General features: G+C 58.6%; 61 protein-coding genes and 1 tRNA gene (1 of these 62 only partly in view). 31 read left to right on the forward strand and 31 right to left on the reverse strand.

Translation table 11 applies throughout. The features are described from left to right. The 5 genes from ACYYKW_RS16205 to ACYYKW_RS16225 all read left to right on the forward strand — a co-directional run. On the forward strand, positions 1-655 hold a 655-nt coding region (locus ACYYKW_RS16205), incomplete at its 5' end, for an RHS repeat-associated core domain-containing protein (protein WP_464990544.1). Further along, the gene (locus ACYYKW_RS16210; RefSeq protein ID WP_464990545.1) at positions 652-1,038 is read left to right on the forward strand and encodes a hypothetical protein; all 387 of its coding nucleotides are present in this window, start codon (positions 652-654) and stop codon (positions 1,036-1,038) included. The genes ACYYKW_RS16205 and ACYYKW_RS16210, both read left to right, overlap by 4 nt. Before the next feature lie 280 nt (positions 1,039-1,318). Continuing rightward, complete coding sequence (locus ACYYKW_RS16215) at positions 1,319-1,732, forward strand: DUF6896 domain-containing protein (RefSeq protein WP_093103123.1); 414 nt, start codon at positions 1,319-1,321, stop codon at positions 1,730-1,732. A gap of 187 nt (positions 1,733-1,919) precedes the next feature. Further along, on the forward strand, positions 1,920-2,363 hold the full coding sequence (locus ACYYKW_RS16220; protein WP_464990546.1) for a DUF6896 domain-containing protein: 444 nt from the start codon (positions 1,920-1,922) through the stop codon (positions 2,361-2,363). A gap of 95 nt (positions 2,364-2,458) precedes the next feature. Next, positions 2,459-2,833 (forward strand): hypothetical protein, encoded by a 375-nt coding sequence (locus ACYYKW_RS16225; protein WP_093103128.1) that lies wholly within the window; start codon positions 2,459-2,461, stop codon positions 2,831-2,833. A gap of 68 nt (positions 2,834-2,901) precedes the next feature. On the opposite strand, the gene ACYYKW_RS16230 is transcribed toward ACYYKW_RS16225, so the two are convergent. The 4 genes from ACYYKW_RS16230 to ACYYKW_RS16245 all read right to left on the reverse strand — a co-directional run bounded on the left by ACYYKW_RS16230 (position 2,902) and on the right by ACYYKW_RS16245 (position 4,603). Then, the gene (locus ACYYKW_RS16230; RefSeq protein WP_172833288.1) at positions 2,902-3,069 is read right to left on the reverse strand and encodes a hypothetical protein; all 168 of its coding nucleotides are present in this window, start codon (positions 3,067-3,069) and stop codon (positions 2,902-2,904) included. Positions 3,070-3,186: 117 nt separating this feature from the next. After that, entirely contained in the window at positions 3,187-3,606 is a 420-nt protein-coding gene (locus ACYYKW_RS16235; protein WP_090282530.1) for a YMGG-like glycine zipper-containing protein, read from the reverse strand. A 135-nt stretch (positions 3,607-3,741) separates the two neighbouring features. Further along, a complete protein-coding gene (locus tag ACYYKW_RS16240; protein WP_016773803.1) occupies positions 3,742-4,113 on the reverse strand; it encodes a hypothetical protein in 372 nt (123 codons plus the stop codon). Positions 4,114-4,414: 301 nt separating this feature from the next. After that, the gene (locus ACYYKW_RS16245) at positions 4,415-4,603 is read right to left on the reverse strand and encodes a hypothetical protein (protein WP_336356811.1); all 189 of its coding nucleotides are present in this window, start codon (positions 4,601-4,603) and stop codon (positions 4,415-4,417) included. Between the two features lie 224 nt (positions 4,604-4,827). On the opposite strand from ACYYKW_RS16245, the gene ACYYKW_RS16250 reads away from it, so the two are divergent. Beyond that, positions 4,828-5,106, forward strand: coding sequence for a hypothetical protein (locus ACYYKW_RS16250; RefSeq protein WP_336356812.1), 279 nt, complete (start codon positions 4,828-4,830; stop codon positions 5,104-5,106). Positions 5,107-5,161: 55 nt separating this feature from the next. Here ACYYKW_RS16250 and ACYYKW_RS16255 read toward each other — a convergent pair whose 3' ends face one another. The 5 genes from ACYYKW_RS16255 to ACYYKW_RS16275 all read right to left on the reverse strand — a co-directional run bounded on the left by ACYYKW_RS16255 (position 5,162) and on the right by ACYYKW_RS16275 (position 8,048). Continuing rightward, on the reverse strand, positions 5,162-5,482 hold the full coding sequence (locus tag ACYYKW_RS16255) for a YbjQ family protein (RefSeq protein ID WP_016773801.1): 321 nt from the start codon (positions 5,480-5,482) through the stop codon (positions 5,162-5,164). A 94-nt stretch (positions 5,483-5,576) separates the two neighbouring features. Then, positions 5,577-6,857: a Y-family DNA polymerase gene (locus ACYYKW_RS16260; protein ID WP_464990547.1), complete on the reverse strand. Its 1,281-nt coding sequence runs from the start codon at positions 6,855-6,857 to the stop codon at positions 5,577-5,579. Next, positions 6,844-7,275, reverse strand: a complete 432-nt coding sequence (locus ACYYKW_RS16265) for a LexA family protein (RefSeq protein WP_090282525.1) — start codon at positions 7,273-7,275, stop codon at positions 6,844-6,846. Before ACYYKW_RS16265 ends, ACYYKW_RS16260 begins: the two co-directional genes overlap by 14 nt. A gap of 137 nt (positions 7,276-7,412) precedes the next feature. After that, positions 7,413-7,736, reverse strand: a complete 324-nt coding sequence (locus tag ACYYKW_RS16270) for a type II toxin-antitoxin system HicB family antitoxin (protein WP_418951651.1) — start codon at positions 7,734-7,736, stop codon at positions 7,413-7,415. A gap of 222 nt (positions 7,737-7,958) precedes the next feature. Continuing rightward, positions 7,959-8,048, reverse strand: a tRNA-Ser gene (locus tag ACYYKW_RS16275). 294 nt (positions 8,049-8,342) lie between these two features. Between ACYYKW_RS16275 and ACYYKW_RS16280 the strand changes: the two genes are divergently transcribed. From ACYYKW_RS16280 to ACYYKW_RS16290, 3 genes are all read left to right on the forward strand, one after another. Continuing rightward, positions 8,343-9,032 carry a crotonase/enoyl-CoA hydratase family protein gene (locus ACYYKW_RS16280; RefSeq protein ID WP_090282522.1) on the forward strand — a complete coding sequence of 230 codons (690 nt, stop codon included), beginning with the start codon at positions 8,343-8,345 and terminating at the stop codon, positions 9,030-9,032. 218 nt (positions 9,033-9,250) lie between these two features. Next, the gene (locus ACYYKW_RS16285; protein WP_464990548.1) at positions 9,251-9,973 is read left to right on the forward strand and encodes a lysophospholipid acyltransferase family protein; all 723 of its coding nucleotides are present in this window, start codon (positions 9,251-9,253) and stop codon (positions 9,971-9,973) included. A gap of 132 nt (positions 9,974-10,105) precedes the next feature. After that, entirely contained in the window at positions 10,106-11,077 is a 972-nt protein-coding gene (locus ACYYKW_RS16290) for a magnesium and cobalt transport protein CorA (RefSeq protein WP_464990549.1), read from the forward strand. Positions 11,078-11,196: 119 nt separating this feature from the next. Here ACYYKW_RS16290 and ACYYKW_RS16295 read toward each other — a convergent pair whose 3' ends face one another. The 4 genes from ACYYKW_RS16295 to ACYYKW_RS16310 form a co-directional block, all read right to left on the reverse strand. Then, positions 11,197-11,919, reverse strand: coding sequence for an amidotransferase (locus ACYYKW_RS16295; RefSeq protein WP_464990550.1), 723 nt, complete (start codon positions 11,917-11,919; stop codon positions 11,197-11,199). 91 nt (positions 11,920-12,010) lie between these two features. Continuing rightward, positions 12,011-14,155, reverse strand: a complete 2,145-nt coding sequence (locus ACYYKW_RS16300; protein WP_464990551.1) for a 3-hydroxyacyl-CoA dehydrogenase NAD-binding domain-containing protein — start codon at positions 14,153-14,155, stop codon at positions 12,011-12,013. Between the two features lie 25 nt (positions 14,156-14,180). Continuing rightward, on the reverse strand, positions 14,181-15,386 hold the full coding sequence (locus ACYYKW_RS16305; RefSeq protein WP_336356816.1) for an acetyl-CoA C-acetyltransferase: 1,206 nt from the start codon (positions 15,384-15,386) through the stop codon (positions 14,181-14,183). Positions 15,387-15,803: 417 nt separating this feature from the next. Next, a complete protein-coding gene (locus tag ACYYKW_RS16310; protein ID WP_464990571.1) occupies positions 15,804-15,986 on the reverse strand; it encodes a hypothetical protein in 183 nt (60 codons plus the stop codon). On the opposite strand from ACYYKW_RS16310, the gene ACYYKW_RS16315 reads away from it, so the two are divergent. Then, positions 15,987-16,793: a c-type cytochrome gene (locus ACYYKW_RS16315; protein WP_464990552.1), complete on the forward strand. Its 807-nt coding sequence runs from the start codon at positions 15,987-15,989 to the stop codon at positions 16,791-16,793. It begins immediately after the preceding gene. Positions 16,794-16,909: 116 nt separating this feature from the next. Here the strand turns inward: ACYYKW_RS16315 and ACYYKW_RS16320 are convergent, their stop codons facing one another. The 10 genes from ACYYKW_RS16320 to ACYYKW_RS16365 all read right to left on the reverse strand — a co-directional run bounded on the left by ACYYKW_RS16320 (position 16,910) and on the right by ACYYKW_RS16365 (position 26,018). Continuing rightward, positions 16,910-17,713 carry a transglutaminase family protein gene (locus ACYYKW_RS16320; RefSeq protein ID WP_093103152.1) on the reverse strand — a complete coding sequence of 268 codons (804 nt, stop codon included), beginning with the start codon at positions 17,711-17,713 and terminating at the stop codon, positions 16,910-16,912. Then, positions 17,710-18,660, reverse strand: a complete 951-nt coding sequence (locus ACYYKW_RS16325) for an alpha-E domain-containing protein (protein WP_464990553.1) — start codon at positions 18,658-18,660, stop codon at positions 17,710-17,712. The genes ACYYKW_RS16320 and ACYYKW_RS16325 overlap by 4 nt, the downstream gene beginning before the upstream one ends. Positions 18,661-18,672: 12 nt before the next feature. Continuing rightward, positions 18,673-20,082 carry a circularly permuted type 2 ATP-grasp protein gene (locus ACYYKW_RS16330; RefSeq protein ID WP_090282516.1) on the reverse strand — a complete coding sequence of 470 codons (1,410 nt, stop codon included), beginning with the start codon at positions 20,080-20,082 and terminating at the stop codon, positions 18,673-18,675. 485 nt (positions 20,083-20,567) lie between these two features. Continuing rightward, complete coding sequence (locus ACYYKW_RS16335) at positions 20,568-20,915, reverse strand: ribonuclease E inhibitor RraB (RefSeq protein ID WP_093103154.1); 348 nt, start codon at positions 20,913-20,915, stop codon at positions 20,568-20,570. Positions 20,916-21,127: 212 nt separating this feature from the next. Continuing rightward, on the reverse strand, positions 21,128-21,361 hold the full coding sequence (locus ACYYKW_RS16340; RefSeq protein ID WP_093103157.1) for a hypothetical protein: 234 nt from the start codon (positions 21,359-21,361) through the stop codon (positions 21,128-21,130). A gap of 205 nt (positions 21,362-21,566) precedes the next feature. Then, a complete protein-coding gene (gene speE, locus ACYYKW_RS16345) occupies positions 21,567-22,442 on the reverse strand; it encodes a polyamine aminopropyltransferase (protein WP_090282513.1) in 876 nt (291 codons plus the stop codon). 241 nt (positions 22,443-22,683) lie between these two features. After that, positions 22,684-22,875 carry a PLDc N-terminal domain-containing protein gene (locus ACYYKW_RS16350; protein WP_090282512.1) on the reverse strand — a complete coding sequence of 64 codons (192 nt, stop codon included), beginning with the start codon at positions 22,873-22,875 and terminating at the stop codon, positions 22,684-22,686. 72 nt (positions 22,876-22,947) lie between these two features. After that, positions 22,948-23,478: a hypothetical protein gene (locus ACYYKW_RS16355; protein ID WP_464990554.1), complete on the reverse strand. Its 531-nt coding sequence runs from the start codon at positions 23,476-23,478 to the stop codon at positions 22,948-22,950. A gap of 86 nt (positions 23,479-23,564) precedes the next feature. Then, positions 23,565-24,083, reverse strand: coding sequence for an ankyrin repeat domain-containing protein (locus tag ACYYKW_RS16360; protein WP_394507755.1), 519 nt, complete (start codon positions 24,081-24,083; stop codon positions 23,565-23,567). Between the two features lie 96 nt (positions 24,084-24,179). Continuing rightward, the gene (locus ACYYKW_RS16365; RefSeq protein ID WP_464990555.1) at positions 24,180-26,018 is read right to left on the reverse strand and encodes a long-chain-acyl-CoA synthetase; all 1,839 of its coding nucleotides are present in this window, start codon (positions 26,016-26,018) and stop codon (positions 24,180-24,182) included. A gap of 383 nt (positions 26,019-26,401) precedes the next feature. Here ACYYKW_RS16365 and ACYYKW_RS16370 point away from each other — a divergent pair, with 383 nt between their 5' ends. Next, positions 26,402-26,680, forward strand: coding sequence for a DUF3509 domain-containing protein (locus ACYYKW_RS16370; RefSeq protein ID WP_016773780.1), 279 nt, complete (start codon positions 26,402-26,404; stop codon positions 26,678-26,680). Positions 26,681-26,896: 216 nt separating this feature from the next. Here ACYYKW_RS16370 and mtnC read toward each other — a convergent pair whose 3' ends face one another. The 5 genes from mtnC to aroC all read right to left on the reverse strand — a co-directional run bounded on the left by mtnC (position 26,897) and on the right by aroC (position 31,114). Further along, the gene (gene mtnC, locus ACYYKW_RS16375) at positions 26,897-27,580 is read right to left on the reverse strand and encodes an acireductone synthase (RefSeq protein ID WP_093103169.1); all 684 of its coding nucleotides are present in this window, start codon (positions 27,578-27,580) and stop codon (positions 26,897-26,899) included. 4 nt (positions 27,581-27,584) lie between these two features. Beyond that, positions 27,585-28,130 (reverse strand): 1,2-dihydroxy-3-keto-5-methylthiopentene dioxygenase, encoded by a 546-nt coding sequence (locus ACYYKW_RS16380; RefSeq protein WP_206415052.1) that lies wholly within the window; start codon positions 28,128-28,130, stop codon positions 27,585-27,587. Positions 28,131-28,222: 92 nt separating this feature from the next. Continuing rightward, a complete protein-coding gene (locus ACYYKW_RS16385; RefSeq protein WP_464990556.1) occupies positions 28,223-28,849 on the reverse strand; it encodes a methylthioribulose 1-phosphate dehydratase in 627 nt (208 codons plus the stop codon). Then, positions 28,846-29,991 carry an MFS transporter gene (locus ACYYKW_RS16390; protein ID WP_464990557.1) on the reverse strand — a complete coding sequence of 382 codons (1,146 nt, stop codon included), beginning with the start codon at positions 29,989-29,991 and terminating at the stop codon, positions 28,846-28,848. The genes ACYYKW_RS16385 and ACYYKW_RS16390 overlap by 4 nt, the downstream gene beginning before the upstream one ends. 31 nt (positions 29,992-30,022) lie before the next feature. Then, positions 30,023-31,114, reverse strand: coding sequence for a chorismate synthase (aroC, locus tag ACYYKW_RS16395; RefSeq protein ID WP_464990558.1), 1,092 nt, complete (start codon positions 31,112-31,114; stop codon positions 30,023-30,025). A gap of 130 nt (positions 31,115-31,244) precedes the next feature. Here aroC and ACYYKW_RS16400 point away from each other — a divergent pair, with 130 nt between their 5' ends. Continuing rightward, complete coding sequence (locus ACYYKW_RS16400) at positions 31,245-32,198, forward strand: alpha/beta hydrolase (RefSeq protein WP_464990559.1); 954 nt, start codon at positions 31,245-31,247, stop codon at positions 32,196-32,198. Between the two features lie 99 nt (positions 32,199-32,297). Continuing rightward, on the forward strand, positions 32,298-33,089 hold the full coding sequence (locus ACYYKW_RS16405; protein ID WP_464990560.1) for a hypothetical protein: 792 nt from the start codon (positions 32,298-32,300) through the stop codon (positions 33,087-33,089). 124 nt (positions 33,090-33,213) lie between these two features. Here the strand turns inward: ACYYKW_RS16405 and prmB are convergent, their stop codons facing one another. Next, the gene (gene prmB / locus ACYYKW_RS16410; RefSeq protein ID WP_090282503.1) at positions 33,214-34,122 is read right to left on the reverse strand and encodes a 50S ribosomal protein L3 N(5)-glutamine methyltransferase; all 909 of its coding nucleotides are present in this window, start codon (positions 34,120-34,122) and stop codon (positions 33,214-33,216) included. 238 nt (positions 34,123-34,360) lie between these two features. On the opposite strand from prmB, the gene ACYYKW_RS16415 reads away from it, so the two are divergent. From ACYYKW_RS16415 to ACYYKW_RS16435, 5 genes are all read left to right on the forward strand, one after another. Beyond that, complete coding sequence (locus ACYYKW_RS16415; protein WP_090282502.1) at positions 34,361-34,951, forward strand: cysteine hydrolase family protein; 591 nt, start codon at positions 34,361-34,363, stop codon at positions 34,949-34,951. Positions 34,952-35,081: 130 nt separating this feature from the next. Continuing rightward, complete coding sequence (locus ACYYKW_RS16420; protein ID WP_007914024.1) at positions 35,082-35,402, forward strand: hypothetical protein; 321 nt, start codon at positions 35,082-35,084, stop codon at positions 35,400-35,402. 73 nt (positions 35,403-35,475) lie between these two features. Further along, complete coding sequence (locus ACYYKW_RS16425) at positions 35,476-36,033, forward strand: Smr/MutS family protein (RefSeq protein WP_090282501.1); 558 nt, start codon at positions 35,476-35,478, stop codon at positions 36,031-36,033. Positions 36,034-36,112: 79 nt separating this feature from the next. After that, positions 36,113-36,658, forward strand: coding sequence for a GTP cyclohydrolase I FolE (folE, locus tag ACYYKW_RS16430; RefSeq protein ID WP_003236739.1), 546 nt, complete (start codon positions 36,113-36,115; stop codon positions 36,656-36,658). Between the two features lie 105 nt (positions 36,659-36,763). After that, positions 36,764-37,135, forward strand: a complete 372-nt coding sequence (locus ACYYKW_RS16435) for a glutathione S-transferase N-terminal domain-containing protein (RefSeq protein ID WP_464990561.1) — start codon at positions 36,764-36,766, stop codon at positions 37,133-37,135. Between the two features lie 167 nt (positions 37,136-37,302). Here the strand turns inward: ACYYKW_RS16435 and ACYYKW_RS16440 are convergent, their stop codons facing one another. Continuing rightward, entirely contained in the window at positions 37,303-38,469 is a 1,167-nt protein-coding gene (locus ACYYKW_RS16440; protein WP_464990562.1) for an aminotransferase-like domain-containing protein, read from the reverse strand. 82 nt (positions 38,470-38,551) lie between these two features. On the opposite strand from ACYYKW_RS16440, the gene ACYYKW_RS16445 reads away from it, so the two are divergent. The 7 genes from ACYYKW_RS16445 (at position 38,552) to ACYYKW_RS16475 (ending at position 49,033) form a co-directional block, all read left to right on the forward strand. Further along, entirely contained in the window at positions 38,552-38,998 is a 447-nt protein-coding gene (locus ACYYKW_RS16445) for a MarR family winged helix-turn-helix transcriptional regulator (protein ID WP_093106870.1), read from the forward strand. Between the two features lie 311 nt (positions 38,999-39,309). After that, entirely contained in the window at positions 39,310-40,659 is a 1,350-nt protein-coding gene (locus tag ACYYKW_RS16450) for an NCS2 family permease (protein WP_464990563.1), read from the forward strand. Between the two features lie 89 nt (positions 40,660-40,748). Next, positions 40,749-41,378: a LysE family translocator gene (locus tag ACYYKW_RS16455; protein WP_336356872.1), complete on the forward strand. Its 630-nt coding sequence runs from the start codon at positions 40,749-40,751 to the stop codon at positions 41,376-41,378. 45 nt (positions 41,379-41,423) lie between these two features. Further along, positions 41,424-45,110, forward strand: coding sequence for a calcium-binding protein (locus ACYYKW_RS16460; protein WP_464990564.1), 3,687 nt, complete (start codon positions 41,424-41,426; stop codon positions 45,108-45,110). Between the two features lie 167 nt (positions 45,111-45,277). Further along, positions 45,278-47,116 carry a hypothetical protein gene (locus ACYYKW_RS16465; RefSeq protein ID WP_464990565.1) on the forward strand — a complete coding sequence of 613 codons (1,839 nt, stop codon included), beginning with the start codon at positions 45,278-45,280 and terminating at the stop codon, positions 47,114-47,116. Positions 47,117-47,336: 220 nt separating this feature from the next. Further along, on the forward strand, positions 47,337-47,534 hold the full coding sequence (locus ACYYKW_RS16470; RefSeq protein WP_464990566.1) for a hypothetical protein: 198 nt from the start codon (positions 47,337-47,339) through the stop codon (positions 47,532-47,534). Positions 47,535-47,539: 5 nt separating this feature from the next. Then, positions 47,540-49,033, forward strand: a complete 1,494-nt coding sequence (locus ACYYKW_RS16475) for a hypothetical protein (protein WP_464990567.1) — start codon at positions 47,540-47,542, stop codon at positions 49,031-49,033. 100 nt (positions 49,034-49,133) lie between these two features. Here the strand turns inward: ACYYKW_RS16475 and uraH are convergent, their stop codons facing one another. Beyond that, positions 49,134-49,487 (reverse strand): hydroxyisourate hydrolase, encoded by a 354-nt coding sequence (gene uraH, locus ACYYKW_RS16480; RefSeq protein WP_008080901.1) that lies wholly within the window; start codon positions 49,485-49,487, stop codon positions 49,134-49,136. Positions 49,488-49,917: 430 nt separating this feature from the next. On the opposite strand from uraH, the gene puuE reads away from it, so the two are divergent. The 6 genes from puuE to ACYYKW_RS16510 all read left to right on the forward strand — a co-directional run. Next, a complete protein-coding gene (puuE, locus tag ACYYKW_RS16485; RefSeq protein WP_090282493.1) occupies positions 49,918-50,844 on the forward strand; it encodes an allantoinase PuuE in 927 nt (308 codons plus the stop codon). Next, positions 50,841-51,356: a 2-oxo-4-hydroxy-4-carboxy-5-ureidoimidazoline decarboxylase gene (uraD, locus tag ACYYKW_RS16490; RefSeq protein WP_090282492.1), complete on the forward strand. Its 516-nt coding sequence runs from the start codon at positions 50,841-50,843 to the stop codon at positions 51,354-51,356. The genes puuE and uraD overlap by 4 nt, the downstream gene beginning before the upstream one ends. 87 nt (positions 51,357-51,443) lie before the next feature. Next, complete coding sequence (gene alc / locus ACYYKW_RS16495) at positions 51,444-52,445, forward strand: allantoicase (protein WP_090282491.1); 1,002 nt, start codon at positions 51,444-51,446, stop codon at positions 52,443-52,445. 120 nt (positions 52,446-52,565) lie between these two features. Then, complete coding sequence (locus tag ACYYKW_RS16500) at positions 52,566-53,069, forward strand: ureidoglycolate lyase (protein ID WP_258449931.1); 504 nt, start codon at positions 52,566-52,568, stop codon at positions 53,067-53,069. A gap of 51 nt (positions 53,070-53,120) precedes the next feature. Further along, positions 53,121-54,425, forward strand: a complete 1,305-nt coding sequence (locus ACYYKW_RS16505) for a urate hydroxylase PuuD (RefSeq protein ID WP_093103210.1) — start codon at positions 53,121-53,123, stop codon at positions 54,423-54,425. Between the two features lie 167 nt (positions 54,426-54,592). Further along, positions 54,593-55,377 carry the 5' portion of a nucleobase:cation symporter-2 family protein gene (locus tag ACYYKW_RS16510; protein ID WP_042608508.1) on the forward strand. It continues 568 nt past the right edge of the window, so the window shows 785 of its 1,353 coding nt (coding positions 1-785); it begins with the start codon at positions 54,593-54,595; its stop codon lies off the right edge, out of view.

Raw genomic sequence — 55,377 nt, forward strand, 5'->3', positions numbered from 1 at the left:
TGCGGAAAGCGGTTTGCATTACAACCGCCACCGGTATTACGACCCGAGGCTGGGGCGGTACCTGACACCGGATCCGATCAAGTTGGCCGGTGGGTTGAATCAGTACCAGTACGTGCCGAATCCGACGGGGTGGGTGGATCCGTTGGGGTTGAACTCCAACTGCCCGCCGCCGGGAACGCCGGGTTGTGAGGTGCCGGGTGGGATTGCTGGGGTTAAGGTTGATGAGGGGGAGCCTGATGCACCAACGCCTAAGAAAAAGCAGGAATACCTGTACCGAGGAGACTCAAGAGACCCGTCCGATGTTTTTGTGAACGGATTCAAAAGCAAGGGAGACAGCGAGGACTTATTCCTCCACTCCATTGATAGCGATTTTCCTCCAAGCGGCTATATCAGCACCTCCCCCTCTAGAGACGTGGGAAAAGAGTTTGCTACCAGCTTTTTTACAAAAACCGGGTTTCTTTATACCTTGAAGAGAGTCGAGGGTTATGATTTGAAGCAAGAATTAGGAAACCGGTACAAATTTTCCCGAGAACAGGAATTCGCCGTTCCAAAAGTTATCAAAAATGAAGATATTCTAGGCGCCACGATAATTATTGATGATGGGCGTGACTTTGGTTACTCCATCCCGAATCCATATAGGAAAATTGACAAATGATTTCGGAGTTCAAAATTATCGTAGAAAAAGAACATACAATCAAAGATGTAGTTTTGATTTGCGACAGCGAGAAAATGAGCATAACTCTAAGCCTGGACGGATTATCGCCAAAAACATACACCGGCAAAAATTTTTATCACTGCTTCGGCTTAATCCGCAAGGACAACCCTCTAGTAACTTTCTTTTGCAAAGGCTCAAAGTTGAATGTTCACCCCTCGAGCTTGTCATCACAAATGTCTCTTGGATTAAAAGCTTATGAATTGACAAATGGAGCAGAACCATCACTGAAAGACGTGGTATCGATATTTGACTACGAAAATGAAAACCTAACAAACTCACCTGAACTACAGAGAGAATTTTTCTTACAGTGGATAGGGTCTTAGGGGAGAAAGATATAATTTTCACGACAAAATTGACAAATGGCGCCCATATAAATTTTAAGAAAGACGCAAGCCGAGCCTTAACCAACACTACGTAAAGACGCTTTCTAGAAATAGATCGGCAGTGTAAAAGAAACACATGAGCAAGACCAAGAGCAATATCACCAAGGCTAAAAACTATTACCACCCCCACAGAGCACGAAGCATTTTTTAAACAAAAAAATGCAATCCAGCTAGCTAATCAAATCATTGGACTAGATATTTTTTAAACCCGGAGAAAAGGATGAGTGAACAAAATGAAACTTTGGATACTCTGATACATGACTTTATTTCTATGGTAGAGACAAGCACGCTGCTACTTGAAAAAAAATTTGGCACTCGAGACATTCGAAGGCTTTGGCATACCAAGGCGATAAAGCGTCGCGGAAGAGTCACTCGAGGCGTTAAATATGAATTGCACGGCATTGGCTGCCGTATCAATCTATCGACAGGAACCGTAGATTTTGACTATGGACCTAATGGTGAAATCAATGGGTTTGACATTTGGCGTTTATACATTTTTGCCTGTGAAAGACCATCTAAATATAGAAAATATTGCGACAAAGAAACAATCAAAAAAGAATTCGCCGAACATATAACTCAAAAAAAGATTAAGAAAATCTCTTTCGTTAGCAACTTATATATATTGGCCACCTGAAAGAAACCGAAAAAAATAAAACACATATAATCATGCCGACTTCCGCATCTGCCTACGAGACAAACACCAAACTTCGCAACATAAAAATCATTAGAAATATTGGCAAAACTATTTTTGAGACAAGAGCGAACGAAACATGTCAGCCGAAAAGACTCGATACCGATCGACTGGATAATCATAAAAGACCATGAGTAACAATAATGATAAGTCTTTAGAAGATTTGATAAAAGACTTCCTCAGCAAAGTTGAGAAAGGAACAACGCTTCTACAGAAAAAATTTGGTACAAAAAACATTCTTAGACTCTGGCGAAGTGGCCAAATAGAGCGCTGCGGGGGAATTAACGATAGCGTTGAGTATGAGTTGCACGGTGTAGGCTGTGCCATCCACTTTCCCACAGAGTTAGTAGATTTCGATTACGGCCCAAATAACAGGACCGACGGCTTTGACGTGTGGCGTATTTATATGTACGCCACCGACAGGCCTGAAGAGTACAAAAAATACACTGACAGAAACTTTCTTGAGAATGAGTTCAAGTCTTATATAGCTTCAGGCAGAATCGAAAAAATGTCGCCCTCCGATGACCTCTATGTACTAATCGCCCCGCCTGAAAACTCTGAAAACGAGACTTAAGCACCTGCTGTCTCTGGCGTTTATGCCAAAGTTCAATTGTTAAAAACCTCACTGATCATTTCAATCTCTGAAAGAAAGAACAGCATGGCTCGCAGATGACTAAGAAATATCCCGCGCATATTGTCGAAATCGACCCAATCATTGAGGAAATGCTACTGCTCAGCGTCAACGGTGTGACTGTGAGATGTTTCGCAGGCCACTGCCCGTCAGTCATCGAAGTAGGTGAGACCTACTCAGCCGAGTTCGAAATGGTGTTGCCGGACGAAATAGACATCTCAAAATGTGATGGCAGCGAAACACGTGTCGAGATGCTTGACGACGGTTTCTCATGCGAGATCCACGGGCGCTTAGAAGGCGACACGCTCAAGTCGTTCGTCGAATTTGCGGATCAAGATATCCACTTCGATTTTCCGCACCTCAATGGTCAGTATGTAAAAATCAGAGCACAAAGAATCGACGTCTCGTTCTGAAGAGCTGATTTTCTGAAGGGCCTGCTGAGTCAGGCCCTTAAACCATAACTCAAACTCTTAACATCCCCTCACTGCTCATCCCCATCCTCTTCATACTCCATATCCGCCTCATCCGAATCATTCAACGGCACCGTCGCATCATCCATCAACGACCCCGGATCCTCGTTCCCCGGATCATTGATAAACGGCTGTCCATTCGGGCCCTTCTCTTCTTTGCCTTCGGTTTCAGGAGTCATGGCGAACCTCTTGATCGCGTGGATGTATGACGTTCGAAACGCCCTGCCGCCAATCGTTCCTCTTTCCAACTGCCAGACACGAAAAACCCGGCGCCAGGCCAGGTTTCCGTTGATCAATCAGCGATGTTTATTTTTGTGTTTGTTCTTGTGCTTATGGCCGCCGGAATGAGAACCACCGTCGTCGTCGCCAAGGTTGTTACCGACCGCACCGCCCGCTGCGCCGCCTAAACCGGCGCCAATAGCAGAGCCGGTAGAACCGCCGAGGCTGTTGCCGACGACCGAGCCGCCTGCGGCGCCAAGACCGCCACCAATCGCGGCCTCGGTGCGATTGCGTTTGTCCGCGCCGACAGCGCTGCCGGCCGCGCCGCCAACACCCGCGCCGACCGCTGCGCCCGTGCTGCCGCCGAGTTGTCCGCCAACCACATTACCCAGCACACCGCCGAGACCACCGCCCACGGCAGCGCTGCCGTCTCCGGCCGCCATTGCGCCCTGCGCCACGAACAAACCGAAAAACAGTGCAGATAATGACAATCGCATTTGAACCTCGCAGTTCCCGAATCGGGACGTTCCGCCCAAGCGGGGCGTATGCAGATTGGAGATGATTTCTGGCGAAACGTTCAGCCATGAAAAAGCCCGACATCAAGTCGGGCTTCTTCTGACCAGCCAGCAGGCTCAGTGGCGCTTGTGACCTTTGCCCAGGTTGCTGCCCACTGCGCCGCCGGCGGCACCACCCAGACCTGCGCCAATAGTGGCACCGTTCCGGCCGCCCAGGCTATTGCCGATCACCGAACCACCGGCTGCACCGACACCGCCGCCGATCGCCGCTTTGGTGCGGCTGCCCTTGCGTGCGGCGACTGCGCTGCCCGCTGCGCCCGCGACGCCAGCGCCGATTGCCGCACCCGTGCTGCCGCCCATTTTCTGACCGACTACGTTACCCAGCGCGCCACCCAGGCCACCGCCCAGCGCAGCGGTGCCGTCGCCGGCAGCCATTGCCCCTTGAGCAACCAGAAGGCCAAGAACCAGAGCAGGCAGTGTTAAACGCATGACAAAAACCTCAAATAAACGGGATGAACAAGAAGGGCCGGGATTTAATGCGCTCGGCGCGGGAAAGTCCAGACGCACGCGATAGCGTCGTTTGGACCGCGATCAGAGAAAAGGTTTTATGCCAGGCAAAAAAAAGCCCGCTGGGGAGACGGGCTGGAGACTTGCTTTCTAACGGATGGCTTCACCCTACGTTGACCAACGTGAAAAGTTTGTGAAAAAAAACCCACATTTATGTCAACGCCATGGGCACATTTCTGCGCTCGTAAAAAACCCCGTTCGATGACGGGGTTACGGGGCAAAATCACTTTCGGGTCCTTGCCGTGATCTTGGGCAGAAACTTCGCCTTGGGCCCTTTGGGGACCACAGATTTGATTTTGCCAATGCTCACCGGATCTTCGCCAAAACCCGACTGATACTCCGACTGACCGCAGCGCACACAGTTGTTGAAGGAAAACTCAGCGCCATCGTCTTCGACATACGGACCTGTCATAGCCTCTCCCCTGCATAACCGGGCCGATACCGGCAAAACAGTTTTGCCTGAAAAAATCGACCCTCAGCGCTTTTGAGACTAGTCGGTCACTACTGGACTTGCCGTTCAACAATGCTGATCACCGACGAGTGGATCAAGCGTTATGACGACAGCGATCATCCCCTAAAGATTTTCTTTAAACGGCCGTTGCCCTGATTCCTACAAATGAATCTCAAGGAGAGATCATGCAGATCAACGGATTCCCGAACATGCCAGTCGTCAAACTCACGGACGAGCAGATCGCAGCCGGCAAAGCCGCTGCGGAAAAACTCAAGGAAAAGATCGCCTCGGGCGAGATCACCATCAAATACCCGGATAAACCGCTCTTGCAGCCGGGCGTCGTCTATCACCCCAGCGAGCCAGCCCCATCGGCTCAACCTGACGGCTCACCGCCTCTTGTCGCCATTGATACACCGCTGACCTATGACTCAAAAGGTACGGTGATTCTCAAGCCTCAAGGCTGATCGACGCGGCCAAGCCCATTCCTTATGTGAATGGGCTTGGCCCTGACGGCGATGATCAGCGCAGCTTCACCGCCGTTCCGGTGACAAACACCACCACCATGCCACCCTTGCCTGCCGGCATGCTGATCTCAAAATCCACGCCCACCACGGCGTCAGCCTGCAATGCCCGCGCACGATCCTTGAGTTCATCGGTTGCCTGAATGCGAGCTTCCTTTAACGCTCGTTCCAAGGTCTGCGACCGCCCGCCAAAGAAGTCGCGCATGCCCGCGAACATATCGCGGATAACGTTGACGCCTTGCACAGACTCGGCGCTGACAATGTCCAGATAGGCTGTGATTTGTCGCCCCTCGACGGAATGAGTGGTGGAAATGATCATGAGAAAAGTCCTTTTATTGCAAAAGTGAAAGCCGCGATTGTAAGGCCGATCTACTCGATTGAAGCAACGACACCAAACCAGGATCCTTGTGGCCTCAATTGCATTTAACCACCCACAACTGATCGATCCTCGTCGTAAAACTCGAACTCATCATTTCCCGCCGCATCCCCCAGGCCGGATCCGCCGGCACGCTTGCCGCGCGCAGCGTCCCGCTACCCCAGCGCTGATTGATCCGATCGAGAACGCCCATCACCTTCTCCGCCGCCTGCGGTTGTGCGTCAGCAAACAGGTCCTGGGTAAATTCTCCGGGCTGACGCAGGTCCATCAACAACACCTCTGCCTTGCTGTACTTGAAGCCCGGCCTGAACAACTGGTCAATCGCTTCGCTCGCCGCCGTGCACAGCAAGCGCACGTCGTTCGTGGGGTAAGGCAGCTCGATCAGCGCGGAATTGGCGTACTTGGCCTCCTCCGGATTGAACATGCCGGTACGAATGCTCACGCGAATCTTCTTGCATAACGAGTTCTGTGCACGCAGCTTTTCTGCCGCGCGATGCACATAGGTCGCCACCGCTTCCTTGATCGGTTCGATTGTGGTCAGGCGTTTGCCAAACATGCGGCTGCTGCAGATTTCCTGCTTCGGCGGCTCCGTTTCCGACAGTTCCAGACACGATGTCCCACAGAGTTCGCGCGCGGTCTTCTCGATCACCACGCTGAACTTGCGCCGCAATGTCCACGGATCGGCCTTCGCCAGGTCCATCGCGCTTCTGATCTGCATGCTTTCGAGATGAGCCTTCATCCGCCGACCGACGCCCCACACGTCACCCACGTCGGTGTTGCGCAGCACCCAGTCACGTTTGACCGGGTCGCAAATATCGACAACGCCGCCGGTGTGCGCCTGCAAGCGTTTTGCGGTGTGGTTGGCGAGCTTGGCCAGCGTCTTCGTCGGCGCGATGCCGACGCCGACCGGGATACCGGTGCGTTTGAACACGGCAGAACGAATGGACCTGCCAAACGCCGTCAGATCGCCAGGAATGCCACTGAGATCAGCGAAGGCTTCATCGATGCTGTACACCTCGACGGCGGGCACCATGGACTCGATGATCGTCATCACCCGTTCGCTCATGTCGCCATACAGCGCGTAGTTACTGCTGAACACCTGGATGCCGTGGCGGCGCAGATCATCGCGAATCTGAAAGTACGGCGCGCCCATTTTCACAAAAGGTTTGGCGTCGTAACTACGCGCAATAACGCAGCCGTCGTTATTGCTCAGCACCACGATCGGCGTCTTCGCCAGATCAGGTCGGAAGACCCGCTCGCAGCTTGCGTAGAAGCTATTGCAATCGATCAGCGCAAAGACCTGGTCACGATTTGCCATGATCGCGCACGCTGTAGGTCACCACGCCCCAGATAACCAGCTCGTCGCCCTCCATCACATAGCGCGGCGGGTACTTACTGTTGGCCGACAGCAAGATAATAGTGTTGTCGCGCAGGTGCAGGCGCTTGCAGACCGGCTCGGAGTTGAGCCCAGCGATAACGATATCGCCATGCTCAGCAGTGCGGCTGCGATCGACAATCACCAGATCGCCGCAAAATATCCCGGCATCGCGCATGCTCTCCCCTTCGATCTTCGCCAGATAAACGTGCGGCGCACGAATCTCGAAAACCTCATCGAGGGAAATGTGCTTTTCGATGTGATCGGCCGCCGGCGAAGGAAAACCCGCAGGAATCTGAAACGAATACAGCGGAAGCTTTTCGCCGGCGTCGGCAAGGGAACCAAGGAGGGTGACGCTCATGTGACGAACCTGATAGTGAGTTTACTGTATGCGTATACAGTAAACGCGGGGCGCTGAGGTTGGTCAATGAGGTGTGTAGGAGATTTCGACGGGTGACAGGGTTTTGTATAACTTTTGGGGAAGGACGGATTTTGCCATCAGGCGTGCGCTTCACGATCAAGAACGTCTGCCACCCATTGATTGATGCTCTTGTGCGCCAGCTGTGCTTTTACGGCAACGGACGCGTGCAGGGCTGGAGCCAGACGCAGGCTTAGATTTCCCGAATAGGGCTTTTGCGGCGCACGACCGAGCTTGGCGCAGGTTTCGACGTAATCAGTGACGGCCTCCTGAAACGCGTGTCGTAGTTCTGCGACCGACTCACCATGGAATCCAACGACGTCTTTGATACCGGCGATATGGCCGACAAAGAGGCCGTCTTCGTCACTGTATTCGATTCGGGCGGCGTAGCCGTTGTGGTTCATAACACTCAAAGAAGACTCCTGCTGGCTCGCGCCCTGTTTGGCACCGCAATGAGAATATCGGGTGCGTCGGATCGGAGTTGTAGGAAAAATCTGTGAGTTGAGTAAGGAGGTACGGCTTCTGCTCTTAACTGGTAGGTGCTAAGTGTCGCCTTTTTCCAGACACCAAAAACCACAAACCCCCGATTTTCTCCAGGAAAATCAGGGGTTTGTGTTTACTGAATGTGGCGGTGAAGGAGAGATTCGAACTCTCGATACAGTTTCCTGTATACACACTTTCCAGGCGTGCTCCTTAAGCCACTCGGACACTTCACCGTATCTCTTCAAACATGTTCTGTCTGTCGAGGCGCGCTAATGTAGTCGAAAGCTTTTGCGATGGCAAATTTTTTTTCAGAATTTTCATGCGGTTAAGCGAGAAAACATTTCCGGCTATCAGCAGGCCATGCCAAACCGGCCAATCTCCGGTGGGCTCCGTGCTTCCTTATAGAAGCAAACGCCTCGTTGCGCAGGTAGAGACGGGAATCGGTGACTGCCGGGTCAGTCACGGCGCTTTACCTGGCCTGCGGCGGTGGGTAACGTCTGCCCATCTTTCTAATAAGGAATAGCGTCATGAGTGAGCTGATTGCCTACCACCTCGAAGACGGTATCGCGACCCTGACCCTGAACAACGGCAAGGTCAACGCCATCTCGCCGGATGTGATTGCGGCGTTCAACGCGGCGCTGGATCAGGCGGTAGCTGATCGGGCCGTGGTGATCATCACCGGGCAGCCGGGTATTTTGTCGGGTGGTTATGATCTGAAAGTCATGACCGCCGGGCCGAAGGAAGCGGTGTCGCTGGTGACGGCCGGTTCGACATTGGCGCGTCGCCTGCTCGCTCACCCGTTCCCGGTCATCGTCGCTTGCCCAGGGCATGCGGTGGCGAAAGGCGCGTTCATTCTGTTGTCGGCCGATTACCGGATTGGCGTCGATGGCCCGTTCAGTATTGGTCTGAACGAAGTGCAGATCGGCATGACCATGCACCATGCGGGTATTGAGCTGGCGCGTGATCGCCTGCGTCGCTCGGCATTCCACCGTTCGGTGATCAACGGCGAGATGTTCGATCCGCAAAGCGCGGTCGACGCTGGTTTCCTCGACAAGGTGGTCTCGGCCGAGGAGTTGCAAGGGGCGGCCCTCGCCGCCGCGCGTCAGTTGAAGAAGATCAACATGACGGCGCACAAGAACACCAAGCTGAAAGTCCGCAAGGCGCTGCTGGAAACTCTCGATAACGCCATCGCGATGGATCAGCAGCATCTGGGCTGACCCTCGGCGAATGCAGAGCACAAGAAAAGCCCGACCGTCGTGTCGGGCTTTTTCTTACGCCCGTTGTTGAATATTTCCGAGTGGCTCTAGGACGCGCCTGACAGCCACCACTGAAACATGCGCTTAAACATCGCCTATCTCCGCACTCTATAGTGGCAATTGCCGAAAACAGTGCACATCCGTACACTGCGCCACCTTTTGTCCCGATGGGCCTGAAAATGCTGTTCTTGTTTCGTATGTTGTTGATGGGCCTGCACTTTATTCTGGCTGGTGTGCTCGGTGTGATTCTCGGACTTTGCCGTCCGTTCAATCCCGACAACAGTCGCCTCTGTGCCCGCCTCTACGCACTGCCGGCAATGTGCATTTTGCGCCTGCGGGTTAAGACCGAGGTCAACGGCCTGATGAACAAGCCCGACAGCTGCGTGATCATCGCCAACCATCAATCCAACTATGATCTGTTCGTGTTCGGCAATGTCGTGCCGCGGCGTACCGTGTGCATCGGCAAGAAGAGCCTGAAGTGGGTGCCGCTGTTCGGGCAGTTGTTCTGGCTGGCCGGCAATGTGCTGATCGACCGTGGCAACGCGCACAAGGCGCGCCAGTCGATGCTCACCACCACTCATACCTTGCAGAACGAGGACACCTCGATCTGGGTGTTTCCCGAAGGCACGCGCAATCTGGGTGAAGAACTGCTGCCATTCAAGAAGGGCGCGTTCCAGATGGCCATCGCCGCCGGCGTGCCGATCGTGCCGGTGTGTGTCAGCAGTTACGTTAAACAGATGCGCCTCGATCGCTGGCGCAGCGGCGACATTCTCATCCGCTCGTTGCCGGCGATTCCTACCGCCGGCCTGACCATGGACGACATGCCCAGGCTGATCGATCAGTGCCGCGAACAAATGCGCGAGTGCATCGAATCGATGGATCGGCAACTGCAAGCCGCGTGAAACCAAACCCGCCCTGTGCGGGTTTTCTTTTGCCGGCTGAACTGTGCAGATTTCACTGACTCTCAAGCAGCGACACGGCTAAGCTGATGCCGTGAATCCCTGCCACCTGCCAAGAAGAAGTGAATCACCACCATGGGTCGAGTTGTTGCTGCTGCGGTGTACAGCGAAGGCAAGAAAGTTAGCGATATTTCCATCGACGAAGGCGCGGCCTGGGCGGCAAAATCCGGCCACTTTGTCTGGATCGGTCTCGAAGAACCGGACGCTCAGGAACTGTTCAATCTGCAACGTCAGTTCAACCTGCACGAACTGGCTATCGAAGACGCCCTGGAAAAACACAGCCGGCCGAAACTGGAAACCTTTGGCGATGCTTTGTTTATCGTCACCTACTCACCGGTGCGTGAACATGGCGTTCTGCAGTTCATCGAGACGCATATCTTCGCCGGCAAGGGCTACATCATCACCGCGCGCAACGGCCATTCGGCCTCCTATGCGCATGTCCGTCAGCGCTGTGAGGCACGGCCCCTGCTGCTGGAACACGGCGAAGATTTCGTCCTGTATGCCTTGCTCGATTTTGTCATCGAGAATTACCAGCCGGTGGGCGAAGCGATTCACGCCGAGATCGATGAGCTGGAGCGCAACGTCTTGTGTAGCGCGTTGAACGAGCGTGACATTCAAAAGCTGCATGGCTTGCGCCGTGATGTCGTGCGCCTGCGCCGATATGCAGCGCCGATGGTGGAAATTGGCGAGGAGCTGCAAAAGCTGAGCTTCCCGTTTATCGACAAGAACATGCGCCCGTACTTTCGTGACGTGCAGATTCATGTCACGCGGCAGATGGAGGATCTCAGCACGCTGGCCGACATCGCCAGCCAGACCATCGAGATTGGCGTGTTGCTCGAGGCGTCACGGCAGAGTGTGGTGCAGCGCAAGTTCGCCGCGTGGGCTGCGATTCTGGCGTTCCCGACGGCAGTGGCGGGGATTTACGGGATGAACTTCGAGAACATGCCGGAGTTGACCTGGCACTACGGCTATTTTGCGGTGTTGGGGTTTATTACGGTGGGGTGTGTGGGGTTGTGGAGGAGTTTCAAGCGGTCTGGGTGGTTGTGAGACAGACCGGGTTGGCCGGGCGAATCGCTAGCAGGGCTAGCTAGCTGTGCTCCCACATGGGATTTGCGTAGCGACGCAGCCCCCTGTGGGAGCCAGCCTGCTGGCGATGTTGCTTGATGTCAGACGGTTTCCGGCTTGTGCGCGACGAAACGCATCATCCATTCCGCGACCGTCGCGCCGTGGTGCTCTTGCTCAAGGCTCGCCACGCCTTGACTGTAGATCTGCGAACCCAGCGCTTCCTGACGCAAATCGAGCAGTGCCCGCGAATAATCGTGAATGAATTCCGGGTGCCCCTGGAAGCACAGCACCTGATCGTTGATGTGATACGCGGCGAACGGGCAGAATTCGCTGGACGCGATCACCGTGGCGTTTTCCGGTAGCGCGGTGACCTGATCCTGGTGGCTGATCAGCAGCGTCAGTTCTTCGCGCACCGGGCTCATCCACGGTGCCTTGGCCGCCAGTTTGTATTGATGCGTGCCGACGCCCCAGCCTTGGGTGGCGCGCTCGCTTTTGCCGCCCAGCAACAATGCCAGCAGTTGATGGCCGAAGCACACGCCCAGCAGCTTGTCGCCACGCTGGTAGCGGTTGAGCAGGTATTGCTTGAGGGTCTGGATCCAGGGATCGGTGCCGAACGAATCGGCCTTGCTGCCGGTGACCAGATACGCATCGAAGCTCAGCTCATCGCTTGGGTAGTCGCCCTGCATCACGTTGTAGACGGTGAACTCGGCGGCAATCGGTTGCTGCGAGAACAGGCGCTGAAACATCTGCCCGTAACCCTGATATTGGTCGACCAGTTCCGGACGCAGGATGTCGGTTTCCAGAATGCAGATGCGTAGCGACATAAAAAATACCTGACACGTGATGGGAATATTGCACACCCAGAGCCTGCCCTGAAACACCCGGCCAAGGCAAGCCCCGCAGTGCTCCCGTGTCCTAGAACAGTTCACCTTTCGCCGCTTTGTCCAGCAACAGTGCCGGCGGCGCAAAGCGCTCGCCGTACTGCTCGGCCAGGTATTGCGCACGGGCGACGAAATCCTTCACGCCATATTGGTTGATGAACTGCAGCGCGCCGCCGGTCCACGCGGCGAAACCGATGCCGAAAATCGAGCCGACGTTGGCGTCCGCCGTCGAGGTCAACACCCCCTCCTCCACACAGCGCACCGTTTCCAGAGCTTGCACGAATAACAGCCGATCACGCACATCCTTTGCAGGAATCTGCCCGTCGGCCTTCTCGAAACGCGCCTTCAGTTCTGGCCAGAGATGCTTCTGCGCACCGGCCGGGTATTCATAAAAACCGCCGCCGGCCGCTTTGCCCGCTCGCTTGTACTCGTTGAGCAGCAAGTCAATCACGGCGAAGGCCGGATGCTCGGTCAGCGGTTTCCCTTCAGCCTGTAGGTCCTTGGCAGTTTGCTGGCGGATATGGCTCATCAGGCTGAGGGAAACTTCGTCGGAGATCGCGAGAGGCCCGACCGGCATGCCGGCCTTGCGCGCTTCGGTCTCAATCATCGGCGCGCTCACGCCCTCGCCGAGCATGGCGATGCCTTCGTTGGTAAAGGTGCCGAATACCCGCGAGGTGAAGAAGCCGCGGCTGTCGTTGACCACGATCGGGGTTTTCTTGATCTGCAGGACGAAATCGAAACCACGCGCCAGGGTTTCAGCGCTGGTGTGTGCGCCTTTGATGATTTCCACCAGCGGCATTTTTTCCACCGGGCTGAAGAAATGCAGACCGATGAATTTGCCCGGATCAGGCACAGCAGCGGCCAGCCCGGTAATGGGCAGGGTTGAGGTATTGGAAGCGATCACCGCATCCTGCCCCACGACACGCTGCGCCGCTGAAGACACCCGCGCCTTGAGTTCGCGATCTTCAAACACCGCTTCGATGATCAGGTCGCAACCAGCCAGATCGGCATCATTGTCAGTGGTCTGAATCCGCGCCAGTACTGCGTCACGCTTTGCCGCGTCCATCTGGCCACGGGCGACTTTCTTGTCGAGCAACGCCGCCGAATGCGCCTTGCCCTTCTCGGCGGCGGCGAGATTGATGTCCTTGAGCACTACGTCGATGCCCGCCGACGCACTGACGAAAGCGATGCCGGCGCCCATCATCCCTGCGCCGAGCACACCGACTTTCTGCGTCTTGTAAGGAACAAAGCCTTGCGGCCGTGAACCGCCGGCATTGATCTCATTGAGTTGAAACCAGAACGTACCGATCAGGTTTTTCGAGATCTGTCCGGTGGTCAGTTCGGTGAAATAACGGCTTTCGATCAAATGCGCGGTATCGAAATCGACCTGCGCGCCCTCCACCGCCGCGCAGAGAATTTTCTCCGGCGCAGGCAACGTGCCCTGGGTTTTCGTGCGCAGGATCGACGGCGCAATCGCCAGCATCTGCGCAACTTTCGGGTTCGACGGCGTACCATCGGGAATCTGGTAACCCTTCACATCCCAGCGCTGCACCGCCGTTGGATTGGCGACGATCCAGGCGCGAGCCTTGGCCAGCAGCTCGTCTCGGTCCGCCGCCAATTCATCGATCAACCCGGCCTGCAAGGCTTGTTGCGCACGGACTTTGTTGCCTTCGAGCAGATACGGCAGGGCTTTTTCGATGCCGAGCATGCGCACCATGCGCACCACGCCGCCGCCACCCGGCAGCAGGCCAAGGGTCACTTCCGGCAGACCAAGCTGCACCGACGCATCGTCGAGCGCGACCCGGTAGTGGCAGGCCAGACAGATTTCCCAACCACCACCCAGCGCCGCGCCGTTGATCGCTGCGACCGCCGGTTTGCCTAGGGTTTCCAGGGTGCGCAACTGTCCTTTCAGCGTTAGCACCATGTCGTAAAAGGCTTTGGCTTCGGGCTTGCCGACCTTGATCAGCTCGTTGAGGTCGCCGCCGGCGAAGAAGGTTTTCTTCGCCGAGGTAATGATCACCCCGGCAATCTGATCCTTTTCCGCGACCAGCCGAGCGACGCAGGCGGCCATGGCCTCGCGGTACACGGCGTTCATGGTGTTGGCGCTCTGGCCCGGCAAGTCGATGGTCAGCACGACGATGCCGTCCGGGCCCGCTTCGTAACGAATGGCTTGGTTCATGACACGGTTCCTTGAATGCGAGGGCTCAGAGGCGTTCGATGATGGTGGCAATGCCCATGCCGCCGCCGACACACAGCGTCGCCAGGCCATATCGCAAGCGCCGCGCCTCCAGCTCATCGAGCAAGGTGCCGAGAATCGCGCAGCCGGTGGCACCGAGCGGATGGCCCATGGCAATCGAGCCGCCGTTGACGTTGACCTTGTGCGGATCGACGGCCATGTCCTTGATGAATTTGAGCACCACCGAGGCAAACGCTTCGTTGACCTCGAACAGGTCAATGTCTTCGACGCGCAGCCCGGCCTTCGCCAATGCCTTGCGGGTGGCCGGTGCAGGGCCGGTGAGCATGATGGTCGGGTCGGTACTGGTCACTGCCGTGGCGACGATCCGCGCGCGAGGTTGCAGGCCCAGCGCTTTGCCCTTGGCTTCGGAGCCGATCAGCATCAGCGCGGCTCCGTCAACGATTCCGGAGCTGTTGCCCGGCGTGTGCACATGATCGATCCGCTCGACATGACTGTACACCCGCAGCGCGGTGGCGTCGAAACCCATCTGGCCAATCATTTCGAAACTCGGCTTGAGCTTGCCAAGACCTTCCAGCGTCGATTCGGCGCGAATGAACTCATCATGGTCAAGCAGAACGATGCCGTTCTGATCCTGCACCGGCACCAGTGATTTGTTGAACGAGCCATCGGCCCGTGCCCGCGCGGCTTTTTGCTGCGAATGCAGCGCATAGGCATCGACGTCGTGACGGCTGAAGCCCTCAAGTGTGGCGATCAGATCCGCGCCGACGCCTTGCGGGGTGAAATGGCTGTGCAGGTTGGTTTGCGGGTCCAGCGCCCAGGCGCCGCCATCGCTGCCCATCGGCACTCGAGACATGGACTCGACGCCACCGACGACCACCAACTCTTCGAAACCCGAACGCACTTTCATCGCGCCAAGATTGACCGCTTCCAGACCCGAAGCGCAGAAACGGTTGATTTGCAGCCCCGCCACGCTGACGTCCCAATCGGCGACCTGCACGGCGGTTTTGGCGATGTCCGCGCCTTGATCGCCAACTGGCGTGACGCAGCCCAGCACCACATCATCGACCTGGCTGGTGTCGAGCGCGGTGCGTTGCTGCAATGCGGTCAACAGTCCGGCGACCAGATTCACTGGTTTGACACTGTGCAAGGCACCGTCGGCCTTGCCCCTGCCGCGGGGCGTGCGTAACGCATCGAATATCAAAGCTTCGGTCATGGCGTCCTCGAACCTGTGCGGTGAGTGAATAGTTGTTGCCTCACTCTCGGCCGCAACGCCCAAGGATTCAATGACCACAGCGCTCAAAGCGCTTGACGCACATGCTCAGACGGACGGTCATCGGCCATCAGGTGAACCGGTTCAGGTCGCCGAGTTGTCTAGCCAGCGGCCAAACAAGAAGCTGGCAATACGCCTCATAGCATTTTAATCGCAGATCGCAGCAAAGACATATGAAATGGATCTAAGCCACGGTCCGTGTGAGCCCTAATGTAGAAGATGTACGTCATGGTCGTCGGGTTTTGCCGAGGCCAGCGTTCTTCAACAGGAAGTGCAGCGCGTGCCGTCATGGATATGCAGGCAGGCATCAGGAAATAACAATAAAGGCGGTCAAGCCATGTTCAAACAACCGAAAGTACGTCAAGCAGGGCTCATTCTTTTTGCCACGACGCTGTTGTTGATTTTGCCGAATCTGACCAAGGTCATTGGCTGAATCAAGCGGCGGATGCGATCAATCGCCAGCGAATAGATGACTGGCCCGCTATCCGGGCCCGTGCGGCTGTGCCAATCTTTGCGCCTTTCCACGACAGGGATGGCGTTCATTTGAAAGCGCTCATTGTGTTCGGGGCGCTGCTGCTCAGCACGCCCTTGTCAGCCGCTCAGCTTGATCTGCAGTTGGGCGCCACCGCGCGCACCTGGCAGACCGAGGAACTGCTCAAGCATCCTCAAGTGCAAACCCTGACGATCAAAGATGATGTGTCCTACAAAAGGGACATGACCTATCGCGTCGTGCCCATGGCTGCGTTGCTGACCGGCATCAAGCCGCAGGACCATCTGCAAGCGGTGGCGCTGGACGGCTTTGCCGCTGAGTTGGCGGCAGCACCGCTGCTCAACCGTGACGGCGCGCGAGCGTGGCTGGCCATCGAAGACCCGGCACAGCCATGGCCACCGCTAGGAGAAGGCAAACACAGTGCCGGGCCGTTCTATCTGGTCTGGAGCGATCCGCAGAAAGGCCCTATCAGCCCCGAACAATGGCCATTCGAAGTGGCGAGCATCAAGCGCATGGCTCCCGTGGCCGAGCGCTTCCCTGCCCTGCTGCCTGACCCGGCACTGAAGGCGGATGATCCGGTGAATCAGGGTTTCGCGCTGTTTCAGAAAAATTGTCTGGCCTGTCACCGTTTGAACGGCGCGGGGGATGCGCAATTCGGGCCGGATCTGAATATTCCGTACAACCCGACCGAATACTTCGGCGCGGACTTCCTCAAGCGTTACATCCGCGATCCGCAGAGCTTGCGTCAGTGGCCGCAGGCGAAGATGCCGGGGTTCTCTGCAACGGTGTTGCCGGATGGGGAGCTGGAGATGCTGGTGGGGTATCTAAAGCACATGGCTGGACGCAAGGTTAAGCCCTGACGCCATTCCTTGTAGGAGTGAGCCTGCTCGCGATAGCGGAATGTCAGTCAGCATTGATGTGTCTGACATATCGCTATCGCGAGCAGGCTCACTCCTACAGGGGTTATCTGTAAGCCTTATTGTTGCTGTACGGAAATGACCGGCGTCGGCGATACCAGCACCTTCGCATGCATCTGCTCACACCCGCCGCCACGGCGCATGCCGCGTACCGGGCAGGCATCCAGATAATCCAGACCCACCGCCAGTTTCAGGTGCCGCTCGGGCCGCGCCAGTTGATTGGTCACGTCGAAGCTGTACCAGGCGTCATCCAGCCAGGCTTCCGCCCAGGCGTGGCTGGCCAGATGCTCGCAATCCTCGCTGTACAGATAGCCCGACACATAGCGTGACGGAATCCCCAAACTACGGGCACAGGCCAGAAACGCGTGGGTATGGTCCTGGCAAACACCGGCGCGGCCGGCAAACGCTTCGGCGGCGCTGGTGTCGACTTCGGTCGAACCCGGCGTATAGGTCATGTACTGATTCAAGCCCTGCATCAAGTCGATCAGCGCGGTGCGATCACGGCGCTGCTTGCAGGATTTTTCCGCGAATGCGCGCAGCGCCTCGTCCGCCTCGGTCAGGCGGGTGAAGCGCAGGAATGGCAGCGCCGACTGGCTCTCGTGCTCGGCCTCGCGCAGTTCGTCGATATCGACCTGCCCGCGCGCCCCGATGATGATCGCTTCGTGCGGTTCATCCATGGTCAGCACGTGGAGGATATTGCCGAACGGATCGAGTTGCGCACGCACCGGACGCGGCAGATCGAGCTGCCAGCTCAGCACATGCTGACGTTCGCTGTCATGGGGTGTCAGACGCAGGTACTGGATGCTCGCGCGCACCTGATCTTCGTAGTGATAGGTGGTCTCGTGGCTAATGGAGAGTCTCATGCAGCCTCCAGGTAGGAACTGTGGATGGCGTTGCCCAGCTGGCGCACCAGCGGGATGAATTCGGTCAGCCAGGCGTGCAGGCCTTCCTCGAGGATTTCATTGATGCCGGTGTAACGCAGGCGCGCATCCATCTCCGCAGCCAGACGTTGCGCCGGTCGCCCGTTGGCACCGGGCAGCTGCGCGAGGATCTGGTCGATCTCTTCGGTGCAGGCTCGCAGCGATCGCGGCACATCGGCGCGCAACAGCAGCAATTCGGCGACATGTCGGGCGCCGGGCGCATCACGATAGATTTCGGTGTAGGCCTCGAAGGACGACAGCGCACGCAGCAAGGCACTCCACTGGTAATACGCGTGCGCGGTGCCGTCGCTGACGGCTTCGGCCTGATCGCCAGCCATTTCATAACGCGCATCGAGCAAGCGCAGCGTGTTGTCCGCGCGCTCGATGAACGTACCCAGACGAATGAAGCGAAACGCGTCGTTGCGCATGATCGTGCCGTAGGACGCGCCGCGAAACAGGTGCGAACGCTCCTTGATCCATTCGCAGAAACGGCTCATGCCATAGCGGCTCAGGCCTAGTTCCGCGATCCCGCGAATTTCCAGCCAGGTCGCGTTGATGTTTTCCCACATGTCCGCCGTGATCCGTCCGCGCACCGCATGAGCGCTGGCCCGTGCGGCGCCGAGGCAACTGTAGATGCTGGCCGGGTTGGCCGCGTCGAGGGCGAAAAAGTGCAGCAGGCGTTCGGCATGCAGCGCGCCGTGACGCTCCAGATAATCATCGAGGGTGCCGGTGATCAGTAGCGGCATCGCCAGTTCGTGCAAACCGTCGCCGCGGCCGTCCTGCGGCATCAACGACAGTGAATAACTGATGTCGAGCATGCGCGCGAGGTTTTCCGCGCGCTCCAGATAACGCGACATCCAGTACAGATCCGAGGCAGTTCTACTTAACATGGCAAGCTTCCTTCAATCCTCGACCACCCAGGTGTCCTTGGTTCCGCCACCCTGAGAGGAATTCACCACCAGGGAGCCCTCGCGCAGGGCGACACGGGTCAAACCGCCGGGCACCACCCGGGTTTCGCGCCCGGACAAGACAAACGGGCGCAAATCGATATGGCGCGGCGCGATGCCGTTTTCGACAAAGGTCGGACAGGTCGAGAGCGACAGCGTCGGTTGGGCGATGTACGCATGCGGCTTGGCTTTGATACGCTCGCGAAAGGCATCGATTTCCGCCGTCGTCGCGGCCGGCCCCACAAGCATTCCGTAACCGCCGGAGCCCTGGGTTTCCTTGACCACCAGATCTGGAAGATTGGCCAGCACGTGGGACAGTTCAGACGGGTTGCGGCATTGCCAGGTCGGTACGTTTTTCAGGATCGGTTCTTCATCGAGGTAGAAACGGATCATGTCGGTGACAAACGGATACACCGACTTGTCATCCGCGACGCCAGTGCCGATCGCGTTGGCGAGCACGACATTGCCGGAGCGGTAGGACGACAGCAGCCCCGGCACGCCAAGCATCGAATCCGGATTGAAAGCCAGCGGATCGAGAAAGGCGTCATCAAGGCGTCGATAGATCACGTCGACCGCTTTCGGGCCATCGGTGGTACGCATGAACACCTTGTCGTCACGCACGAACAGATCCGCGCCCTCGACCAGTTCCACGCCCATTTCCCGCGCCAGAAACGCATGCTCGAAAAACGCGCTGTTGAAGCGCCCTGGCGTCAGCACCACCACGCTCGGGTCGTCGATCGGGCTTGAGCTTTTCAGGGTGTCGAGCAACAAATTCGGGTAATGATCGATCGGCGCGATGCGCTGGGCCGAAAACAGCTCGGGAAACAGGCGCATCATCATCTTGCGGTCTTCGAGCATGTAGCTCACGCCGCTCGGCGTACGCAGATTGTCCTCGAGCACGTAATAGGTGCCGTCGCCGTCGCGCACCAGATCGACGCCGGAAATGTGCGAATAGATATCGCGGTGCAGATCCAGGCCTTGCATCGCCAACTGGTATTGCTCGTTGGCCAGTACCTGTTCGGCGGGAATGATCCCGGCCTTGATGATGCGCTGCTCGTGGTACAGGTCGGCGAGAAACATGTTCAGCGCCTTGACCCGCTGAATGCAGCCGCGCTCGACGATCCGCCATTCGCTGGCAGGAATGCTGCGCGGGATGGTGTCGAAAGGAATCAGGCGCTCGGTGCCCTGCTCGTCACCATAGAGCGTGAAGGTAATCCCGGCGCGATGGAACAGCAGATCGGCTTCTCGCCGTCGTTGCGCCAGCAGTTCATCCGGCGTATCGGCCAGCCATCGGGCGAACTCGCGATAATGCGGGCGAACCTGGCCGCCGGCATCGTACATCTCATCAAAATAGGTGCGGATCATGCCGTACTCCTTGTCACCCGGACATACAGGCCTTCGCAAGGCCCGTGCCATCGGCATAAACGCTTTGATTTCAATCGGTTGGATATTCACATCGCAGACACCGCACCATTCCTGTGCGACAAATGCTCCAACAGGATTGCCCCCGCTTCATTGCGACGCATTGCAACGCCTATCACCAGCATAGTCAGAACTGATTTCACTGCCCGGCGCGGCGTACGGATAATCCGCGCATTCGCTGCAAAACTTCGCCGTCAACAGCCTCGCGAAGTCGCCCGCTCAACTGACCTGGACTGCTCCGGCAGCCCGCCCGCTGTAGCCCTCAAGGGATTCAGTCGCGTATCGCTCTTCCCTTTTAGCCACCCTCTCCGGTGGCTTTTTTTTGCCTCGGATTCTTGTTTCAGGGTTTTGCCACAGCGTTTGCGCAGGGCACAAACTACAACGGCCGACCCAAAGGTCAGCCGTTGCTCAACAAGTCTTGCAAGCGATCAGTTCAAACGGTGGCGGTTGCGCACCTCCTGCTTGACGCCCCAGCCCTCGATGATGCCGCCCAGCGGTTCGACCACGGCGGAAAAGCCCTGCTCGAAATCACCGATATCGTCATAAGTCGCGTACATGACCTTGCTGAGTTCCAGCGACCAGGCGCCGTCGTCCCGCGCGCTGACCTGGGCATTGATGGATTCACCGCGATAGTTGCCTGCCGCCCTGCGCGCCCGCTCCTCGTCCGGGAAAATGGCGTAGAACTCGATGGGATGAAATCTTGAAAAATCGAAACCGCCTTCTTTCATGCGGCGCAGAACATTGCTGCTGATGTCTTCTTGATAGGCTGTGCTCATGAATCGTCCCCCTCGCATAGATGGATAGACTTTCCGTATTCCCGCCCCGGGCCTGTGGCCTAAGTACGTCGACAACGCTGCGGTTGCATGCGGGAAACAAGCATGTAGCTGACAAGACCAGACCTTAGCGATCCATTCGCTGATCTCCCTTGCAGAGTAGCCGCAAGAGAGCGGCGCTGCCAAGGCCTGGTTTACGAGATGACAGGAAGTGTTCAGATTGGCGTGATGCTGCGGATCTCGATGCCGTTCTGGGTCTTGAGGTTTTTAACGCCAGCATCGGCGGTGCGTCCTTCCAGATCGTTCAGATCCAGTTGGGCAGCCACCGGAAGGAGCCTTTCCTTGATCAGCCGGGCGGCTTCATCGTCGGTCGGGCATTCCTCACGTTCGAAGATTTCATCAACGATTTCACCATGATCATCCACGAAAGTGACTTTCCACTTTTGCATCAGTGCCTCCTCGATCAACCCGTAGATGGGCTTACCTCTATCTGGACGTTTTGCCGCGATAGTTGGTTCAAAAGGATTACACAGGGCGATGATCAAATTGCAGGAGTGAGTCTGCTCGCGATTGCGGTTTGCCAGTCACACAGATATCGACTGATAAACAGCTCTCGCGAGCAGGCTCACTCCTACAGCGGTACTGTGTTGAAAATCAGTTATTGCCCGGCTTGTTGATCGCCTGCAGCACGTATTGCGGCAAGGCGAATGCGCCGATGTGAATTTCCGGGTTGTAGTAACGGGTGACGATGCCGCTGCCGATGAAGCGCTGTTGCAGGGTCTCACGGCTGAGTTTGCGGTAGGCCGGGTTGGTCGAGCCCCAGGCGAAGGTCATCGAACCGCCGATGTAGGTCGGCACCGCCGCCTGATAGAAATGCCAGTCCGGGAACAGGCTGTTGAGGCGACCGGCGGTGGTCTTCACTTCGTCGATCTGCATGAACGGTGTGCCGTTCTGCGTGACCAGGATGCCGCCCTCGTTTAGGCAGCGGTGGCAGGCCTGGTAGAAGTTCTCCGAAAACAACACTTCGCCCGGGCCGATCGGGTCGGTGGAGTCGGAGATGATCACGTCGAATTTTTCCGTGGTGGTGGCGACGAAACGCATGCCGTCGTCGATCACCAGGTTCAGGCGTGGATCGTCATAGGCGCCGGCGGAGTGGTTCGGCAGGAACTCTTTGCACATGTCGACCACGGTGCCGTCGATTTCGACCATGGTGATGTGCTCGACGCCAGCGTGCTTGGTCACTTCGCGCAGCATGCCGCCGTCACCGCCACCGATGATCAGCACACGCTTGGCGCTGCCGTGGGCGAGGATCGGCACATGGGTGAGCATTTCGTGGTAGATGAATTCGTCGGCTTCGGTGGTCTGGATCACGCCGTCCAGCGCCATCACCCGGCCCATGCGCGGGTTCTGGAAAATCACCAGATGCTGGTGTTCGGTGCGCACTTCGTGCAGCAGTTTTTCCATGCGAAAACGCTGGCCGTAGCCTTCGTAGAGGGTTTCCAGGTACTCGCTGGTTTTGGTGACGGTCATGGTCAAGTGCTCCGATGAAATGCGCGGGCGCCAATCGTGGGGAACGATTGCCCGGGAAAGGCGCGCATTCTACGTTGCCGAAGATGACAGGTCGAACCTCACTTCACCGTCGGAGCACAATCCTTTGTAGTAGTGAGCCTGCTCGCGATTGCGGTTTGCCAGCCACAGAGATATTGACTGATAGATAGCTATCGCGAGCAGGCTCACTCCTACAGGGTACTGCGGTGATCCTGACATCAGGTCAGACCCGCACATTGCCCCGCGGTCCGGCAATCGCCCAGATGATCAGGCCCAGCACCGGCAGGAGGATGATCAGCAGCACCCAGACAATTTTCATTCCGGTGGACGCGCCGCTTTTCAGCACATTGATGATGGCCCAGATGTCGAGGGCGAGGATGATCAGGCCGATCAGACCGTTGAACGTGGAACCCATAATGTCGCTCCAGAATAGTGGCATGCACTTCTAGGATAGACGGCCTTGCGCAGGGTTCCGTTTTATTGCGAATCAGACGTAAACGGCGACCTTCAAGGCTTCGAGTGCCGGTGCAGCGCTGATGCCGAGTTCGGCGCACAGCTCCAGTACGCGCGGCACGTCGTTGCCGTAGACCAGCACCATCTGCAGTTCGTCGTCGAGCAACTGGCTGAAATTCATCAGCGTGTAGCCGCCATTTACCTTGTTCAGACTGCTCATCTGCACCTGAATGCGATTGAGCGCGGTCAGGGCTTCGGTCCTGGCCAGTTGCTTGGGCTTGAGGTTGAAGTCCACGCCGGGCCCGAACGAGGCGACGATTTGTGCGAACAGATCAGCGTAGGTATCGGCCTGGAACAGCACGGTTTCAGGCAGGCTGCCCACCACCACCCACTCTCCCAACGGAATCGGGAAAGTGTCGTCGTAATTGATGTCCGGGTTGGCGGTCAGAAAGGCGTCGGCATCGGCGTAGGCTTGCGCCGCTTCGTCTGCCACTTTCAGGATCTCGTCCTCGCCCATGCAGCCGGAGCTGATTTTGCTGATGAGTTCGACGAGTGCGGCTTTCATGAGGGCGGATCCTGTGGCGAAGGGAGATTTCAAGGGCGCGAAGGATAGCGCATTCTCTGCTTCGCCACAGTCCGGCGGGGCGGATTTCAGCCCAACAGCTTCTCGAGTTGCGCGGTGGTATCGACGGCACCCATGGTCCGCGCTGCGTCGAGCGCGGTAACGCCATTGGCATCCTTGGCCTTGGGATCGGCGCCCTTGCTGATCAGGTAATCGACGATTGCAACACGATTGAACATCGCCGCCATCATCAACGCGGTACGGCCATCAAAGGACGAACCTTCGATCTCGGCACCTGCTTCGACCAGCGCTTTGACCACCGCCAGATCACCTTTGAACGCGGCGCCGGCAATCGGGCTCTGGCCATTGCCATTGCGCATTTCCGGATCAGCCTTGTGCTTGAGCAACACATTCACGGCATCGACGTGACCGTAGTAGCTGGCGAGCATCAGCAAGGTGTCGCCCTTGCTGTTTTTCAGGTTCACCGGCAAACCGGCCGTCACCAAACGATCAAGCATTTCGGCATCACCGTCACGCGCCTTGTTGAAGACCTGCTCGGTGAATTCGGCAGCTTCTTCCGGGGTCATCTGGCGGCTTTGGTCGGACATGGGGCAACTCCACTTCGGTCAATCGGAAAGCCGACAGTTTCCCGAGGCAGAGGAAAACTGTCACCCTCTTTTTCCACAGCACAGCGATAGCCGAAATCAATAACGATGCTTGCCCTCGAGAATTTCCGCCAGCACCGGCTCGGTGACTCGGCTATACGTCTGCGTGCCGGGCAGCCACGCATAAATCGGGTCGCCCCCCGTCTGGCTGGGGTCGAAGCCTTCATTCTTGAGACGGGTTTTCTGGTATTTGAAGGTGCCGGTGGTTTCCATTTTCACCTTGACCCGCAGGAACAACGGCACCGCATAGGACGGCAGGCGCTCGCGGGCGAAGGCCAGCAGCTCGGCGAAATCCAGCGTCGCCAGGGATTCCGCTGGAGTGATTGCCGCCATCCCGGCGCGGCCGTTGGTGTCGGGGATTTCCACGCCGTACGCCACCGCCTCGGAGATGTGCGAGTGTTGCAGCAGGAGATTTTCGACTTCTGTGGTCGAGACGTTCTCGCCCTTCCAGCGATAAGTGTCACCGAGGCGGTCGACAAATTGCGCATGACCGAAGCCGATGTTGCGCAGTAGATCGCCGGTGTTGAAATAACGGTCACCTTGGGTGAAGACGTCTTGCAGCACGACCCTGGCGGTTTTCTGCGGGTCGGTGTAGCCGTCCAGCGGGGCTTTTTCGTCGATCCGCGCCAGCAACAGCCCCTCCTCGCCCTTGCCGACCTTGCGCATGAAACCATCGGCGCTGCGCAGCGGCTCGCCACTGTCGTGATCGTAGGCCACCAGCTCCCAGGCCATCAGCGAGAAACCGATGGTGTTGTCAAAGTTGAGCACGTTGGTGAAACCGATATTGCCGTCGCTCGCCGCGTACAGCTCGCAGATGTGCTCCACAGCAAAACGGCTCTTGAACTCGGCCCATGCGCCGGGGCGCAGACCGTTGCCGATCATCTTGCGTACATCGTGACGACTGTCGTCGGCACTCAGGGGCTGATCGACCAGATAGCGGCACAACTCGCCGACGTAGCCGATGGTGGTCGCGCGATAGCGGCGTACGTCGTTCCAGAACTGACTGGCGCTGAATTTGCGCCGGATCGCAAAACCCGCGGCGCCGTTGACCGCCGAACCCCAACACACGCACAAACCGGTAGCGTGGTATAGCGGCAAGGTGCAATAGACGACGTCGTCAGAGCTCATGTCGAGGGCGATCGTGCCGAAACTGGCGGAGCTGCGCATCCAGCGCCCATGCTTGAACACCCCGGCCTTGGGCAGGCCGGTGGTGCCAGAGGTGTAGATGTAGAAACACGGATCGTTGCAGAAGATCTGCTGGCTGCTCGGCGGGTTGTCGCTGCTGGCATCGGCGCTGGCGCTGATCAGGTTGATGAAGCCGTCGGGCGCGATGCCCGGATGGCTGAAGGTGTCCTGATCGGCCACGAACCAGATGCGTTGCGCGGCAATCGACACTTGCTCGCGGACGGCGGCAAACGCAGGCAGCAACTCGTCGCCGACCACGATCGCCACCGGAGCGACCAGATTGACACTGTGAATCAGCGTATCGCGGGTCTGTGCGGTATTGAGCAAGGCACTGACCGCGCCGACCTTGGCCAGCGCCAGAATGGTCACCAGCAATTCCGGGCGGTTCTCGATAAACACCGCCACTACGTCGCCCTTACCGATGCCCTCCCCGCTCAGGTAGTGAGCGATGCGATTGGCCCATTGATTGACCTGCGCGTAAGTCAGCCGCACATCGTCCTGCATCAATGCCGGGCCGTCGGGGTTGCGCAGCGTCGCTTGTTCGAACGTCCAGCCAAGACCGCAGCTCTTCGTCGGGTCCGTGACGTTGGCCGCTTTCATGCCCTTGACCACCCGCGGGATGGCTTTGGCAATCATCGGCAGCTTGCGGAGCATCATGCCCCAGGTAATCGTGTCGCTTGGCGCGTGACGCATGAAAGCTCCCCGTTCGACCTTGGCTGGCCGATGTTTTTATTGTCGGGCCTGGCTTGAAGCAACCGGCGCCTTCGAGCGCGGGTCGAGCTTGAAAATACGTCAGCGCTTTGCGGGCTGTACACGCGGTTTTTGCAATGTTTTGTATCCGCCGGTCGCGCGGCCCCAGCGACGATCTTCACTCCGGAATTTGGTTCCATGGTGCCAGGAATAATCCCGCAAAATGCAGGATGCACGATGGCCATTCATGCAGTTTGCACGACGATCAAAATCCATCGATCTCATAACGCGTTGTTTTTAAAGCATTTTTTAAATCATAAATGCTGGCACAAACGCTGCAACCTCCTGTGCATGCTTGCCATTCAAGTACATACGGAGCTGATGACATGAGCCTGATTCAAGAAAAATTTACATCGCTGTTCTCCAACTACGAAGTCAGCACTGCCCCACGTCCTGACGGTGGCATCCTGCTCACTCTGCGTAGCAGCGACGGCAAAGTCTTCAAACGCGCACTCTCGTATCAGCAACTGCACGCTGGCGACCAACTGTCGTGGGCGATCAGTGCAATCCGTCGTGACCTGGCCGAACAAGCCAGTGAGCTGCCGCAAATTGCAATGCTGCAGAGCCAGCAGCGTTTTGCCCTGCCGACGTATCACTCGCTGTAACTCGCTTTAAACAAAAACAGGCCGTGGAGCATGCGCTTCACGGCCTGTTTGTTTTTGTCCGCCACAAAACCCTGTGAGACCAGTTTGCTTGTTTTGTTGGCCACAAAACCCTGTGGGAGCCAGCCTGCTGGCGATTGCGGTGGGTCAGGCGACATCTGTTTTGCTGATCTGCCGCTATCGCCAGCAGGCTGGCTCCCACATTGGGCTTATGTGTACTTAGAAGGCTTCGGGTTCGATGCCGGTGAAGCTGTCGACGGTGATGTGGCTTCCCAGCTCCCCGCCTTCACGCGCCAGGCCGCAGGTCTGCAGGCCAGCGGCTTGCGCCGCGTCCAGTTCTTCGACGATATCCGAAAGGAACAGGATTTCCTCGGGCGCCACGCCCAGCGCTTGCTGGATGTTGGTGTAAGACTGCGCCTCGCGCTTGCCGCCCGACGTGGTGTCGAAGTAACCGCTGAACAGCGGCGTCAGATCCCCCGCCTCCGAGCAGCCGAAAATCAGCTTTTGCGCCTGAATCGAGCCGGACGAGTAGACAAACAGTTGATAACCGGCCTGATGCCAACGTTGCAGGGCTTCAACGGCATCCGGGTAAACATGCCCCTTCAATTGCCCGGCGTGATAACCCTCAGCCCAGACCATGCCTTGCAGGGCCTTGAGCGGCGTGGCTTTGCGATCTTCGGCGATCCAGCCAAGGAGGATTTCAACAACCCGTTCAATGTCCGCGTTCGGCTCGTTGCTGTCACGGCGCACGGCATCAAGCTGTTCGGCGACATCGGCACGCTCTGCGTTCTGGCGCACGAAGTCCGGCAGATGTTTGGCCGCGTACGGAAACAGCACGTCGAACACGAAACTGACCGCGCTGGTGGTGCCTTCGATATCGGTGAGGATGGCTTTGATCGACACGGGCTCAATCCTCCAGACGCGGGAAGCGGCCGGCGATGTCTTCGCCGGTGAAATTGGCAACCCAGCCTTCCGGGTTGTTGAACAGACGGATCGCGACAAAATGCGGATGTTCGCCCATGTCGAACCAGTGCCTGGTGCCTGCCGGAACCGAGATCAGATCGTTCTTCTCGCAAAGCACCGCATAGACGTAATCGTCGATGTGCAGGGTAAACAAGCCACGGCCGGCGACGAAAAATCTGACTTCGTCTTCACCGTGCCGATGCTCTTCGAGGAACTTGGCGCGCAATTCGGCTTTTTGCGGATGATCGCTGTTGAGGCTGATCACATCGACGGTGATGTAGCCACGCTCGGTCATCAGTTGGTCGATCTGCTCTTTATAAGCGCTGATCACCTCTTCCTGGGTGGCGCCGGGCTGAATCTTCGCCGCGGCTTGCCAGCGGTCGAAGCGCACGCCCTGCTCGGCCAGCGTCGAGGCGATGTCTTCGAAATGGGTCAGCACCTTGTTGGGAATCTCAGGGCTGGAAACGTGGTAAACGGACAGGCTGCTCATGGGCAATTCCTCGGTATCGGCCTTGCCGTCCGGCTCTTGCAGACCGGTCGGGCAGTGCATTTGATCAGGCAAACGGGCTGCTTGTGGTGAAGTCAGCCTTGGCGGTTCATGACGCTGCGGGTTTTCAACTCGCATTCAAACAGAAATTCAAAGGCCTCGATCTGCCGCAGCGCGTCGCTCATCTGCGCGCCCCAGGTGTACAGGCCGTGGCCGCGAATAAGGTAGCCGACGCAATCGGGATGGGCGTCAAGCCAAGGCTGCACCTTGGCGGCGAGGCGCGCAATGTCCTGATCGTTGTCGAAAATCGGCACACGCACGCGCGATTCGTGGGTCGAGATGCCGCTGAAGGCTTTTTGCAGTTCGTAGTCTTCGAACTCAATAAAGTCGTCCGGCGTCAGGCGCGACAGCACCGTGGCGTTCACCGAATGGGTGTGCAGCACCGCGCCGATCTCCGCGCGCCAGCTATAAAGCTGGGTGTGCAGCAGGGTTTCGGCGGAGGGCCTTTTGCCCGGCTCCAGACTGTTGCCGGAGAGATCGGTGGCAAGCACATCGTCCAGGCCCAACTGGCCCTTGTGCTTGCCCGACACGGTCAGCAGCGCTTCGCTCGGCGACAGGCGCGTCGAATAGTTGCTGCTGGTGGCCGGCGACCAGCCGCGACCGTAGAGAAAGCGCCCGGCGTCGACGATTTGCTGAGCGAGTTGTTCACGGGTAAGGCTCATGGCCTGTCCTCTTGCATACGTGTGGCAATGATAACGGCCGCGGCGAGCGCCGCGAGACTGGCAATACTGAACGTCAATGTCGCGCCCAGGGCATTCCAGCTGTAGCCGGAATACAGCGCGCCAAGCGCACCGCCGGTGCCGGCCAGCGCCGCGTACAGCGCCTGGCCCTGGCCTTGTTGACGTGCGCCGAAGCTACGTTGCACGAACGCGATGGCAGCGGCGTGAAAGCTGCCGAAAGTCGCCGCATGCAGCACCTGGGCGAACAGCAGCACCCAGAGAAATTCGGCAAATGTGCCCAGCAACACCCAACGCAGCGCCGCCAGCAGAAAGCTAGCCATCAGCACCCGCCGCAGGGAAAACCGCGCGAGAATCCGGCTCATGGCCATGAACATCAAAACCTCGGCCACCACCCCCACCGCCCACAGCATGCCGATCACGCCGCGACTGTAACCGAGTCGCTCAAGGTGCAAGGTCAGAAAGGTGTAATACGGGCCGTGGCTCATCTGCATCAGCGCCACGCAGGCATAAAACGCCAGCACGCCGGGGTTGCGCAACTGCTTGAGAAAGCCCTCGCCGCTCGGTCGATTGCCTTGCGGCGGCTGCGCATTGGGCACCCACAGGCTGCTGAGGACGATGCCGGCCATGATCAATACCAGCGCCGCCGGGTAAATGTCCAGGCTCAACCATTCGAACAACCGGCCCAGCGCAACCACGGTGATGATGAAACCGATCGAGCCCCACAGGCGGATCTGGCTGTAGCGCGAAGTCTGGCCCTGCAAGTGCGCCAGGGTGATGACTTCGAACTGTGGCAGTACCGCGTGCCAGAAAAACGCATGCAGGGCCATGACCATCGCCAGCCAGGCGTAGCTCTTGCTGACAAAGATCAGCGAAAAGGTCAGCAGCGTGCACACCGCGCCAAAGCGCACGATGGCCAGACGCCTGCCGGTGTAGTCGCCGAGCCAGCCCCAGATGTTCGGCGCCACGCAGCGCATCAACATCGGGATCGCCACCAGCTCACCGATGCGCGCCGCGCTGAAGCCAAGATGATCGAAGTACAGCGCCAGAAACGGCGCCGTCGAACCGAGCAAGGCGAAATAGAACAGATAGAAACTGGACAGCCGCCAGTAAGGAAGCGCCGCCACGCTCAGGCCGCGGCGTTCGACGAGTCAGCCATCAAAGCTGACCCAGCACCGGAGTACTCACGCGCACGTCGGCGTTCTGCCCACGGTGGCGCAACAGGTGATCCATCAGCACGATGGCCATCATCGCCTCGGCAATCGGCGTGGCACGGATGCCGACGCACGGGTCGTGACGGCCCTTGGTGATCACGTCGACCGGGTTGCCGTGAATATCGATCGAACGGCCCGGGGTGGTGATACTTGATGTCGGCTTCAACGCCAGATGCGCGACGATCGGCTGGCCCGAAGAAATGCCACCGAGAATGCCGCCGGCGTTGTTGCTGAGGAAACCTTCCGGAGTCATTTCGTCGCGGTGCTCGGTGCCGCGCTGGGCTACCGAGGCGAAACCGGCACCGATTTCCACGCCCTTGACCGCGTTGATGCTCATCAGCGCGTGGGCCAGTTCGGCGTCGAGACGGTCGAAAATCGGCTCGCCCAAGCCAGGCATGACGCCTTCGGCAACCACGGTGATCTTCGCGCCGACCGAGTCCTGATCGCGACGCAACTGGTCCATGTAGGCTTCCAGCTCCGGCACTTTGTCCGGGTCGGGGCTGAAAAAGGCGTTTTCTTCCACCGAATCCCAGGTCTTGAACGGGATTTCGATCGGGCCGAGCTGGCTCATGTAGCCACGAATGACGATGCCTTGGCTGGCCAGGTACTTCTTCGCAATCGCCCCCGCCGCCACGCGCATTGCGGTTTCGCGCGCCGAGCTGCGACCGCCGCCGCGATAATCGCGCTCGCCGTACTTTTGGTGGTAGGTGTAGTCGGCGTGGGCCGGGCGGAACAGATCCTTGATCGCCGAGTAGTCCTTGGACTTCTGGTCGGTATTGCGGATCAACAGGCCGATTGAGCAGCCGGTGGTGCGCCCTTCGAACACGCCGGAAAGGATTTCGACTTCATCGGCTTCCTGGCGTTGAGTGGTGTGGCGGCTGGTGCCCGGCTTGCGGCGATCGAGGTCGCGCTGCAGATCTTCCAGGGAAATCTCCAGGCCCGGCGGGCAGCCGTCGACAATGGCGACCAACGCCGGACCATGGCTTTCGCCAGCGGTGGTGACAGTGAACAACTTGCCGTAGGTATTGCCGGACATGCAGGACGCTCCGTGAAATCAAACCCGAATTCTTGATGCGCGCCAGTATACGCAGGCTAACCGAGTAGTTCATCCTCGAACCTTGGCGGTGTTGGCGAGTCCAACCGGCACCTTGGCGAATGATGGCGTGATGATGCTGCGAGTTTTGATTTTGAGTCTTACCCTGTTCACGGGCTTTGCCCAAGCGACGGTCCTGCAACGGCCAATGACTTTGACTACGGGCAACGGCGAACTTTTCGGTTCACTGTTGCTGCCAAAGTCTGACAGCCCGGTGCCGGTTGTCCTGATCATTTCCGGCTCCGGTCCTACCGATCGCGACGGTAACAACCCCGACGGCGGGCGCAATGACAGCCTCAAGCGTTTGGCCTGGGTGCTGGCCAAACACAACATCGCCAGCGTGCGTTACGACAAGCGCGGAGTGGCCGCGAGCCTCGCCGCGACGCCGGACGAGCGCAATCTGTCGGTGGAGGCTTATGCGGCGGATGCCGTGGCTTGGGGGCAGAAGCTCAAGGCCGACCCGCGTTTCGGCCCGCTGATCGTCCTTGGTCACAGCGAAGGTGCGCTGATCGCCAGCCTCGCCGCGCCGACACTCGATGCGGCGGCGGTGATTTCCTTGTCCGGCAGCGCTCGACCGGTCGATCAGGTGATCCGCGAACAACTGGCGCGCAGCCTGCCGCCGCCGCTGATGCTGCGCAGCAATGAACTGCTCGACAGCCTCAAGGCCGGTCGCACCGACGACAATGTGCCGCAACCGTTGCAGGTAATTTTCCGCCCGAGTGTGCAGCCATACCTGATTTCGCTGTTCCGTCAGGACCCCGCCAAAGCCTTTGCGCAGTTGCACATGCCGGCGCTGATCGTTCAGGGCAGCAATGACATTCAGGTCGGCACCGAAGACGCGAAGCTGCTCAAAGCGGCGAAACCGGACGCGCAGCTGGTGGTGATCGAAGGCATGAACCATGTGCTGCGCATCGTGCACAACGACATGAAGCGGCAATTGGCCTCGTACAAGGACCCGAATTTGCCGCTGGCCGCCGAGCTTGGTTCGGCGATCCTCGGTTTTATTGACGGACTTCGCTCCCGTTAACCGCTGTTTACCCTCCAGTCCTTGAAAAACCGGCCGATAAGCCTTTGTCGCCAGCGCAACGGCTGGTGACAAGCAGGGCATGGACAGGATCGCGCCGTTATGACTGATACCCAGACTTCACCCGACACCACCGCTGAAAAAGACGCACCGCCAGCGGTCGAGCTGCCGTGGGCGGATGTTCACGCCGAGCACCACAAGATGCTCCGCCTGGCGCCGCTGCAGACCGATCGCCATACCGGCGGCCGGCCGCTGCGCTTTGTCGAATTCGGTTACGCCGAGCGTCACAGCAAAGAACACAGCCTGATGCGCATGGCGATCAAACTGCCCGGCCAGCGCGTGCGCAAGGAACAGAACGTCCTCGACGTGTGGGCCGATCACAGCACCAAGCGTGTGCGTTTCGGCCCCGACAGCGGCTTGCAGATCGAACCGCTGAACCGTGGCATCGGCCGTTTCATCGCCGCGCAAGGCATCAACTGGGCGAAAAAACGCTGGCCCGGCTACACCGTCGACGGCATGGACCTGAACAACAAGGACGCACTGAACGAAGACACCCGTCTGCGTCGCGATCATTTTCTGCGGGTACACGGTTTCGATGTGGCGTATGCCGATGCCCAGCATCTCAAAGGCAGCATCAAGACCGTGCAGGTCGGCGACCTGCTCGGCGACTGGAACAGCGAAAAGCTGCAGATCGTCGAGATTCTTGAAGCGGCGCAGATGCTCCAGCAGGCCGAGCAGAATCTGGCCGAGCAGGAAGTGAAGCTGAAAAAGCAGGAAGAGAAAGTCAGCAAGTTCAAACGTGAAGACGCCGGGTTGCGTTTCACCATTACCTGTCTGGTGGCGTTTGCGGTGTTTCAGGCGGGGTTGTTGATCTGGATTGCTACGCACCGGTAAAGATTCAAGACCGAGGCGGTCCCATCGCGGGCAAGCCACGCTCCCACAGGTTTTGCGCCTACCCGAATGTTGCGGTACACACAAAAACCTGTGGGAGCGGGCTTGCCCGCGATGCTTTTAAGGGTCAGACGCGGGACGCGAACAGGGCCTGATGGTTGCGGCACTGCTCTGCCGTCAGCATGAACACACCATGCCCGCCACGGGCGAATTCGAGCCAGGCAAAATCCACTTCCGGGTACAACGCCTCGACGTGCACCTGGCTGTTGCCCACTTCAACAATCAGCAAGCCCTTCTCGGTCAGGTGATCTGCCGCTTCGGCGAGCATGCGCCGCACCAGGTTCAAGCCATCATCGCCACAGGCCAGGCCCAGCTCAGGCTCATGTTGATATTCGTCCGGCATGTCGGCGAAATCTTCCGCGTCCACGTAAGGCGGGTTCGACACGATCAGGTCGAAACGCTGCCCCGGCAAACCATCGAAACCATCGCCCTGCACGGTATAGACGCGCTCGTCGACGCCATGGCGCTCGATGTTCTGATTGGCCACTTCCAGCGCTTCGAACGACAGATCTGCCAACACTACTTCAGCATTCTGAAATTCGTAGGCGCAGGCAATACCGATGCAACCAGAACCGGTGCACAGGTCAAGAATCCGCGCCGGTTCGCTACCGAGCCACGGCGCAAAGCGGTTCTCGATCAACTCGCCAATCGGTGAACGCGGGATCAACACGCGATCATCGACGATAAACGACATGCCGCAGAACCACGCTTCGCCCAGCAGGTACGCCGTAGGAATGCGTTCTTCGATGCGGCGCTTGAGCAGGCGCTGCAGGTTGACCAGTTCGTCGTCTTCCAGCGCGCAATCGAGGTAGCTGTCGGCGATCTCCCACGGCAGGTGCAGCGCACCCAGCACCAGTTGCCGGGCTTCGTCCCAGGCATTGTCGGTGCCATGGCCGAAAAACAGATCCTCCCCATGGAAGCGGCTGACGGCCCAACGGATATGGTCGCGCAGGGTACGAAGTCGGGAAGTGATCACGGGCAGAACTCCTGAAAAAACGACTGGCGATTCTAACAGCCAAAACGCGTGACGACGACGCAGGAAAACCCGTGCGGCGACAGTAGGAGTTTTCTGTTTTTTGCATCAGCTATTGAACAGAAGGTGTAACTTGACAAGGCTGCAGGCCAATAACGACGGTGCCTACGATGGTAGCGATTCACAGAAGCGCTCAGCCAGAGGACAATGTCGCAAAAGCCCCACCCCAAGGAGCCCCAGAATGTCCGTTCCAAAAACGATGTTTCAACTCAGCGGTCGCGGTTACGCAGCGGCCACACTGAGTCATGCCACCGTGGTCATCATCGATGCCCAGAAAGAATATCTCAGTGGCCCGCTGGCCCTGAGCGGCATGGACGCGGCCGTCGCGAACATCAAACAACTGGTTGCCGCAGCCCGTGCCGCCGGTCGGCCGATCGTGCACGTGCGTCACCTCGGCACCGTCGGTGGACTGTTCGACCCGCAGGGCGAGCGCGGCGAATTCATCCCGGGCCTGGAGCCGCAAGGTGATGAAACCATCATCGGCAAACTGCTGCCGAGCGCGTTCCACGGTACCGAATTGCTCGACCGCCTGCAGAATCTGGGCTCGCTGGATCTGATCGTCTGCGGTTTCATGAGCCATTCCAGCGTCAGCACCACGGTGCGTGCAGCGAAGAATCTGGGTTTTCGCTGCACCCTGGTCGAAGACGCATGTGCCACCCGCGACTTGCCGTTCAAGGGCGGCGTGCTCAAGGCCGAGCAAGTCCAGGAAGCGGAAATGGCGATCATGGCGGACAACTTCGCCACCCTCGCCCTGACGCAAGACCTGATCTGATCTGCGCGGATGAGCGGCTTGCGGCGCCGCTCATCCATTAAGCCCGTTGATTTGCCGCAAATGCCATAGCCTCAGGAACAACCCGGTCAACTCCCGGTCGAAGGGCCGATACCCATTGAGGAAGGTCGGAATGAAGTTATCCGATGGATTTGACGCACGCCGCTTGCGGCCCAAAGGCCAAAGCAACTGGCGTTTTCGATTTGGCGCTGCGATCGCTGCCATTCTGGCGACGTTCGGCGTGCTGCTGGCGATGGCCGGGGCGGCCAGCCTGCTCGGGCGCCCACCGGCGCTGGGTGACTTGAACGCCACGCCGATGGGCTCGGCAATCATTCTGGCGGTCGGTCTGCTGTTTCTGTATTTCGGTGTCGCCCTGTGGCGCCGCTGCCGCCGTCGCGCACGGCAATCGCGGGAACTGAACATGTCCCCGCACCTGATGAAAAAACACGACTGACCGACGGCCTGGCTTTTTGCCGGGCCGTTTTGTTTCGACTTGGGTAAACTGGCCGCCCTTCGCGGAGGCTGACATGCAAGACGACGATTTTTCCCTGTTCAAAAGTGCCATCCAAGGCGTCAAGCCGATCAAGCACGACCGCGCCGACACCGGCAAACCCAAGGCTGACCGCGCGCAGATCGCCAAATTGCGCCAGTCCGCCACCGTGCGCAGCAACACCACCATCATCGACGGCCTGTCCGACCAGTTCGTGATCGACGTCGGCCCGGAAGACGAGCTGATGTGGGCCCGCGACGGGGTGCAGGAAAGTCAGATGCGCAAGCTCAAGATCGGCCAGATCCCGTTCGAAGGCAGCCTCGACCTGCATGGCATGAGCGTCGAGAAGGCCCGGGAAACCCTCTGGGCCTTTCTGGCCGAAGCGACGAAATTTGAAATCCGCTGCGTGCGCGTGACCCACGGCAAGGCTGTGCGTCTCGATGGCAAGCGGCCGATGATCAAAAGCCACGTCAACACCTGGCTGCGCCAGCACGCCCAGGTACTCGGTTTTTGTTCCTGCCAGGCGAAACACGGCGGCGCCGGCGCGGTTTACGTGATGCTCAAACGCACAATGATGGAAGGCCGCGACGAATAATCGCGTTACACCGAACTTGCAGGGTTGTGTCCGCCGCCGTACCCTTGCCGCTTGCGAAAATCCCCCCACAGGTAGTTTCATGTCCCTGGAACAGAATTACACCGCGATTCTCGGCCAACTGGGCGAGGACGTCTCCCGCGAGGGCCTGCTCGACACGCCAAAGCGTGCCGCCAAAGCCATGCAGTACCTCTGCCGCGGTTATGAACAGACGCTCGAAGAGGTCACCAACGGTGCCCTGTTCAGCTCCGACAACAGCGAAATGGTGCTGGTCAAGGACATCGAGCTGTATTCGTTGTGCGAACACCATCTGCTGCCGTTCATCGGCAAGGCGCATGTGGCCTACATCCCGAGCGGCAAGGTACTGGGCCTGTCGAAGGTCGCGCGGATCGTCGACATGTACGCTCGCCGCCTGCAGATTCAGGAAAACCTCAGCCGCCAGATCGCCGATGCCGTGTTGCAGGTGACCGGTGCGCTGGGTGTGGCCGTGGTGATCGAGGCCAAGCACATGTGCATGATGATGCGTGGTGTGGAGAAGCAGAACTCGTCGATGATCACCTCGGTGATGCTCGGTGAATTCCGCGAAAACGCCGCGACCCGCAGCGAATTCCTCAGCCTCATCAAGTAATTCGCCGCCGCAGAAAAAACCGGCTTTCATCGCCGGTTTTTTTTCGTCCGCGAAAAATCGGGTAAGCTGCGCGCCTTTCTCAATTCGCACCGTGAGGCTTTCAACGTGTTCGTCAAAGCGCTTCGTGTCGGCCTCGGCCAACTGGTTATCTTCGTCGATTTCATCACCCGCCCGGGCAAGAAAAAACGCCCGGCCGCGGCTCAGGCGCAAGTCGACGCCGCTGCCAAGGACCTGACCCTGTATCAGTTCCATGCCTGCCCGTTCTGCGTGAAGACCCGTCGCACGCTGCGTCGCCTGAATGTGCCGGTGGCACTGAAAGACGCGAAGAACAACGAACAGGACCGCCAGACCCTGCTGGAACAGGGCGGCCGCATCAAGGTGCCTTGCCTGCGCATTGAAGAGAATGGCCAGACGACCTGGATGTATGAATCCAAGGTGATCATTGATTATCTGGACAAGCGGTTTTCGGCGGTCTGATGGTTGGGCGGAGTTGCTGATGGCCCCGTCGCTGGCAAGCCAGCTCCCACATTGATCTGTGGCATTCAAAAAACCTGTGGGAGCTGGCTTGCCAGCGATGAGGCCTTCCCAGACACCAAAAATTCCAGACAAAAATAAACCGGCCACGAGCCGGTTTATTTGTTTTGTCAGGCCGCTTCATCCAACTGCGCCTTGCGCACCACCGCCGCTAATCTCTTGAGCCCTTCATCCAGCCGCGCCGGGTCGATGTGGCTGAAGTTCAGGCGCAGATGCCCAGGATGGTTATCCGGATCCGGAAAAAACGGCTCACCCGGCATGAACGCCACATCGTTGGCCAAGGCATCGTTGAGCAACGTTCGCGTGTCCAACGGTTGCTTGAGTGTCAGCCAGAAAAACAGCCCGCCCTGCGGCGTTTCCCAATCCGCCAATTCAGCAAAATGCTTCTCCAGCGCCGCTTGAAACGCATCGCGCCGTTGCCGGTAGAACCCGCGCAGCTCGCTCAAATGTTGCTGATACTTGTCGCTGCCGATCCACTGCAGCGCCTGCCATTGGCCGATGCGATTGGTGTGCAGATCGGCCGACTGCTTGAGTTTGAGCAAATGCGGGAACAGGTCGGGGCTGGCAATCAGATAACCGACGCGCAATCCCGGCAGCAGGGTTTTCGACACGGTGCCGGTGTAGATCCAGCTGGCGTTCTGCAAGCGGCCGGCGATCGGTCTGGCGCTGGCGCCGTCGAACGTCAGTTCGCGATAGGGCTCGTCTTCGATCAACGTCACGCCGAATTCATCGAGCAGCGCGGCGACGGCAGCACGCTTGGCTTCGCTGTAGCGCACGGCGGACGGGTTCTGAAAGGTCGGGATCAGGTAGATGAATGCGGGACGATGCTGTTCCAGGCGCTCGCGCAATTGCGCCAGATTCGGGCCGTCGACCTCTTGCGCGACGGTCAGGCAATCGGCGCCGAACAGCTGGAATATCTGCAGCGCGGCGAGATAGGTCGGCGCTTCCAGCAGAATTTCTGTGCCCTTGTCGATGTACAGCTTCGCCGCCAGATCGAGAGTTTGCTGCGAACCGCTGACCACCAGCACCTGACTCGCCAGGCAATCAAGCCCGAGCGCCCTCGCCTGCGCCGCCAAGGCTTCACGCAACGCCGGTTCACCCTCGCTCATGCCGTACTGGCCGAGCGAAAGCGGCATGTCGGCCCACTCGACTTTCGGCAGCATGGCCTCGGCGGGCAAGCCACCGGCAAACGACATCACCTCCGGACGCTGGGCGGCCGCAAGGATTTCGCGGATCAAAGAACTTTTAAGGCGCGTGACACGTTCGGAAAAAGCCATGGAAGTCACCGGTAGCGAGGCGTGAGGAAAATGAGTCAAACTGGTTGACTGAAATTACGCCAACGTGAGCGAGTACGTCAACATGCTTGACCTTAAAAACCCGATCAGCCAGCAGCAGGCCATGGAAGCGTTTTTCTTCGGCTATCAGGCGTTCACTGCCAAGGCAGACGAAATGCTCGAGCGCCGCGGACTGTCGCGGGTGCATCAGCGCATCGTGTTTTTCATCGCGCGTTACCCGAATCTGAGCGTGAAGGAGTTGCTCGCGCTGCTCGGCGTGAGCAAACAGGCGCTGAACATGCCGCTGCGCCAGTTGCAGGAAATGCATCTGGTCGACAGCGTGGCGTCGCAGACCGACAAGCGTAAGCGCCTGCTGGAGTTGACAGCGGAAGGCGCAAAGTTCGAGCAGGCGCTGCGCCGCGAGCAGGTGAAATTACTCGAGCGGGTGTTTGCCGAGGCTGGCGAGGCGGCGGTGAATGGCTGGCTGGCGGTGAATGTGGCACTGGGTAAAAGCCAGGCAGCTCTCGATTGACTGTTCGGGCCTCATCGCTGGCAAGCCAGCTCCCACAGTGATCAGGGGAGTACACAGATATGAAGACACCCACGATTCCTGTGAAGCTGGCTTGCCGATAGGGCCTGAAGGGCCATATATCCCTATCAATGGACAAACTGAAGACAAAACCAAAAACAATATTTGCTTTATTTGTACACAAAAGCATAATCCACAGCGTGCGAGTTCCTGACCGCATGGTCAACAAATTCGCGTATGCCTCAAAGGGCCGCTGCCACCCCTCATGGGTCCGGCCCTGGAAATAACAATAAAACTCTTGAGGAGTACTCGCTGTGGAAAGCCGCAAATCCGAAGCATCGCCGCTGGATCTCTCGCCGCCCTTACGCACTGGCCTGCTGGAGCGTCTGTTTAAACTCAGCTTGCATGGCACCACGGTGAAGACCGAGCTGATTGCCGGTCTGACGACCTTCATCACCATGGCTTACATCATCTTCGTCAACCCGAACATCATGGCCGACGCCGGGATCGATCATGGTGCAGCCTTCGTCGCCACGTGTATCGCCGCCGCGCTGGGCTGCCTGTTGATGGGCCTCTACGCGAACTGGCCGGTGGGTCTGGCGCCAGGCATGGGCCTCAACGCATTCTTCACCTACACCGTCGTCGGAACCATGGGCTACAACTGGGAAACCGCACTGGGCGCGGTGTTCGTTTCCGGTGTGCTGTTCATGATCCTGACGTTCTCGCGCATCCGCGAATGGCTGCTCAACAGTATCCCGGTCAGCCTGCGCTTCGCGATGGGCGCCGGCGTCGGCCTGTTTCTCGGCCTGATCGGTCTGAAAACCGCTGGCATCGTCGTCGATAGCCCGGCCACCCTGATCAAGCTTGGCTCGCTGCGCGAACCCGGCCCGCTGCTCGCTGCGATCTGCTTTCTGATGATCGCGATCCTCAGCTACCACAAAGTCTTCGGCGCCATACTCATCAGCATCATCACCGTTACCCTCGCCGGTTGGGGCCTGGGCATCGTTCACTACCAGGGCGTCATGTCCGCCCCGCCAAGCCTGGCGCCGACCTGGATGGCCATGAACGTCGCCGGCGTGTTCAACGTCAGCATGATCAGCGTGGTCCTCGCCTTCCTGTTCGTGCACATGTTCGACACCGCCGGCACGCTGATGGGTGTCGCTCAACGCGCCAATCTGGTCAACCCTGACGGTCGCATCGAAAACCTTTCGCGGGCGATGAAAGCCGACAGTGCCTCCAGCGTATTCGGCGCTGTGGTCGGTGTTCCGCCGGTCACCAGCTACGTGGAAAGTGCTGCCGGCGTGGCCGCTGGCGGTCGGACTGGTCTTACCGCCGTCACCGTAGGTGTGCTATTTATAGCGGCGATGTTTTTCGCACCGCTGGCCGGCATGATTCCCGCGTATGCCACTGCCGGTGCGCTGATCTACGTCGCGATGCTGATGATGGGCGGCATGGCCCATATCGAATGGGACGAAGCCACTGACGCGATTCCGGCCATCGTCACCGCGATCATGATGCCGCTGACCTTTTCGGTCGCCGACGGCATTGCACTGGGCTTCATCACCTACGTGGCGTTGAAGGCCGGGACCGGCAAGTACAAGGAAATCTCCGTCAGCCTGTGGGTGCTCTGCGCGATCTTCATCGCCAAGTTCATCTTCCTCTAAGCGCTACGCGGTCCCGTTTCCAGACAGCCCCACCCTCGCCGGTGGGGCTTTTGCACATTCATGAACACAACAAAAAAAGGAGCAACAAGATGAGTCTGGAAACCTGGCTGCTGTTCAGTGGCGCTGCGCTGGTGGTGATCCTCATTCCGGGGCCGCTGTCGTTGCTGATGATCAGCAACAGCCTGAACTACGGGTTGCGCCGTTCATACCCGGCGTTCCTTGGCGGCGTGACGGCATCGATCTGTCTGCTCAGCGCTTCGGCATTGGGGCTGGGCGCATTGTTGCTCGCTTCCGAGCAACTGTTCAGCGCGCTTAAAATTGTCGGCGCGCTGTACCTGTTCTATCTCGCCTGGCAGAGCTGGCAACAGTCGCGCCAGCCGTCGGTCGGTGCCGACGTACCGCTAGCGGCGCCCGTGCCGCGCTTTCGCGCGTTGTTCACTCGCGCCTTCGTACTGGGCGCGAGCAATCCGAAAGACATCCTGTTTTTCGCCGCGTTCCTGCCGCAGTTCCTCAGCGCCGAGCAACCTTTCCTGCCGCAACTGCTGGTGATGATCGCCACCTGGACCGTGCTGGATCTGCTGTGCAAACTGGCCTACGGCCTCGGTGCCCACGGCGCGGCGCGTTACCTGCGCAGCGGCAAGGGGCAAAGCTGGTTCAACCGCATCAGTGCCGGTCTGTTCGGCGGTGCCGGCGCCGCTTCTCTGCTCAGCAGCCACTGAGATTCTTGACCGCATCGCGGTCTATCGACTCCCCGCCAGTCTGACTTGAACTGTTCCAGGTCAGGCTGGCGTTCTCCTCGCCTCTCGCTATTCCCAACGCCCTGCTCCCCTGCAGGCCGCGCAATACACCGCAACAACCCGTTGATATACATCCCTGGAACGCTCCTCGTACTATCTCGGCGTGTCTTTACAACCACCCGCCAGAACAAGGACGTTCACATGGCCACCCTGATAAGCGAAGCCTCGATACAAACTGACCCGGTCGTCATCACGGACATGAAGATCGAGTTCAATGAACCTACCGCCTCGACCATCGATTTCGACGCCAGTGCTGAAACCCCAGCGGCCACTTCGAATAAAAGTCAGGTCGATCAGCTGAAATTCAACGATTCAGTGTTCGGCCCTTTGCAGATCGGTGAAGTCTCGATTACCCGAGCCTCTCTCGATGCCTTGGGAGCAACAATCGACGGCCAACCTATAACCAGCAAAAACACCTTCTTCCGCACTCCTCAGCGCTCGTTCATCAACTCGTTACAGTTCAACGTCAGCGCGATCGAGCGGCACATGAAGTCTTCGAGCGGCAGCAACGCTTACCTGCTGCCGACCTTGCTCTTCGACATGGCCAGTCGCCGCCCGCTGACCGCCCCGACGTTGATCCGCGATAACCCGCAAGACAATGTCGATTCGGCTGGTTATCACAGCAAGATCAAGAAACTCCTCGGTTCGGCACAGAAACTCGATCTGCAGCACAGCCAGTTACCGCAAAACACTCGGCGCTGGGTTGCCACGGCCAAGACGCACCTGACCGTCGGCTCGAGCGTAGGACTTCAGGCGTTCGGCATATTCATGGGTTTGCGTGGCGTGGTTCAGGCCGTCAAGGCGGGTGATAACGCTGAAGTCGTCGTCAACAGCGTAGGGATTGCCTCGGAACTCGGCTCTATCGCCATCGACATCGGGGTCAGCAAGATCGCCGCCGAGATGCTGACGGCCGGGCAAAGCGCTTTCAAGGATTTCGCCAAAACCAGGTTTGCGGTGCGGCTCGGTCGATCCGGTGGACTGATTGGCGGAGCGCTGACGCTGCCGTTCGATGTGTACACCGCCGTTCGCTCGCTGAATGCCGCGAGCCATGCAACCGGCAAAGAGGCCATCGACCATTACGTCTGCGCCGGCTTGAGCATCACCAGCGCGGCCATGACCATCATTCTCGGTAGCGCTGCGCTGGCTGGGTTGTCGTTCGTGGGACCGGTAGGCCTGCTGGCCGGCGCGATGCTGGCCATCGGATCGCAGATCTACGGCGCGGTACGCATCGTCGACGACATCGATGATTACATCGAACTCACCGTCGGCGAACGCTGGCGCTCGGGCTTTTTCTCGTTCTGCATGATGGACGTCGAGCAAGGCGTCAAGGATCGCTACAGCCGGGCCAGAACCCTGATCCAGCACACAGAACAACTCAAGCGCAATGCCCGCCGATTGCTGGACGTCGATTTGAAGGATTCCACCGAAGCGGTGGTCAATGGCGCATTCGAAGTCGATCTGGTCAGCAGACAGGTGTGGAAACGCAATTGGTGGACGAAAATCGATGCATGGGAAACCGAAAACGTCCCGGTGATACGCGGTGGTGATGACACCATCGATGCTCGCGAAGGCGTCACCAAAGACACCCTCGGGGCGGTGCTGGGGGTTGCCGGCGACGAGAAGATTATTTTGTGGCTGCTCGGCGATGGCCGTGATTCGATCAAAGGCGTGGAAAAGAAATCGAATATCTTCCAGTACGGCTCAGGAATAAAAGACCTGACCGGTGGCGAAAAGGACGATCGTTTCGTATTCCAGTCGGCCGCCGATTCCATCTCGAAAAAAGTCGAGGGATCGACGTATTCGAAGTTGAGAGGCGGCGCAGGTAACGACACCCTGGCTCTGGATGGCTTCAAGTTCACGCAACAGGGCCATGACATCGACTTGCAGGCCGGCACGCTGCAGGTGAGAAAGCCCAATTCCGATGCTGACGACGGGGCCGATTCTACATTCCACAGCCTGCTGGAAAGCATCGAGAATGTGGAAACGGTGAACAGTGCCGCAAGCGTCGTCACGGGCACCGAGCAACGTAACATCATCAAATCCCGCGGCCGCGATACGATAAAAGCGGGAGCCGGTAACGACCAGATACAGTTGCTGCACAAAGGCGCGTTAGCCTCGGGTGAAGAAGGTATCGATGAGTATTTCATCGCTCATCAGGACGGTCGTTTTTGCATCATCGAAGACGGCAAGCAGGAAAGTACCATCGAATTTGCATGGCGAATCGGCCTGATCGAAAGCTGGGCCATTGAAAAGAACTCGCTGGTCCTTACGTCCGGATTCGAGTTTTTCGACAGGCCCAAATGCGTGGTCTTCATTCATGAGGTCTATGAAACGATCGACAAGCAACGCCGCTTGAAAAACAACAAAATAACTTTCCTGACCAAGGATGGCTACGTGTTGCGACCGGACCTGCCTGAAACCATCGAGAGCGCCGAGACGGTCGATATCGAAGTGGTCATCCTGAAACACGGCAAGCCTCCAACACCCGTCATCCATTACAACCCTGAATGCTGGACCCTGCATCAGCATGAAGCGCGTTATTTTCTGCCGCGCACCGGGCAAGGCACGACGTTCTATTCGGCCGAGCGACCCGACGTCATCACCTGTATTCATCTGGATTACGCCAGCACCGAATTGAGCAAAGTCGAAGCTCACTTCCGCGCCCGCGAATCGGCGAAAAACAGCGACCTGCTGGCCGGCTGCGACCTGACCTACCACTTCGGCGATAAAACCCTGACGCTGCAACATTTTGCCTGGGCGCGAGGCGGTTCTGATCCCAGGAACATGGTCAAAATCCTGCGCACCATGGCCGCCCGCCCCAGTCACCAGTATCTGCTGATATTCAACGACGGCGTTGCACTGAATGCGCAGCTTACGCCGGAAACCGACGCCGCCCCGGCCGACGACAACTACCAGATCAATGCCTTCAAGTGCTGGACGACGGCGCTGAAGCTGCCCCTTGAGTTTCGTGCGCGGCAGTTTACTTACCAATTACCAACGAACGAAGCGTGGAAGCTCAGCGCCAAAAATGTCTGCGCCGTTATTGCGTCAGGAGCCAACCAGACAGCACTCGAAACACTGGAGGGTGAAGGTGGTACCTACCTGATTCACCTTGTCGCCGACCGGACCATCAGACTGACAACCCCGGGCGCACTGGCCAACGCGGCGGTCAGGCTGCCTTACTCATCGACCTGGGAACTCGACGCGACAGCGCTGGGGAAGGTTGAGGTCAAACTGGAAAACAACCAATTACAGATTGGTACCTGCACGGTTCACTTGCCCGTTTATGAAAGTGAAGACCTGATCGACCAGATCCGCGTTATCACTGAAAAAGGCATCGTCCACGTGGTGGATCTTTCTTTCGACCGGGTCTACCCGGATGGACTCGATGCGCGGTTCTTTGATGAACCCGACCCGGCAAAAGACCTCCCCGACGCCTTCGCGTCAATGGCGAATCAAGAAGTCAAAGTGCGCAACATCCTCTTTGCCGACAACTGGCCCGGTGCGTTCAGCTACAGCTTTGCCGCCCACGGCTGGATCCTGCGCAGCGACAAATCCCGCGTCGAGTATTCGCAGTTGAAGGTCATCAATCGATGCAGCCATCAGGATGCGCACATTTTCAATCCGCCTGCGCTCGATGTCCCACCGGCATGACGCGGGCGACCGCTAGTCAGCACTGACAACGTCCACGCAACAGCAACGACTGAACCTCCACATCCGGTTCCGGACCCGACTTTTGCCGGACGCCTGCGCGTGCGCCTGAACAATACGGCGAGCGCTCCGACAGCGCTCGATATCAAAACCGAATGAGTAAATTGCACATGGTCAAACCACCAAAAAAGATTGCTGTGACCACAGCAGCCGACAGCACCGTTACCACCCGACCTGTTCAGTCAGGTTCAGGTACTCGCAGCAACGTCAGCCTGCCTGACACCCCGTTATCCGGCGTCGACTCGACCAGCGGCTCGTCGAGTACGGCAAACATCGCCCCTGTCGTGATCACCGTCAGCACGATGCCGGGACCAGTCACCCATTCGGTCAGCGCCCCGCGCCATGCCGTCGCCTGGCCCGACAATCGCCTGAACGAGCTGACCCCGATCGGAGAAAACAGCGGACTGTTCACCGGACCGGATCAACGCACTTACGCGCAACTCGGCAGCGAAGGACGCTTTCTCGTCGAACAGGATGCGCAAGGCAGCTATTACATACCGATGACCTTTGCGCCCGGCGTCGCCGGGCCGTCCCTGACGAAGATTGAAGGGCATGCCAGTTGGCATATTCAGCGCCCCGGCTGGTCATCAACACAGACGCGGACCACAGCCACCGATACCCCGCTCCCCGCCTACCTTTCGCCTGAAGATGCGAACACCCTGACCCGAGCGGACATGTCGAGCGCCGGCATCCGTTACAACAAGCTCAAGCAAGCCTTCGTCGACACGGCAGAAGGCACGGTGATGGTTCGCAAGAATCCGCAAGGCGAGTACCAGTATGTCTCGGCGACCACGCGAAGCGCCCCAGACATCGTGTTTGAACAGATTCCCGACAGCCTGCTCTGGCGCCGAAAAACCTCACAAACACAGGCCGGAATCTCAACTGGCGTGCCTCGTCGTATCGCCGAGCCGACTGTGGAGAGCAACAAACGCGTGCGCTTCGATGCTAGCGAGCAGACAGTCACAACTCCACTGCTCGCCGCCAGCGCACCGAATGATCAGACGCCGTTTTTCTGGTTACCCTGGGGGCACTTGAACAAGCCTCCCGTTGTGGAGTCGATCCAGCTGGGGTGGTTTCATTACCCGATCGTGCCAGTTGGCTCCAATCGCACTCCGAAAGTCTATTTCGTGCAGCATCCGGACTTTGCGCCGGCTCGCTTCGAGGGGTTCGAACAGATGTTGCGCACCGCGCCGTCACTGCAACCGGTCGCCACGTTTCGCATCGGTAACGATCCCGGTGAAATCCACCCCGGCAAACGCTTTTTCGAAGAACCCATATCCCACTCGGTGGCTAACACCTTCCCCGTTTTTTCCGCAGCCACGGCGTGGGCGGTCGGCAAAAGGCTGTTCGAACTCGCCGACAATTCCGCCGTCATTACCGGCACCGGTCTGGTCAATATCCAGGCTGTCCTGCACCAATGGAAGCAGAAGCCGTTTCCCACCGCACCGGCTTATGCCGACCCGCTCAATATGCTGGCGATCGCGCCCTCGATCGATGTCGGCGGCAAGAAACTCATCCCCATGCCTTCGCAATCGGACAGCGAACTGCAACGGCTAACCTTCGACCCACAGCAATTCCCCACCGAATGGAACCACTACAAAACCTGGCCCACCGATCTGAACCTCAGGCGCCTGCTCGGTGCGCTGTTGATTCGCTGCGGTTATGACGTCTTTCCTCTGACGTACGAACACCGCCAGCCGACATTGGTGTTCAAGCGCGAAGGCCATGACCCGTTGTACTTCTTGAAGCTGGGCTCGGTTGCCCAGGTTGGCTTGTCCCATAGGCCCGGCAATGAACTGGCAGACCCGAGCCTGCCGAGCAGAATCGGCAGCGAGGCGTTTCGTGAGCTGACCACCGCAGCCACGCAAGACAAAGTGATCTGGCTGATCGGCGGCGTATTGAAGGTCGAATCGAATCCGGACTCGGTGTTCATCATCAGGGAGCGCTGAGTTGCCTTACCAACAATCGCCCCTGGATGGCGCGTGTTGCCGGCGGATCGTTAACCCCAGCAACACACGGCAACACGCTTGCTCAGCGCGATAACCATGTACCGCACGCCCCGTCTGCCCTTTGCCGACCATAACGCTTTCAAGCCAGGGCATCGGGCAGGCGCGAACCCGTTCCCGCTTGTCCGGCCCATCCTCATCGGCAATTCATCGGAGCAGTTTTATGGCCAAGCCCCCCAAGAAAACCCCTCGCCCGTCTTCAGCGCAAACGCCGACTACGTCGACCCATCCTTCGCCTGCCGCAGAAAACAAACGTCATCTTGATCGATACCTGAGCCAGGTTGAGGTCGCCCATCTGGTGGGTGGCGTGCAACGACTGTCCGCCGACACCCAGACACTTTTCATTGTGCGTGAGGGTTGAGAACCATGGTCAAACCACCCAAGCGCGGCGCAGGCGTCACTCCTGCCGATACTTCATCGATAACCCTGCACCCGATAAAAGACGCACCTGAGCAGCCGCGAACCGATGTGCAAAACAGCCTCCACACAAACGAACAGGCTGATTTTGCTGGCCGACCAGACGCATCCACGCTGCCTGCGTCCGTTCTGATCAAGGCAGAACGGCAACCGTTGTGGAACGTCGAAATACCGGACTGGTTGAAGCAAGATTCACAGCACGAAGAGCAGTACGCAGCGGCCGATCAACCGACTTATCTGGCAGCCGCTGACGCCGCCCGCCTCTCATCACCTCTGGATAACACCGACGGTATCCGCTATGACAAGCACCGCAAGACGTATGTCGATACGGCGCAAGGAACGGTCATGGTGCGCAGGAACAGCGCCGGCGACTATCAGCAAAGCTCGGCGACGCGCCGGACTGATTTCGCTCTGCTGTTCGAACCGATTCCAGGGTCAAGACTGTGGCAGCGCAAAGTCACGCGCCATGAGCCTGCCCCGCCACCCACCGACTCCGGCTCAGCGCTGACGGCCAGCCTGCTGTCGGCCAATCCCGAGGCGACGAATCTGCGTTTTGGAGTCTGGCGAAACTGGGGACGCAACAGCCGCCCACTGCTGGGGCAGCACATTGAAATAGACGGCCAGTACTACCCGATCGTCCAGCAGGACCTGAATGCCCAGCCATCACTGGCGTACCTGCAACACCCGCTGTTTTCCCCCGCCCTGTACGACGCCTTCGAATCCATGCTGCGCGATCACCCGTCACTGCAGCCCAGGTTCGTCGTTAACCGCAACAACCAGTGGACGGTGCTGGACGATCCCGTTCCCTTTGCCATGCCGATCACCCAATACATCGCCACAACATTCAGATCTCTTGCGGACCGCTCCGTCAGCGCATTGGCCCGGGCCATGTTCAATCAAGCCAGTCACTCCGAAGTCATTACGGGCGCAGGCTTGGCTGTGCTGAACCGAGTCCTGCGCTGTTGGGCCCGAAGGCAGATGGACCAAGCGCCGCCAAGTGAACTGGCCGACCCGCTATTGATGTTGCGCACTCAGCCCGCCACCACTGACCTGTCCTTTTCAAACAAGCAGGATCAGGGTCTGCCGCGTCTGGACTTTGATCCCGGAAGATTCGCCGCACACTGGAACCGCTTCGCCAGCCAGCCTTCGACGTCCCGCTTGCAAAGACTTTTCAGCGAGGTACTGGCCGACGAAGGCTACGTTATCGAACGCGCCGCACCGCAAGGGTCAAGCCATGAAGTGCGCTTTCATCGCGACGGCATCGATCAGCTATTTGCCTTGATTGTCTATCCGCTGAGCGCACGCGAAGATGCCGGGCGTGTGCCGACAAAAGGCGAGTCGGAGCGCACACGTACCGAGACCAGCGACGTTGTCTGTTTGCGTGGCGGTTTGCAAACGGACGCGCTGGGGCAGACGACGTTGTTTGTTGTCAGGGAACGTTGAAGGGGCCGCCAGACGAAAAAAAGCCCGCAGTGTGAGCGGGCGAAAGACCAAAGAAGCTATATGCGCAGTCGCTTCCCGGCAGGGGCAGCCGCTTGGGGGATCAACTGCCCCGATAGGTGGAATAGCTGTAAGGTGAAATCAGCAACGGCACGTGGTAGTGGTCCTGCTCGGCAGAAATACCGAAACGCAGCACTACCACATCCAGAAACGCCGGCTCCGGCAACTGGACACCGCGGGCGCGGTAGTAATCGCCCGCATGGAACTGAACCTGATAAACCCCGGTGCGATAGTCATCGCCTTGCAGCAGCGGTGCATCGACCCGGCCATCGCTGTTGGTGACCGCACTGGCGACCAATTCCAGTTGCGAACCCTCGACGCGGTACAGCTCGACCTTGATCGAACTGCCCGGGCAACCGTGTGCAGCGTCCAAAACGTGAGTAGTCAAACGTCCCATTGATTCTGCGCGCCTGCCTGCGTGGAGCAGTCAGACTTCGCGCCTCCCGAAGTCAGTTGAAAAGGAGACCGCACCGATTCGGGGCACGAAACGCTGCGGCGAGCGACTGATTAAGACACTTTTCAAAAAAATTGTACACAATAAAAACGACATTTTTCTTGCCACCCCCGCCATTCGGGGCTTTCCTCCAGATTAACCGGCGATACGCCTATTCATTGCGCCTTCCGTTCAATAGCTGACGGGTCAGGCAGGTTTCTTGCAGGCTCACGCCATTATCAGGAAAAGATGACAGTCGGCGAAAAATGCGAAAAATCAGGCTTACAAAATGTAAATAAAGTTGTATACAATCAGCCCATCGCTGTGACGCCAGCCTGTTCCCTCACCGCCAGGCCGCCACACCCTCTGTCAACGTATAAGAAGGAAGACTGCAGTGAGCGCTGACTATCCACGCGACCTGATCGGTTACGGCAGTAACCCTCCTCACCCACACTGGCCGGGCAATGCCCGCATCGCCCTATCCTTCGTACTCAATTACGAAGAAGGTGGCGAGCGCAATATTCTCCACGGCGACAAGGAATCCGAAGCGTTCCTGTCTGAAATGGTCGCCGCGCAGCCGCTGCAGGGCGCGCGCAACATGAGCATGGAATCGCTTTACGAGTATGGCAGCCGTGCCGGTGTCTGGCGCATTCTGAAACTGTTCAAGGAATTCGACATTCCGCTGACCATCTTCGCCGTGGCCATGGCCGCCCAACGCCACCCGGATGTGATCCGCGCGATGGTCGAGGCCGGCCACGAAATCTGCAGCCACGGCTACCGCTGGATCGACTATCAGTACATGGACGAAGCGCAGGAACGCGAGCACATGCTCGAAGCGATCCGCATCCTCACCGAACTGACCGGCGAGCGCCCACTCGGCTGGTACACCGGTCGCACCGGGCCGAACACCCGTCGCCTGGTGATGGAAGAAGGCGGTTTCCTCTATGACTGCGACACCTACGACGATGACCTGCCCTACTGGGAGCCGAACAACCCGACCGGCAAGCCGCATCTGGTGATTCCGTACACCCTCGACACCAACGACATGCGCTTCACCCAGGTGCAGGGTTTCAACAAGGGCGACGATTTCTTCGAATACCTCAAAGACGCGTTCGACGTGCTTTACGCCGAAGGTGCCGAAGCGCCAAAAATGCTCTCGATCGGTCTGCACTGTCGGCTGATCGGCCGTCCTGGTCGTCTCGCTTCGCTCAAACGCTTCATCGAATACGCCAAAAGTCATGAACAGGTGTGGTTCAGCCGTCGCGTCGACATCGCGCGCCACTGGCACGCAACCCACCCGTACCAAGAGGCCGCCCAATGAGCCGCTTTCAAACCCTGCAACCGTCGACCCTGAGCCGCGACGCTTTCGTCAACGCCTTCGCCGACATCTACGAACACTCGCCATGGGTAGCCGAAAAGGCCTACGACCTGGGTGCGGACGTCTCGATCGATGAGATCGAAACCCTGCACCAGCGCATGAGCGACATCCTGTTGAGCGCCGATCACGCCAGTCAGCTGGCACTGATCAACGCTCACCCGGACCTGGCCGGCAAAGCCGCCGTCCAGGGCCAACTGACCGAAGCCAGCACAAACGAACAGGCTGGCGCCGGTATTCACCAATGCACGGCCGAAGAGTTCCAGCGCTTCACCGAGCTGAACGACGCCTACAAAGCCAAGTTCAAGTTTCCCTTCATCATGGCGGTAAAAGGCAGCAACCGGCATCAGATCCTCGCGGCGTTCGAAACGCGCATCAACAATTCGGTGGAAGCCGAGTTCAAATGCGCGCTGGCGGAGATCAACAAGATTGCCCTGTTCCGTTTACTGACTCTTTAGCAAGCCTGGCCCGAGCGTGAATGAACGCGTAAACGCCCAGGGCCCTGCAAGCATCCCCAGCCACTTATTCAAAGGCAGACAAGAAGAATGAAAGCTTACGCCGTACCTTTCGAAAAATACGTCAACCTGGCCGATGCCCGTCTGGGCACCAAGATCATTTCGGTCACCGATGACTGGTTCGCAGACGCCAATCGTCTGTTTCAGCCGACCCCGGCCGTATGGAAGGAGGGCGTGTTCGATGACAACGGCAAGTGGATGGACGGCTGGGAGTCGCGTCGCAAGCGCTTCGAAGGTTACGACAGCGCGGTGATCCGTCTCGGCGTACCGGGCTCGATCAAAGGCGTCGACATCGACACCTCATTCTTCACCGGCAACTACCCGCCGTCTGCCTCGCTGGAAGCCTGCTTCCTGGCCTCGGGCGAGCCGGATGAAAACACCCAGTGGACTGAAGTGCTGTCGGCCGTAGAGCTGCAGGGCAACAGCCACCACTACCACGAAATCAGCAACGACCAGGCCTTCAGCCACCTGCGCTTCAACATCTATCCGGACGGCGGTGTCGCCCGTCTGCGCGTGTACGGCGTTCCGTTCCGCGACTGGTCGGCGGTTGGTGACAACGAGCAAGTCGACCTGGCTGCAGCCCTCAACGGTGGCCGCGCCCTCGCCTGCTCCGACGAACACTTCGGCCGCATGAGCAACATCCTCAACCCGGGCCGTGGCATCAACATGGGCGACGGCTGGGAAACCGCACGTCGTCGCACCCCGGGCAATGACTGGGTGATCGTCGCGCTGGGCCATCCGGGCGAGATCGAGAAAATCGTTGTCGACACCCTGCACTTCAAGGGCAACTACCCGGACACCTGCTCGATCCAGGGCGCGTTCGTCAAGGGCGGCACCGACAGCCAGATCGAAACCCAGTCGCTGTTCTGGCGCGAGCTGCTGCCAAGCCAGAAGCTGGAAATGCACGCCGAACACACCTTCGTCGAACAGATCAAGGCACTGGGCCCGATCACCCACATCCGCCTGAACGTGTTCCCGGATGGTGGCGTGAGTCGCCTGCGTGTTCTCGGCAAGGTCGCTAAACAAGGTTGAACCCAATCGCTGGCAAGCCAGCTCCCACAGGTTTTGTGAACGACCCAGTCCACTGTGGGAGCGGGCTTGCCCGCGATGGCGATAGATCTAACAACACAGAATCCGGATAAGAAGAACAGCATGCGCACACTGACGATTGAACCGCTGACCAAAGAAGCCTTCGCCCCTTTCGGTGACGTGATCGAAACCGACGGCAGCGATCACTTCATGATCAACAACGGTTCGACCATGCGCTTCCACAAACTGGCGACGGTCGAAACCGCACAGCCTGAGGACAACGCGATCATCAGCATTTTCCGCGCCGACGCGCAGGACATGCCGCTGACCGTTTGCATGCTGGAACGCCATCCGCTGGGCAGCCAGGCTTTCATTCCGCTGCTCGGCAACCCTTTTCTGATCGTGGTCGCGCCACTTGGCGATGTACCTGTATCAGGCTTGGTCCGCGCCTTCGTCACCAACGGCAGGCAGGGCATCAATTACCATCGCGGCGTCTGGCACCACCCGGTGCTGACGATCGAAAAGCGGGATGACTTCCTGGTGGTTGATCGCAGTGGCACAGGCAATAACTGCGATGAGCATTTTTTCAAAGAGGATGAGCGTTTGATCCTCGCCCCCCACCAATAAGAGAAGGTCTGATCACTCGACAACAAGAGTGACAGGCGAGAGGTAAAGACTGTGGAAGCACATCTGTTGGAATGGCTGAACCTGAGCGTGCGCTGGGTTCACATGATCACTGGCGTGGCCTGGATCGGCGCGTCGTTCTACTTCGTCTGGCTGGAGAACAACCTCAACCGCGTCAACCCGAAAACCGGTCTGGCCGGTGATTTGTGGGCGATCCACGGCGGCGGCATCTACCACCTGGAAAAATACAAACTGGCCCCACCGTCCATGCCGGACAACCTGCACTGGTTCAAGTGGGAAGCCTACTTCACCTGGATGTCGGGGATCGCGCTGCTGTGCGTGGTGTTCTACTCCAACCCGACGCTCTATCTGCTCGCACCGGGCAGCACCCTGAGTGGTCCGGAAGGCGTGGCCATCGGTCTCGGCTCGCTGTTCGTCGGCTGGTTCATCTACTCCTTCCTCTGCGACTCGGCGCTGGGCAAACGCCCTGCCCTGCTGGGCTTCATCCTGTTCGTGCTGATCATCGGCGCGGCGTATGGCTTCAGCAAAGTGTTCAGCGGTCGCGGTGCGTACCTGCACGTCGGCGCGATCATCGGCACCATCATGGTCGGCAACGTGTTCCGCATCATCATGCCGGCGCAACGCGCACTGGTTGCAGCCATCGCTGAGAACCGCACACCGGACCCAGCGCTGCCGGCCAAGGGTCTGCTGCGTTCGCGACACAACAACTACTTCACCCTGCCGGTGCTGTTCATCATGATCAGCAACCACTTCCCGAGCACTTATGGCAGCCAGTACAACTGGTTGATCCTGGCCGGGATCGCGGTGCTGGCGGTGTTGGTGCGTCACTACTTCAACACCCGTCACGACAGCCACAAGTTCGCCTGGACCCTGCCGGTCGGCGCGGTGGGCATGATCTGCCTGGCTTACGTCACCGGCCCGATGCCGATGTCGAACGCCCCGGACGTGGCCAAGGCACCGGCGAAAATCGAGTACCAGCCATTGCCGGAAACGGCGCTGGGTGGTGGCGCGAAACCGGCTGATGCGGCGCAACCTGCCGAGCCTGCCGCAGCACCAGCGCAAGCCTCCAATGCCGGTCCAGGTTTCGACAAAGTGCATCACGTGATTCAGGAACGTTGCACGGTTTGTCACTCGTCGAAGCCGACCAGCCCGTTGTTCAGCGCAGCGCCCGCCGGTGTGATCCTCGACACCCCCGAGCAGATCCGCCAGAACGCGGCGCGCATCCAGGCGCAAGCCATCACCACGCAGATCATGCCACTGGGCAACATCACCCAGATGACCCAGCAGGAACGTGACCTGATCGGTGCATGGATCGCTCAGGGAGCGCAGACCAACTAAGCCGTAAAAGCATCGCTGGCAAGCCAGCTCCCACAAGGTTTTGCACTGCCTGTGTGGGAGCTGGCTTGCCAGCGATTGGCCGCAACGCGGTCACCTGATGCAAAGAAACAGCTGCAAGCAACCCGGCAGCTGTTAATCACAAGAATAAAAAAGATCCGAGGTGTTGCATGTCCGAGCTGTCCAAAGCGCGCATCCCCGACGCACCCGCCATTCAGCGTTTGCCCCTTTTGCAACTGATCCTGGTCGGTCTGCAACATGTTCTGCTGATGTACGGTGGCGCCATCGCGGTGCCGCTGATCATCGGACAGGCCGCTGGCCTGAGTCGTGAAGAAATCGCCTTCCTGATCAACGCCGACCTGCTGGTCGCCGGCATCGCCACCATCGTGCAATCGCTTGGCATCGGCCCGATGGGCATTCGCATGCCGGTGATGATGGGCGCCAGTTTCGCGGCGGTCGGCAGCATGGTCGCCATGGCCGGCATGCCGGGTATTGGTCTGCAGGGGATCTTCGGTGCAACGATCGCCGCCGGTTTTTTCGGCATGCTGATCGCACCGTTCATGTCCAAGGTCGTGCGTTTCTTCCCGCCGCTGGTGACCGGCACGGTCATCACCTCGATCGGCTTGTCGTTGTTCCCGGTGGCCGTGAATTGGGCCGGTGGTGGCGTCGACGCTGCGCAATTCGGCTCACCGATTTATCTGGCCATCGCCGCTCTGGTGCTGGCGACCATTCTCTTGGTGCACCGCTTCATGCGCGGTTTCTGGGTGAACATTTCCGTGCTGATCGGCATGTGCCTGGGCTACGTGCTGTGCGGCGTGATCGGCATGGTCGACCTCAGCGGCATGGCCAGCGCGCCATGGATTCAGTTCGTCACGCCGCTGCATTTCGGCATGCCCAAATTCGAACTCGCACCGATTCTGTCGATGTGTCTGGTGGTGGTGATCATCTTCGTCGA

Source organism: Pseudomonas sp. 15C (assembly GCF_055484735.1).

What these genes read in the sequence shown, in the direction of transcription:
- ACYYKW_RS16210 (WP_464990545.1), top strand. Translation starts at nt 652, where the DNA reads ATGATTTCGGAGTTCAAAATTATCGTAGAAAAAGAACATACAATCAAA.
- ACYYKW_RS16215 (WP_093103123.1), top strand. Translation starts at nt 1,319, where the DNA reads ATGAGTGAACAAAATGAAACTTTGGATACTCTGATACATGACTTTATT.
- ACYYKW_RS16220 (WP_464990546.1), top strand. Translation starts at nt 1,920, where the DNA reads ATGAGTAACAATAATGATAAGTCTTTAGAAGATTTGATAAAAGACTTC.
- ACYYKW_RS16225 (WP_093103128.1), top strand. Translation starts at nt 2,459, where the DNA reads ATGACTAAGAAATATCCCGCGCATATTGTCGAAATCGACCCAATCATT.
- ACYYKW_RS16230 (WP_172833288.1), bottom strand. Translation starts at nt 3,069, where the DNA reads ATGACTCCTGAAACCGAAGGCAAAGAAGAGAAGGGCCCGAATGGACAG.
- ACYYKW_RS16235 (WP_090282530.1), bottom strand. Translation starts at nt 3,606, where the DNA reads ATGCGATTGTCATTATCTGCACTGTTTTTCGGTTTGTTCGTGGCGCAG.
- ACYYKW_RS16240 (WP_016773803.1), bottom strand. Translation starts at nt 4,113, where the DNA reads ATGCGTTTAACACTGCCTGCTCTGGTTCTTGGCCTTCTGGTTGCTCAA.
- ACYYKW_RS16245 (WP_336356811.1), bottom strand. Translation starts at nt 4,603, where the DNA reads ATGACAGGTCCGTATGTCGAAGACGATGGCGCTGAGTTTTCCTTCAAC.
- ACYYKW_RS16250 (WP_336356812.1), top strand. Translation starts at nt 4,828, where the DNA reads ATGCAGATCAACGGATTCCCGAACATGCCAGTCGTCAAACTCACGGAC.
- ACYYKW_RS16255 (WP_016773801.1), bottom strand. Translation starts at nt 5,482, where the DNA reads ATGATCATTTCCACCACTCATTCCGTCGAGGGGCGACAAATCACAGCC.
- ACYYKW_RS16260 (WP_464990547.1), bottom strand. Translation starts at nt 6,857, where the DNA reads ATGGCAAATCGTGACCAGGTCTTTGCGCTGATCGATTGCAATAGCTTC.
- ACYYKW_RS16265 (WP_090282525.1), bottom strand. Translation starts at nt 7,275, where the DNA reads ATGAGCGTCACCCTCCTTGGTTCCCTTGCCGACGCCGGCGAAAAGCTT.
- ACYYKW_RS16270 (WP_418951651.1), bottom strand. Translation starts at nt 7,736, where the DNA reads ATGAACCACAACGGCTACGCCGCCCGAATCGAATACAGTGACGAAGAC.
- ACYYKW_RS16280 (WP_090282522.1), top strand. Translation starts at nt 8,343, where the DNA reads ATGAGTGAGCTGATTGCCTACCACCTCGAAGACGGTATCGCGACCCTG.
- ACYYKW_RS16285 (WP_464990548.1), top strand. Translation starts at nt 9,251, where the DNA reads ATGCTGTTCTTGTTTCGTATGTTGTTGATGGGCCTGCACTTTATTCTG.
- ACYYKW_RS16290 (WP_464990549.1), top strand. Translation starts at nt 10,106, where the DNA reads ATGGGTCGAGTTGTTGCTGCTGCGGTGTACAGCGAAGGCAAGAAAGTT.
- ACYYKW_RS16295 (WP_464990550.1), bottom strand. Translation starts at nt 11,919, where the DNA reads ATGTCGCTACGCATCTGCATTCTGGAAACCGACATCCTGCGTCCGGAA.
- ACYYKW_RS16300 (WP_464990551.1), bottom strand. Translation starts at nt 14,155, where the DNA reads ATGAACCAAGCCATTCGTTACGAAGCGGGCCCGGACGGCATCGTCGTG.
- ACYYKW_RS16305 (WP_336356816.1), bottom strand. Translation starts at nt 15,386, where the DNA reads ATGACCGAAGCTTTGATATTCGATGCGTTACGCACGCCCCGCGGCAGG.
- ACYYKW_RS16310 (WP_464990571.1), bottom strand. Translation starts at nt 15,986, where the DNA reads ATGAACGCCATCCCTGTCGTGGAAAGGCGCAAAGATTGGCACAGCCGC.
- ACYYKW_RS16320 (WP_093103152.1), bottom strand. Translation starts at nt 17,713, where the DNA reads ATGAGACTCTCCATTAGCCACGAGACCACCTATCACTACGAAGATCAG.
- ACYYKW_RS16325 (WP_464990553.1), bottom strand. Translation starts at nt 18,660, where the DNA reads ATGTTAAGTAGAACTGCCTCGGATCTGTACTGGATGTCGCGTTATCTG.
- ACYYKW_RS16330 (WP_090282516.1), bottom strand. Translation starts at nt 20,082, where the DNA reads ATGATCCGCACCTATTTTGATGAGATGTACGATGCCGGCGGCCAGGTT.
- ACYYKW_RS16335 (WP_093103154.1), bottom strand. Translation starts at nt 20,915, where the DNA reads ATGAGCACAGCCTATCAAGAAGACATCAGCAGCAATGTTCTGCGCCGC.
- ACYYKW_RS16340 (WP_093103157.1), bottom strand. Translation starts at nt 21,361, where the DNA reads ATGCAAAAGTGGAAAGTCACTTTCGTGGATGATCATGGTGAAATCGTT.
- speE (WP_090282513.1), bottom strand. Translation starts at nt 22,442, where the DNA reads ATGACCGTCACCAAAACCAGCGAGTACCTGGAAACCCTCTACGAAGGC.
- ACYYKW_RS16350 (WP_090282512.1), bottom strand. Translation starts at nt 22,875, where the DNA reads ATGGGTTCCACGTTCAACGGTCTGATCGGCCTGATCATCCTCGCCCTC.
- ACYYKW_RS16355 (WP_464990554.1), bottom strand. Translation starts at nt 23,478, where the DNA reads ATGAAAGCCGCACTCGTCGAACTCATCAGCAAAATCAGCTCCGGCTGC.
- ACYYKW_RS16360 (WP_394507755.1), bottom strand. Translation starts at nt 24,083, where the DNA reads ATGTCCGACCAAAGCCGCCAGATGACCCCGGAAGAAGCTGCCGAATTC.
- ACYYKW_RS16365 (WP_464990555.1), bottom strand. Translation starts at nt 26,018, where the DNA reads ATGCGTCACGCGCCAAGCGACACGATTACCTGGGGCATGATGCTCCGC.
- ACYYKW_RS16370 (WP_016773780.1), top strand. Translation starts at nt 26,402, where the DNA reads ATGAGCCTGATTCAAGAAAAATTTACATCGCTGTTCTCCAACTACGAA.
- ACYYKW_RS16380 (WP_206415052.1), bottom strand. Translation starts at nt 28,130, where the DNA reads ATGAGCAGCCTGTCCGTTTACCACGTTTCCAGCCCTGAGATTCCCAAC.
- ACYYKW_RS16385 (WP_464990556.1), bottom strand. Translation starts at nt 28,849, where the DNA reads ATGAGCCTTACCCGTGAACAACTCGCTCAGCAAATCGTCGACGCCGGG.
- aroC (WP_464990558.1), bottom strand. Translation starts at nt 31,114, where the DNA reads ATGTCCGGCAATACCTACGGCAAGTTGTTCACTGTCACCACCGCTGGC.
- ACYYKW_RS16400 (WP_464990559.1), top strand. Translation starts at nt 31,245, where the DNA reads ATGATGCTGCGAGTTTTGATTTTGAGTCTTACCCTGTTCACGGGCTTT.
- ACYYKW_RS16405 (WP_464990560.1), top strand. Translation starts at nt 32,298, where the DNA reads ATGACTGATACCCAGACTTCACCCGACACCACCGCTGAAAAAGACGCA.
- ACYYKW_RS16415 (WP_090282502.1), top strand. Translation starts at nt 34,361, where the DNA reads ATGTCCGTTCCAAAAACGATGTTTCAACTCAGCGGTCGCGGTTACGCA.
- ACYYKW_RS16420 (WP_007914024.1), top strand. Translation starts at nt 35,082, where the DNA reads ATGAAGTTATCCGATGGATTTGACGCACGCCGCTTGCGGCCCAAAGGC.
- ACYYKW_RS16425 (WP_090282501.1), top strand. Translation starts at nt 35,476, where the DNA reads ATGCAAGACGACGATTTTTCCCTGTTCAAAAGTGCCATCCAAGGCGTC.
- folE (WP_003236739.1), top strand. Translation starts at nt 36,113, where the DNA reads ATGTCCCTGGAACAGAATTACACCGCGATTCTCGGCCAACTGGGCGAG.
- ACYYKW_RS16440 (WP_464990562.1), bottom strand. Translation starts at nt 38,469, where the DNA reads ATGGCTTTTTCCGAACGTGTCACGCGCCTTAAAAGTTCTTTGATCCGC.
- ACYYKW_RS16445 (WP_093106870.1), top strand. Translation starts at nt 38,552, where the DNA reads ATGCTTGACCTTAAAAACCCGATCAGCCAGCAGCAGGCCATGGAAGCG.
- ACYYKW_RS16455 (WP_336356872.1), top strand. Translation starts at nt 40,749, where the DNA reads ATGAGTCTGGAAACCTGGCTGCTGTTCAGTGGCGCTGCGCTGGTGGTG.
- ACYYKW_RS16465 (WP_464990565.1), top strand. Translation starts at nt 45,278, where the DNA reads ATGGTCAAACCACCAAAAAAGATTGCTGTGACCACAGCAGCCGACAGC.
- ACYYKW_RS16470 (WP_464990566.1), top strand. Translation starts at nt 47,337, where the DNA reads ATGGCCAAGCCCCCCAAGAAAACCCCTCGCCCGTCTTCAGCGCAAACG.
- ACYYKW_RS16475 (WP_464990567.1), top strand. Translation starts at nt 47,540, where the DNA reads ATGGTCAAACCACCCAAGCGCGGCGCAGGCGTCACTCCTGCCGATACT.
- uraH (WP_008080901.1), bottom strand. Translation starts at nt 49,487, where the DNA reads ATGGGACGTTTGACTACTCACGTTTTGGACGCTGCACACGGTTGCCCG.
- uraD (WP_090282492.1), top strand. Translation starts at nt 50,841, where the DNA reads ATGAGCCGCTTTCAAACCCTGCAACCGTCGACCCTGAGCCGCGACGCT.
- alc (WP_090282491.1), top strand. Translation starts at nt 51,444, where the DNA reads ATGAAAGCTTACGCCGTACCTTTCGAAAAATACGTCAACCTGGCCGAT.
- ACYYKW_RS16500 (WP_258449931.1), top strand. Translation starts at nt 52,566, where the DNA reads ATGCGCACACTGACGATTGAACCGCTGACCAAAGAAGCCTTCGCCCCT.